Below are 57,671 nucleotides of genomic sequence, written 5' to 3' on the forward strand. Positions count from 1 at the left end.
GCGTAAACATTTTTCTGGACACTGTTGGTAATCGTTCTAAAACAATAACCTCAATAGTGGGTATCAACTCTTGTATATAGCTATTGAATGGACCGGTGCTGGGAAGGACCAACACAAGTTGGTTTTTAACGGCTAATATTTCTAATGTTTCGGCTAGAATTCTATTCGCACCATATAAATCTGAACTACCATTTATTACTAATATGCGCATGTCTTTGTTTAAAAATTACCCAAAAAGGGTATCCAACCAATTGTCTAATCTCAGATAGTCCAAGTTTTTAGCATCATGATAGGTCGTTTGAAAAAAATCTTCCGGAATGGCTAGCTGTTTCCAATCCGCGACGTGAATTTGTTTAGGATCGTAAAAAGCTTCATTTTTAATCTTCTCGTTGGTGGTCAGCAATTTCTTGCCCGCTCCTAAAGCTTCTATTACCCGCATGGAAAGTCCTGCTTGATTTACGTTGCTAAAATCTACGATAACGGTACTTTTTCTATACAGGGCCAACACCTCTTGGTATGACAAAGAATGAAAAGAGCAAAGATTTAAATCGATCGCTTTCCCTTTCATCTTTTGGGTATAATAGTGCAATTTCTCCAAATAAATATGGTATTTTAGAGATAGCTTGTTTGCCTCTGCATAGATGATTAATTTTTTTAGCCCTTCATACCGCTCTGGCAAAAACATGCCTAACACCAATAAATCATACTGCTCTTCTTCCCTTATATTTCTCAGATCGGCCACCACTTTCGTATAAAATAAGGGTAAATAGTTTAACCCATATGCTTGGCTATCTGTTGGGTCAAAAGTTGCTACTTTATCAAATACAGGTAATAAATTTTCGTAGTGCATTCTTTTCATAGAATCCCACTGGTAAAGAATGCATTTAATGCCCGGGTTCAGCTCCTTTATTCGCGCAACAAATGCTGGTGGAAACAGCTCCCCTTTTATTAATAAAAAATAGTCATAGTGGTTATCTTTATAATCTTCCAATAAACGAAAATAGTATCGATCTTGATAGCCTTGATATGCTTTACGACCGAGTCTTTTGTAGAACTTTGACCGGACCGTATAGTCCCGTTCGGGCAAAAAATCAACAATGGCTCCTTTATGTTCTAATTCTCGTATGATCTCTTGGTGATAGTGATAAAATATAGGACCAATAAACAATATCCGCTTTTCTTTTAAATGATGAGTTGACATGGATAAAGTGTTAAGGGGCTATTTAAGTAATCCTTTTGCTCTCATTTCATTGATGGATGCTTCATAGGAATTCTCCATTATAGACTGTGTGATGACCCATTGGCAAAACTTCCGCAATCCTTCTTCAAAAGGATATAATGGTTTATATGCTAGCAACGTATTAATCTTACTCAGATCGGCATAGTTATGGCGAATATCACCTAGGCGGAAATTACCGGAGATATTTAATGGTACGTCTATATGATAATTTTCAATGAGCAACTTGGCGATGGTCAGTACATCTGTAGACACTCCTGTCCCCACATTAAATACTTGCCCATTGGCTTCTTCTTTTTCTAATCCCAATAACGTTGCCTGCACAACATCATCAATGTAAACAAAATCACGGCTTTCTTTTCCATCCTCAAAAATATTAATGGCCTTATGACTTCTGATGAGGGTAGAAAATATGGACAATATACCAGTATATGGATTCTGAAGTGATTGCCCTGGGCCGTAAACATTTTGATATCGGTAGGCAACTGGCTCAATACCAATAGTAGGGCATACCGTCATAATCATTTGTTCTTGATTTTGCTTGGTAATACCGTATACGGACGATGGGTGGATTTTGGAACTTTCATCCGTTGCCTGTAAACTTAAGGGATTGCCTTCTTCATCCAAAAGATCGAATTGGCCATTACTCATTTGTTCAGCAGCGCGATGATGGGGATATACGATTTCACCTTTTTTGTTGAGGTATTTTCCTTCACCGTAAATGGAGCGAGAAGACGCAATGATGACCTTCTGCACCTGATGGGTTTTGCTATTGGCTAATATATCCAACATTAATGCCGTTCCTCCAATATTCACATCTGAATAGCGTGCAATCTGATACATCGATTGCCCCGTACCGGTCTCAGCTGCTAAATGAATGATAGCATCCTGATTGATTAAGGCCTTTTCCCAATCGGCTTTTTCGGTGACAGATCCTTCTATAAAATGTACCTTATCTTTTATAGACAAATACAAATAAGATTGTTCTTTTGCCTTCTCACCATGAATTTGTGGAGACAGGTTATCCAAAATAGTAACCGTATATCCTCGCTTTAATAATGTTAGCGCTAAATTCGATCCAATAAATCCTGCTCCTCCGGTTATTAAAATGTTTTTCATGTTCTATTTAAACTTACTTACGATGACTAAATGAAATTTCCATTACTATCAGTTCGGCGCCATTGCGCTTCTTGCATGCAATAGCGTTTTATGATCTTTGCTGGTGCACCCACCGCAACACAGTAATCGGGAATATCTTTGGTGACAACACTGTTGGCACCTATAACACATCCTCGCCCAATGGAAGCACCTATAACGCATACATGCTCACCAAGCCAGCTCCCATCACCAATATGCATGGATCGTAGTTGTTTGATGGGCTGATCTATTATGGCCATATGTATGGATTCATAGCTGTGTAGATTATCTGCTATGTATACTTTATCTGCCGTGAGTACCTGACTACCAAACGTGATTTGCCCAGTGGCATAGATGTGATTAAAATTGCCAATATGGGTGCCATCACCGATAGTTAAGGATGCTTTTTCTCCGGTTAATGAATTGGCAGCAAGCCATGTTTTGTATCCTACCCTAACTCGACTACCGATAAACATACGCGAAGTTCCATCCAGCTGCAGGGGTGAACGGATGTAGGCCCTGTTTCCTAATTTTCCAAACCTAAGCTTGTAGACCGGAAAAATAAACAGGTAATAGAACAGTCGACTGAATTTACTTATCATACAATAAAATCTTTATATTGACCTTAAGCATTCCCCAAGCGTATTTTATTAAACGATTAACTCCCAAAACTTTGAAACGAAGGGTTGGAAAAAAATGTATATTTCGATAATATGTTAATAACATGGCTCTCATGAGCGCTTTTTGTGTCTTGAGCGATGCACTGCGACCAGAGCTACTTCCGGTATGCACACGATATAATGACACGGCTTTATCATAAAATGAAATTGCTTTCAAAGATGCAGCTCTTTGATAGAAAAACCAATCTTCCGCCCTTAAATCTTCCGGATATGGACCTATTTTTTCAAAAATCGATCGATTAATCATAACTGTTGCTCCGGAAATAGAGGGATTCATGATAGTTTCGTAAAGAATACCATCATCGTTTAAGTAATTGTGCTTGTTCCCCTTATTATATCCTGTCATGCTGCTTGGCAAAATGATACGGTTATGCTCATCTACCACTTGGGCATCACTTACTAAAACCAGCTTACCTGCATGCTCCAACTTTTCCAATAGTTGTACGCGTTCCGCTATGGTATTGTTGATGAGCGCATCATCACTTGCTAATAATACGATATATTTTCCTGAAGACCGACGAACCATCTCGTTCAGGGTGGCGCAAACACCTTTATTCTCGCGATTGATAAATAGTATGGATAATAAGTGCTGATGACCTGCTACCCACGCTTCGATGACCTTCGCAGACCCATCGGTGGATCCATCATTTGCTATAATAATTTCCTTGTTAGGGTAATCATCTGCCAGAATACTGGCTAATGATTGCGTTATAAAGGGCTCATGATTATAACAGGGAACAATGATGGACACTAAAGGTTGCTTATTGGACATACTATCTTTATTTTTTTACAATTCTATTGAACACGTATTTCAACTCGTCTAACTCCTTTACTTTCAATAAAAAAGCCGTCAACAGATAAGCAATTGCAGCAACGGAAACGGCAACAATGAGCTGTATTAATGGAGAGGAGAATAAACGCATGCTCAGGTAGCTCAGGAATGCCATAACCATGGTACAAATAATAATGCTAAAGCAATCTTTTATCTGTTTAATGGCGCCATAAGCATATAAGCGACCAGGCATATAGGTATTGATAAAATAGCTTATAAAAGTATTGATGAAACTACCGATCACCACGGCTTTCGTGCCCATAGGCAACGTAATGACCATGGTCAATACAATCAGCGGCAACTTACATAAATCGGTCTTTAGAAAAAGATCAGACCGCCCTACAGCATTTAACAAATTGAGGTTTAAGGCACTGATGGGCATAAATAATTTCGCCATGCATAGCCATTGTAACAAAACAACGGCGGGTAACCATTTCTCGGTAAGGAAAAGTCGCACGAATGGTTCTGATACGACAGCAAAAAGTGTCATGGCCGGGAAAACGATAAAAGCGGTCATAGACAGTAATCTGCTATAAACAGATACTAGCTTTTCACGATCGTCCTGAATGGAGGTGAGTAATGGAAAGGTAACATTTGTGATGATGGCATTAACCGTTCCTGCAGACATCTCTGCTAGCGTGTTTGCACGTGTATAATATCCCAACGCTTTTGATTGATACCACTTGCCTATCATGATGGTATAAATATTATTTAAGACAGTTGAGTATAAGCCCGCCAGCAATATTTTTGAGCCATATCCGAACATCTCGCGAAAAGCTTGTACAGAGAATTCCCAGCTGGGCCGCCACTTCATGCTAAACCACATCAATATAGTGGTTGCAGCGGCAAGAGATAATGTTTGTGCTGCCAATGCCCATACCCCGTAGCCATGATAAGCCATATATAAACTTATCGCTCCACTAATAACGATGGCTATTACATTTATCTTCGCAGGGGTTTGAAAATCGATTTCGATCATTAACTTAGCACGATGAACCACCACTAATGCCGCTACAATAAACTGTAAACTAAGCACTCGCAGGAGCAGTATGAGTGCTGGCGTATCATAAAATTCGGCAATCGCGGGGGCAGCGAAATATAATATTAAGTATATCAGTACACTAACTGCTAAATTGAAATAAAATACCGTGCTAAAATCTGTCTGTGTACAGTTTTTACGCTGCACCAAAGCCCTACTAAACCCGCTCTCTATAAATAAGCTAGATATGGCAATAAATACCGTTAGCATACCTATTAAGCCGTAGGCCTCTGGACTTACTAAACGTGCAATAATAATGCTAATGATGAAACTAATGCCTCTAACTAATAAACTCTCCAACGAATTCCACGCAAGACCATTAAATGCTTTTGCTTTTAGCGACATAATTAATCGATGGTAATATTCTCCTGCTTTATTACGGTGTCTAATTCTGATGAACTTATTGCGCCACTCTGCTTTATATCTTTACCAACTAAGCGGCCGTTGACGAGGTACTCCTTCCCCATCATACGTTGACCCCATTCAATAATTTCATCAATTTGAGGAGTTGCTACATGAAGATGCTTCGCAATTGATTTAACAATAATTATCCCGTATGGAAAATCTTCCTGAAAATACCTGTTGTTAAAATTAGGCACATACCCGCCTAATTGAGGATACATGGAAACTTTTATGCCCTTAAAAGCACTGATAGACCTTATTTTAGCAGTTAAAGATTGTGCGTCATAGCTCTCATAATACGTTAAAAGTGACGGGATCTTTTCTATTTTTGTAGGGAATTCTCTTAACACCTGCTGAAATTCTTCATCGCAGGCAATAAGTGTTGCAGAACTATGATCGGTCCATTCTTCATAAAAAGAATATTCCTCTTCGTAAATTTTCCCTGGCTGATAATCTCTAAAAAGACTATATAGGCGCGCGGGGTGAAGCAAAGGATTGCTATTGGTTAATGTTGCCTCCAAAATATGATTTAACTTGATAATCGGGAGGTCAAACATCTCTTGTAACACAGAAACAATTTTTGGCTCTGCATGCACATTGGAAAAGGCCACCTTTAGCTCCTTTTTATACCCTAATAGTTGAGCCGATTTTCCATATTGAGCCACTCGCGCAATAAAAGGGACGCGCTGAAAACCAAACAATCCAATATGCTTGTCTAAAATTTTTTGCGCCATTATTAAGAATCCTGTACTGGAAACGACCGAACCTACGACTGTGCCAATGTTGATATGATCTTTTATTTTTTCTAATGTTTCCTGGATAAGGAAACCGGGAAGACAAAATAAAATAAATTGGCTTTGAGGAATAACGTCTGCTGGATTATCAGAAATAACTGCTAATTTTCCTTTATATTCTTTTTGAAAATCATCTGTTACGCGAATAGTATGGCGCCAAGACGCTGGTTTGCTTGTTAACAGGTTTACGGTGTAGCCTTTGCTCGCAAGAACTCCAGCTATCACATGCCCCAAGCCTCCCCCTCCGCAAATACATACTTTTAGTCGCTGTGTTGGTTTCATAAGCTTAGTTCCCTTAAGGCCTTAATTAATAAATTATTATCTTCTTTATTGCGGATCGCTATCCGAACAAAGTTTTGTCCGTTAAAGCCTGCTTTTGTACTACAATCTTTAATTAAGATGTTTTTAAGCAGCAGCTTTTCCGTTAACGCTAAAGACGTGAATTCTTTCACTTCACATAAAAAATAATTCGCCGACGACGGTATAACACGGAGAAATTTAATCGTTTTCAATTTATTATGAAACTTATCACGTATCGTTAAAAATTCCTTACAAGCGCGATAATAATCACTTTCATATTTCCCAAATATTTGGAGGTAAAACTCAGCAAAAGAATTGATATTCCAAATAGCAATAGCTGATTGTATACTTTGTACAACTTGTTGATCTGCACTTGCCATTACACCTAAACGCAAGCCAGGAACACCGTATGACTTGGAAATACTTTTTACGACAACTAGATTAGGATACTTCTTTAAGACTTCATCTGAAAGCATGCTGAAATATCCTGCTGCAAAATCTATAAAGGATTCGTCATACAATAATTTAATCTTACGTTGAAGCGTCCACTGTAATAGTTCTTCAACTTCTTCCTTCCTTAAGAAATTACCAGAGGGGTTATCGGGATTGATTAGTAATAACTGCTTGATGGGATGTTCTTCAAAATAGCTAATAAGATCTTTTGCGCTGTAGCTGAAATCTGCATTAGCCGGATAATATGCAACTATATTTTCCTTTTTTAATCTGTTTGGATATTCTTCGAATGTTGGAAATACAACACCCGTTTTTACATTGTGATGGCTTAGATACGCCGAAATAAGTTCTGCTGCACCATTGCCAATGGTAATATAATCTGGGTTAACAGAAAAGTACTTACCGGCCAATGTTCGGTTAACACCAGCCCCTGAAGGATATTCTGTTAACAGGGTATCCATATTTGCCTTTAGCTCGTCTTTTAACCGTTTAGGTGGAAATAGTGGATTTACGAGATAACAGAAATCTTTCAATTTCGGAAAGCGCCAATATCCGCCATATCTCTTTTGATAGAGAGAAAGTTTATCTACCTCTGCTGCAAAAAGCGTCTCCGCATTATTAAGGTCTTGAATATCGTCTATTTCATACCATTTCTCGCCATGTAAGGGAAGCGCTTTTAGCTCGACCTTATCGATCATCATGACAATACGCAATACCTGTTCGTAATATTCATTATCACCTAAGGCTTTACTGTAAGCTTTTAGAAAAGGCACGTAATAGCGTTTGGAAAATCGCCTGCTAAATTTATAAATATTTACTGTCTTGTAATAGAGGTCTTTATCATTATAGTTAAACGCTTTTTTTGGAATAAAACTTTGAATACTATTTTCCTTATCAAGCATTACAACGGTACCATCCATCCAGCTTTCGTATTTGGCTACTGCCGCTAGCGTTGGATACGGATTTTTAATAATTTCATCTATAATGGCGTCTTCAAAGATAAGATCTGATTCTATTAATAATGTTTCTTCCTTTAAAAGATAGTCTTTTGCTAAAAAAAGAGAATAGATATTATTGGTTTTATTATAAACAGGATTATCAATATATTCGATAGGAGTACCTTGATAATCTGTTCCAAGATACTCTTGGAGTTTGCGTCCTTCATAACCAGTTACAATCACCACACGGCTTAGTTTATGATTACTTAATTGAGTCAATAATCGATCTATTAGCGTGACCCCATTTACTTTTACCATGCACTTGGTATTATGCCGAGTAAGCTCTCCTAATCTTTTTCCCATACCGGCGGCTAATATAATTGCTTGCATACTTATGTTGGTTTGTTGTTTAGTTCATAAGATGTTTTAATGAACTATTTTACTGTTTTTATTAATTCATGAAAAATATTCTCTGTGGCAGTGCCATTATTAGGTGGATTTAAATATTCTTTGAAAAAAGTCTTTCGGGTCTGAAATAGCGGATCTTCTCCTGCCAAAAGCTGAAGGATCGATGCTCTTAATTCCTCTTTATTATTAACTTTATAATAGTTTCCAAGACATAATTCGCCAAGTTTATTCAGTTTTTTGGGAACGTGCGGACTTTTTAATGTGAAAATACCCGGTTTTTGCAAGTACAAATATTCCATAATAAATGAAATACTATCGAATACCATAAAATCTGAGGTATAGAAAAGATCTGTATATTCTCCCAGCTCTAATTGGCCATTAGGAAGTTCTTCCCACATGGTATAATAATTATCTGTACGCTCCTTCCCCCACCCTTCCAGATCATATAATTTTGCTTTCAATATAGGATGAGGCTTAAATGCTAGTTGAATTTTCCCTTCAAGTTCAGTCGCGATTTTCAACATGAATTCGTGATAAAACAGGAAAGTTGAAAAATCCAATTCTTCTCTATTATCGATGGTGTGGTGTGGTGCCCAAATAACTCGTTTAACTTGCGCATCTTTTATCTTCCAAACATCGGTTGGTTGATAATTCTTATTAAGAAATACGTCAAGGCTTGGATAACCCGACACCCTTGTATTTATTCCTTTTATTCTCGAAAATGTTTTGGAAAATTCCAGATTAATGGGCGTTTCTACAAAGAACCGCCATAATAAATTATGAAAAAGTTGATCGTACTGACTTTTCTGCAAGCTACACACAGCACATGAATAGGGAACGTAACAGGTTAGCACGTCCGAAAAGTTAGTAATGTAATAATCATCTTTTGTTACGTACCTATAGGGATTTGTAAAAAAGACAATATCGGGTTTAAACTCCTGCTTAATATCTAGCCAAGAATCGTTTTTAGCATTATAAGTGTTCACTACATGATATCCTTTTTCCTGCAGTTTTTTACTTGCAATATTCATTTCCTCCAGCATTTTCTCCTGGCCATAAATTAAATATGGGCAGATAAAAATTACGGGCTCAAAGCGTTCGCTTGCAACAAGTAATTTATATAGTTCATCAAATTTCCAAACTGCACTAAAAACAACAAAAAATGCCACCTTTATTTTTGCTTTCCCTGCAATTTTTTCTTCTAATAGGCGGTTCTGTTCCTGCTGGCTTTTAATTAACTTTAGCTCTTTGTTACCACCTAAAAAAAGACGAAAAGCGTATACCTGATCTCTTACAGCTAAAGGGATTATTTTTTTATATAGTGCTTTAAGGTTTCTCAATATTACTATCTTTTAAAACTTATTAATCAATGCGATTACTTCATGAACTTCTTCTTCCCTCAGTACCTGACTAATTGGTAAGCTCAAAACCTCTTCATGAATTTTTTCAGAAATGGGGAAGCTTAAATTGCCCCATTCTTTATAAGCTTCCTGCTTATGTGGAGGAATAGGATAATGAATAAGGCTTTGTATATGATGATTTTGCAAATAAGTTTGCAGCTCATCTCTTTGCGCACATCTTATTACAAATAAATGCCAAACATGCGCCATAGGATTTTTCACCCGCGGCAGCACAATCTTTGGGTTGTTTATTTCGCTTAAATAGCGATTAGCAACTGCCCTCCTTGAAGCGGTTTCTTCATCAAGATGTTTTAGCTTTATGGCTAGCATTGCCGCATTAATTTCATCTAGGCGGCTATTGGTTCCTTTATAGAGGTTTTTGTATTTTTCATGGGAACCATAATTTAACAAGGCCCTAATAACTTGCGCTAAATTGGCATCACTAGTAGTTACAGCACCGGCATCTGCCAAAGCACCCAAATTTTTACCTGGATAAAAACTAAACGCTGCCGCATCGCCCCAACCGCCGGCCTTTTTTCCGTCTAATGCTGCACCATGTGCCTGTGCTGCATCTTCAATAAGCTTCAAATTATGCCTCTTAGAAAGCACTGTAATGGCAGACATATCTGCTAGTTGCCCATATAGATGTACTACCAGGATAGCTTTTGTTTTTGACGTGATCTTTTCTTCTATTAACGCAGGATCTATATTATAATCCTCTAAAATTGGCTCTATTAATACAGGTGTCAGGTTATTCGCAGAAATAGCTAATATACTAGCAATAAATGTGTTAGAAGGGACTAAAATCTCATCTCCGTCTTGAAAAATGCCCATCTCTTTATATGCTCTGATAATAAGAGAGAGCGCGTCTAAACCATTTGCAACACCTATCGCCTCTTTCGTGCCACAATAAGCAGCAAATTGTTGTTCAAACTGCTGAAGCTCTTTTCCCATTAAAAACCATCCGGAATCCAACACCCGGGTAAAAGCATCGATAAACTCTTCGCGGTGCTGTTGGTTAATGGCATGTAAATCTAAAAATTTTATCATCACTTCTTTATTTCATTGTCTTGCCATGCGTATTGGTCTCCCGTAAGTGGATCAACCAATTGCAGATTCAATAGTATGGCATCTTTTGTAATATATCCTTTATGTCTGGCAGGATTGCCATACCAAACCGTGTGGGGAGGAATATCTTTTGTTACCACAGAACCAGCGCCAATGAAGGCGTATTCGCCAATTGTTACGCCCGCAACAACGGTACTATTAGCGCCTATAGAAGCTCCACGCTTTACAAGGGTACGCTCAAATTTACCCGGATAAACTTTTGATCGAGGGACATAATCATTGGTAAAGGTGGCATTTGGCCCTATAAACACATAATCTTCCAAGGTTACGCCATCCCAGATCTGCACGCCAGATTTCACTGTTACCTGATCACCTATCACCACATCATTTTCCACGAAACAGTTACAGTTGATGTTACATCCTATGCCAATTTTTGCATCCTTTAAAATAACGGTAAACTGCCATACATGAGTGCCTGCTCCAATATGTACTGTCTGTACATCTGCCAACTGATGAATAATAGCTTCCATTAGTATTATTTTTTAGCGTATTCTAAAAATTCATTATAATCACGAATATAATCTAGTTCATCATAACTTTCCGATGCCAGTACCAATAAAACCGCGCCTGATGAAAAATTAACTAAATCACGCCAAATGCCCGGCACCACTAAAAGGCCATAGTTTGGCCTGTTTAAATGAACGGTTTTCTTTACCGTGCCATCGTCTAAAATAACGTCAAAGCTACCGCTCACAGCTACAATCAACTGCTGGAGTTTATAGTGCGCATGACCTCCCCGCGTCTCTCCACCGGGCACATCGTAAAGATAATAGAGGCGCTTTACCGAAAAAGGTAATTCTAGCTCGTTGTTAACCGCTGTTATATTTCCAGCCCGATTGTGTACTTTAGGTAATGTAATTACAGGACAATTATATACGGACGCCATCATTTTTTATTTTACAGAATTCATCAAAATCTCTTATATAATCATCTACATTAAATGACGTGGAAGCAGCAACTAGCGCGACCGCATTTGTGGAAAAGTTTTGCATGCTGCGCCATATCATTTTTGGAACGTAAAGTGCCTTGTATGATCGATTAAGTGAGTAAACTTGCTCGCTTTTGCCGTCATTTAAAACGATATCAAAGCTGCCAGACAAGGCAATAATTATTTCTTCTTGTTGTTTAAACGCATGTGCACCGCGAATTTCACCACCTGGAACATCATAAATCCAATAAGTGCGGGCGATCTCAAATGGAATGTGATTAGACCCCTCCAAAAAAGAAAGATTGCCGCGATCATCAAAAATTTTAGGTAATTCGATGAGATAGGATTGATTAAGCTTCATTTGTTTGTTGTATAAATAATATCGGGCTAATAAGCATGCTTATCACCTACTACCATTCCCCAAAAGGTAAGGAAGATAATTTTTAAATCCAATAAAAATGTCCAATGCTCTATGTACCAAATATCGTGGGCTACTCTGGCCTGGAGCAAACCAACGTTGCCAGATTCCCCTCGTAGTCCGTTAACCTGCGCCCATCCTGTGATACCAGGTTTCGCTTGGTGCCTTACTAAATATTTATTAATTACTTCAACCGATTCTGTGTTCATGAGGGAAGCATGTGGTCTAGGCCCTACTACACTCATATCGCCGATTAAGACATTAAAAAATTGCGGGAATTCGTCCAGATTAGTCCTTCGTAAAAAGCGGCCTATCGGCGTTACCCTATCGTCTCCTTTTTGTGCTTGCCTAAATTTGCCATTTCTATCTAAATCGCAACGGTCTGTATACATGGATCGGAATTTATAGCAAATAAAACGCTTGTTACGCTTCCCCCAACGCTCTTGTTTAAAAAAAACAGGGCCTTTTGAGTTCAATTTGATGCATATTGCAATAATTGGAAATAACCAAGAAAAAACAATTAACAATACAAGTATGCTAAACAACACATCAAAAATTCTTTTTACAAGCTGATTATAGGAATCTTCTAAAGGCTCCTTCCGAACGCTTATTAAGGGAAAAGATCCTAGCATCGTGATGGAAGACGGATGCGCCATATCTTCGGAAACGGTTAAGCGAGGAACGATTCTTAATCTTACTGCATAGGAACCCAATACTTCTGAAATTGATTTAACATCATACTCCTCATTATCAGGCTCTGTAATAAATACTTCATCAATTTGACCTATCTGCCCGTGGCCTATTGCGATTGAATTAATCTTTTCTATAGCTGCGCCGTTAGCGCGTGAAATTATGCGACCGTTGATGTATTTAACCGCCTCATAACCATATAACTGATTTTGCTGCAAGTATCTATAAAAACCTCTGCCAGTAACGCCATCACCAATCACTATTGCCCGTTTACGCAAAAATCCTTTACCATACAAAAAGAAAAAAAGCTTCTTAATAAAGATTTTGGATACGGGAAGAAATAGGATAAGTACGCTTCCATAGATGAGGGCGAAACGTCTGTAATATACATCTTCTTTAAATGCAAATATAAAGAGGATGATGAGCATTACCTGTACAATGATACAGTTAATGCTGTTAAAAATCTCTTTAATTCGAGTGTTGGGAGCCGATTGAGCATACAATTGGTAATAACGGCTTGACACATACCAACCACTGAGCAGAAATACGAGAAAACCGACATCAATTAAATTGATTTCTTGGAGACGGTGATCGCTCCCATATGTTATCCCTACGGCAAAGGCAATGCACAGCAGACAAACATCCGTAAGAATCTGAATAAAATAATATGATGTACGATTATTAATAATCATGACTGATTTTAGATAATCTATTAAACGTCCATAACACGCTATTCCAATATTGATTGGAATATTCTACGTACTAATAAAATAATGGTACATAAAAAACCGGCAATAAAACCACCAATCACCACGCCAGTTACTTTACCTATTTTATTCTTTTCCAAAGGTAATATTGGCTTATCCAATACTTGAATGAGTGGCTTGGCATTGCGTACCGTCATCCTAGCTAGCTCTTGATTCTTCACCAATTCTGTAAGGATTGCTGTATTGGCTTGTACATCCACCGTCCTTAACTTGGACGCTACACCAAGAGTTTGAAAAGCTTTATTGGGATTGGGATTCGCTTCGGTGGCCACCGCTACGCCGCCGATGGCACTATTTAGTTCACGTCTCACAGAATCTACCTGCTTGGTTAATACATCAAGGTTATCCTGTGATTTCTTTGTACGGGTTCTTATATAAAATTCCGTAACATTGCTAATCAACTTTTCACAAAAGGCTTTAGCAAAAAGCTCGTCTTTTGCATTTACTACAATAGAAAGTATACTTAATTTTTTATCTAACTTATCAATGGTGAGATTATCTTTTAAGATAGCTTTATGATAAATCGCCAACAGACTATCTTGCAAAAAGATACGCGACGTGTCAGCAACAAAATGAAAATCTTTCAACTTGGGCTGCTCTCCCCACTTCTCTTTTAGTTTATTCATTTCGGCGTATCGATCAACTAACAGCTGCTTTTCACCGTCGAAATTTGCTTCTGTCAATAGTGTTTTTTGAATCATTCGCCGGGATTTTAAAAACTCAACGATATTATCTTTATTAAACAGCCCTTCTCCCTCCATGCCTCCCAAATTGATGCCGAATTGAGAAGCGATGCCTGCATAAGCACCTAAGGCTCCACTTCCGCCTTGCTCCTCTTCCAGTACGAAGGTAAGTTCTGCATCATAGGTTGGTTTCTTAAAAACTGCCACTAATAACCCTAGCACAGCGCCTACTATACCTACCAACAAGATTAAAATCCATTTGCTCCGTAAGTATTGCCACCCTTCTTTAAGCTTAATAATAAGTTCTTTCAAACTTACTTCGTCTTCGGCTTTATTTGTAGCGTTATTGGTGTTTATATTATTTTCTGCCATTGCTATTGATTTAAGAAGACTATCTAAATAAGGCTACAATTACTCCTAAAGCAGTAGCAATACCGCTTCCCAATCCTACCCATTGACCAGCATTCATCCGCTCGCGCTCTAACCGTTGTGGAACGAAAATTTCTGACCCTGGTTTAATTTTAGGATAGTTATTAAAGAATATAAACCTACTGGTACTTCTGGCAGAACCATTAGCATATACCACATATGATCTTTTACGAAGCGCACGCTGTGAAAAGCCGCCCGCTTGCGAGATGTATTGTTTGAAACCTTTATTGTTACTGTATACCACTGTAACGGGAGACAGCACTTCTCCACTTACCTTAACCGTTTGCAACTGTTTTGGTACGCGCAAGATATCGCCTTCTTCTAATATCAAATCTGAAATATGACCTGGCTTTTTAAGGATTTCATTCATATTAATACCTACATAGCTGTTATTTAGGCTCTGCTGATCGGGTGCTGCGTTTGGATTAACCGTGCTTTGTTGCAACGCACTTAAACGGGCCACACGCTCTTGCCTCAATTCTTCTTGTGATTTTAAGCGCTGCTTTTCCAAATTACTTGTGGAATCAATATGTGTAGCATCAAAATCCTTACGTTTAAGCGAAACACCGTCTACGTAGGCATAAGGTGTAAAGCCTCCAGCACGTTTAATGATGTCTGAGATACGCTCGTCTTTACGGCTAATAGAATATTCGCCCGGATAAAGCACTTCCCCTTCCACTCGTACCATGCGCTGCTTTACGTAACCCGTCTCGGTACGGACACTGATCATATCAAAAGGTTTTAACTCAAAATTTGCAGTTTCTTTTAAACCGCGATCTACATTTACATGATAAATTTCTGCGGTATTAGCCGACATAGACATGGCCTCTGCATTTACCACTCGGCGGGCAATTTCAACTCTGTTTCCCGAACCGCTCTCGGTGAATCCGCCGGCCTGAATAATGAGTTCTTCTAGGGTCATCCCTTCTGCAAAATTATATTTACCTGGTTTACGAACTTCGCCGTTAATTTCGATTGTGTATTCATTGCGTAAATCAAAAATGGAAGATACGAACACCATATCTTCACGTTTTAACGGAATATCCGGTGTGGTACCCGCCAAAATATCAGCCACATTAAAGCTCAATTGCTCGCGTTGAAAGTCGTCTTTTAAACGGATAACATAGCCCTTATTGGTAAAGGCATCTTCTTTAATCCCATCTGCCTTCTTGATTAACATCGAAAGCGTTAAACCGGTGCTCAACTCATATTCACCTGGCCTAAAAACAGCTCCCGAAATAGTAACACGATTGGTATAACGGTCTAGCAAGCGCTCAACACTAAACTTATCGCCAGTTTTTGGCTCAAACTGCGTATATTGGCTTTCTAAAATATCTTCTAACCTTCTCTCTTTTCCTGTATTACGAATGACACTGATACGTGCCTGATAGGCCTCTTCGGTAAAACCTCCTGCATATCGTAAAAGGTCTTCAAAGTTTTCGCCTGCTTTTACTTCGAAAAGCATCGGGCGTTTTACTTCACCTAACATTTCAACTCTGCTAAGATACGGTGAAACTTGGATCACATCCTGATCGCGTAGACTCACATTTCCCTGCATACTGCCATTCTGGAGAAAATCGTATAGATCAAGATCAGCAATTGTTTTACCAGCACGGATAACCTTAATACTTCTAACGGAACCGTTTGAAGTAGGACCTCCCGAACTGTAAAGCGCATTAAACACAGTGGCGACGGAGGGTAAGGTATAGGTGCCTGGTTTTACGACTTCGCCCGTTAGAATGACTTTGATACTTCTGATATTCCCCAATGTGATGTTAACTTTCGTAGTGCCTGCTTTAATGGCCGTATAAACGGTTGCCATTTTGGCTTTTACGCGCGCTGTGGCTTGCTCAATCGTTGCTCCGCCAACATCTACTACACCTACGTAGGGAATATTAATGGTACCATCTGGACTCACAACTAAACGATGGCTTACTTCGGAATTACCAAAAACATCGATGCGTAATTCGTCGTCTGGCCCAATGACATAATCTAAAGGGGTAGCAACGCGTAGATTGGGTTCAAAACGAGGTTGGCTGTTCAAAAATAGACTCCCGCCATAAATGCGCGCCCGAAGTGCTTCATCAATGCGCTGCGCAGGTGTTTTGGTCGCGGCTGAATCTTCATCATAAGCCGAACTATCTTCATCCATACCGCTCACAACACGTCCTTCTCCGCTTAATAAGCTATTACTTTTGGTATTATCTGTGGTAGTCGTTCCACCTAGCTGTTCTACACGAGACCTTAGCTTTTCAATCTCCGTTTGATTCATGCCTCTGGCCTTAGCCATTTGGATCATGTCCGTTTCACTCAGGCCAGATGATTCCGCTTGCTTCATAAATTCTCGGATCTGGTCGTCACTTAATTCGTCTACATTTACACTACTTAAGTTTTGTGGATCAATACTCTGAGCGCTTGCCGCTTGGGAGATAGTTACTATCGAAACAATAAGTAGGACTTGTGCTACATATAGAACGTACTTTTTAATCATTCTGTGCTTTATTTATTTAAGGCCCCTGTGTAGTAAATTAATGGGTTTTTTATGCAAATAAACTACTTTTTTGGCAGTCGACAAAACTTAAACGTAAACTGCCCTAAAAACGATACATCACACCTAACTGCAAATGCATATTCGCCTTATCTTGTTTAAAAAATTGCCAAAAATCTGTTCCTTGAGGATTTTCCTTTATTTCTTTTAACTCGTATTGATAATTTAAGCCATTGATGTATTGCAGCTTGGCATTGAAGAGGAAATTTTTGTAATTCCATTCGCCATAACCTGCTAAACTCAAATCTACCCAATTCTTTCTGATATCGCCGATCCAATTAAAATAAAAATCATTATTATGTTCGTAACGCTGAAACATGAGACCTATCTGCTTCATCCCTCTCAACCAGCTGAAATTAATGGTTTGTACGCTGGACCCCGGGCCTGCTCCTGCGCCTAATATTTGCCCTCTATTGGTATAGCCATCTCGCACAATCCCACTCGCATACCATTGCGGACTGTTACGTATCGTACTGGTTCTAGAGCTTGCCAACTGGGTGAGTTCCAGGTTAAACTGTAGATGATCTTGATGAATGCCCGGTAATGTAAACAGTTTCCGTAAACCCAGTGTGTAAGCGCGTGAATGTTCTAGTTCAACCTTTAGGTCTCTACTATCCCAAGCTGGATCATTCCGCCCATATTCTCCATAAAATTCTGCCTGCCCTGCCGGAAGCACCCACCGAAAGAAGAAGGATTTATACCCATCTCTGTTTTTGCGCTGTTCGGAATTTAAATTAATGGAGGGATCATTCGGATCTGTCCAAGAACCTGGCCCGAAAAATGGCAAGAAAGAGTTTAATCCGTTACCCATATCATGCCGGTATACAACATAACTGCGGGCATGGCCTAAAGATAAACCGGGTAACCATTTAGGCTGATAGGTCATGACAAAACCTGAAATGTACCGCCAGCCCGGGGGTTTTTCTTCGTATAGATAATCAAAATGTGTGGGGTTGCCAAAAGTGGTAGGCGTATAACCCGATGATCTCAACTGTCCTCCAATTAATTGCCCCTCAAAGGAACCGATACCCGTTTTGATTGGCTTATTGGTATTAAGGGTAATGTGTAAAAACCCAGGTGCCGTATTACTCATCAATAACGAGTTATACATGCCAGGCCCCCACCATAAATTCTCTGAAGATACCCCTAAGCTAAGGGACCGATAATTATAGCGTATATAGCTCTGTCCTAAATAAAGTTTTTTATAGGCGCCTTCTCCGAAACGTTCGGGCATATCAATGTTATTGTGTAAAGAATACCAGCCTTGCCAATGCAAAAGTTGATCGCTATCGAAACGCTGGTAGTCTTTGTTTTCTGCATAGATAAATTCGGGCCTTAATTGCACTTCGAAGCCTTTATAACGGGCATAAATACCGGCACTAACCTGCGTTTGATACCCACGAGCCGGAATCATCCCCCCGTCATTGTACCCGTAGGGGTATTTGGTGTTCACCTGCTGTACCCAGCTAAGCGGAAGCAATTGAATAGTTAAATCGGGGATACTGGTGCGTATAAAACTACGATCAATCGTTGTTAGACTATCTGGATTGTAAATATTGCCACGCTGAAGGCCCATATTGTTTAGGGGTCTTATGGAAAAGCTAATGGTAGAATCTACTTTACCCAAAAGTTGCTGCCTCCTGTAATAATCATCAAGTACGGGGGTGCCCACAGGAAGAACTTGAGACTTCAGGGAGATACTAGAGCCTAGTAAAAGAATGATAAGAGATAGTTTTATGTATTGTCTCATTTTTGTTCTTAATTTTTTTATTTACTTTTCTTTTTTCCGCTAAAGAAAAGTAACAAAAGAAAACTCTCAGCTTAAAATCTTATTTATTAACTTTTGGCTTGGCCCAAAAGTTACAAAAATCCAAGGCTGCATAATCTTCGCTAAAAACAAACTTCCTTATTTATGCTGTGCAGCCGCTCCAATCTTATCCCCTCTTCGCTTCCTCACAGCATATCCCTAGCAACAGTTTATTTTTTTAACGCTCATCTTATGAGGCCGGTCCTAGCCCACATCACTAAAGCCCCATTATCCTTTATACCTCTGTACTTATGTCTTGCTACTGGCGTCTTGCTACTTATGTCTTACGTCTTGATACCAATAGCTCACAACTCGTAACTGGCAACTCACAACTAATATAATCTTGCTATTAATAACGAATAACTACCAACGAACAACCAATAACTAAATAATATTCTAAAACCTATACATCATGCCCAATTGCAACTGGAAATTAAACTTATCAACTCCTTTGAATCCCCAATAATCCACAGGGTTATCTTTGATTTGATATTGATAGTTGTAGGCTTTCATAAATTGCGTTTTGCCATAGAAAAGAAATTGTTTATAATCCCATTCTCCATGGAAGGCTAAGCTGTAATCTACCCAGTTCCGTCTTAAATCTCTGGAAACAACATAGTAGTACAGATCGTTATTATGCACGTATCGCTCTAACTGTACACCTACTTGTTTTAGGCCGCGCAACCAGCTAACATTGATTGATTGCAGGTTGCTTCCCGGGCCGATACCTGCTCCCAGTACCTGCCCTTGGTGCGTATAACCGTCTAATACCTGATAATGCACATAAAAAGGTGTGCTTTCTCTTTGGCTGGCCGTTTTCGGCATTTCTAGCTGCGTAATTTCAAAATTAACCTGCAACAAATCTTGGTGGACATTATTTAAGGGAACTAATTTGCGCATCCCAATTATATAAGCACGCGAATGATTGGGCATCACTGTTAAGTCACGCTGGTTCCAGGGGTGATCATTTCTTCCATACTCCCCGTACACTTCAAATTTAGCGGCAGGCAGTACCAATCGGCCAAAAAAAGACACATATTGATCTTGTGCACCCTCGTCTTGCCGATTTTCGCCATCAGGCCCCACATAATTTGCTTTTGAACCTGATTGAAATAAAGGAATGTAATCGCCCAATTTATTCCCCATATCTTTACTATAGACAATAAAACTTCTGGTTAATCCAAAAGAAAGGCCAGGTAACCATTTAGGCTGGTAGGATAGCACTAAACCCGAAAAATACCGCCAATCGTCTGGTTTGTTGATATAATAATGATCATATTCTGTAGGAATACCTTTAAAAGGTCTGGGAGTATAACCAGAGGAATTTAATCGCCCCCCTACAATCTGCCCTTCGAACGATCCAATAGGTGTACGTATAGGTCGTGTAGTATTAATAGTAGCATGTAAAAAGCCTGGGGCAGTATTACTCATAAGCAATGAATTGCGCATACCTGGCCCCCACCAAAGGTTCTCTGTAGAAACGCCTACCGAAATAGGATGAAAATTAAGTCGGACACTGCTTTGCCCTGGAAAAAATTTAGTATAACCGCCATTACCAAAACGCTCAGGATAATCAATTCTATTAGCAAAATTAAAATAATAATTATACCACCCTTCTTCTGAGTTCCCGTTAAAGCCCTGATAGGCTGCATTTTGGGCAAAAACGAATTCCGGTCTGAATTGAACGCTAAGAAATTTATATTCGGCATACACCCCAGCGCTGAACATCGTTTGATATCCCTTGGATGGAATCATTGCCCCATCATTCCACCCATAGGGGTAGGCGGTGGTAATTTGATGCTGCCAGTTAATAGGTAACAACTGCACAAAACCTTTTTTATTGGCTGTATGAAAGATACTTCTATCATTTTGCAAAGAGCTGTCCGGATTATAAATGTTTTGCCGTCGTATAACTTGATTGCTCAAGGGCTTTATAGCAAAGGAAACAGTTGAGTCTAATCGTCCTAACAATTGTTCGCGCCGATAATAATCATCAAAAAAGGGGGTACCTACCGGCAATGTCTGCCCTTTAGCAGCGACTGCTACAGACAGGATGATTAGTATAAATACAACTCTATAGATGGCGGCATTATTTTCGAAAAACCGCCTTGCGTTTGGGTTAATTATCTTTACCATAATTAAATATGCCGCAAAGGTATCATAATTTATGCTTTGCTATCCTATCAAGTGTAATTTTATTTAATTTTCTTCTTTCCGAATCTATAAACCAACCCCATTTATTAAAATATTTAATAGCCGATTGAATATGGAAGCGCATGAGCCTACCATTAGCGTAAGAACCTTTTCGATAACCATGGTAAATACTTACAAATGGATAAAAAACAGTCCGTGCATGCTGGCCGATGCGCCGTACGAGGTCTACATCTTCTAAATACATAAAATAACGGGGGTCAAAACCACCTATTTCTTTTAGAAGGGATGTACGTGCAAACATAAAACAGCCGGAAAGATTAGGTACATCTAAAACATAATCATAAGTAAAATCATATAATTCATAGGAAGCATCTAATGCCTTACCCCACTTACTTCCCCCTGCAAAACGCCTTCCAAACAGGTTCATCGGACTGGGCAGTAACTTACATAAACGCTGTATTTCACCTTGATTGTAAAGAACTTTGGGCATGACGGTGCCTATATCTTGATGTTCCTCCATAAAACTTGCTAATTGTTCAATAACACCCGTTAAAAAGCTAATGTCTGGATTGAGAATAAGATGATAGGTGCTGTTTGTTTGATGAATAGCTATATTATGGGCTGCTCCAAAACCTATATTTTTTGGATTATGAATGTATGCAATACGTTCATCTTTTTTTACATGGGCTAATTTTTGTGTTGTGGAATTATCTATTAAATATAACTTGCTAATTAATGAAGAGGCTAAACAGCTATCGATTGCCTGCGCTAACTCCACTTCATCATTTTCGTATAATACAATCGCTGCCGTAATGTTCATTTAGTATAGCTTTTTTTATAATATTCTATTTAATTATCGGCTAATTCCCACCTATCTGTATCAAAATTAAATCGCTTATATAAGCGCCCTGGATTTCCTATTATGAGCGAATAAGGTGGAAAGCTTTTGGTAACTACGGCACTCGCACCCACCACACAGCCTTCTCCCAACGAAACACCGGGTAAAACAACTACATTTTCACCCAACCAGCAACGGGCACCTATGTGAACGGGGCTGGCATATAATGGACGACGGATCGGTGCCATCAATAATTCTTCACTGCTTGTATGGTGGTCGAATGTGCCATGATTGTGATCGGTGATAAATACTTTGCTCGCAATGAGCACATCATCTCCTATGGTTATCTCTTGAATCGCGCCTATATGTACGTAATCGTTTAATTGTACGTGTTTGCCAAATCGGATGCAGGGTTTGTTTGGTTTCTGAGATGGCAACGCTTCTAAACGACATCCTGTACCTGTTGTTAACCCCTGGCCTAAATCTATATAACGATGATTTCTTATTTCAAAAGGAAAGCGGATAAGCCGCGCGCCCGGAAAGAACAACCGGGTGCGAAAAATATGTAGAAATAAACGTACAATACCTATTAGACCGTATTTTTTTAGCATATTATCCTCTTAATTTCACAATGGCAATACGGCGAATATACTTGATAAGTGAATAAATTACCAAAAATAGATACTCCATTCTTCCAACGACACCTAAATCATAGCCTAAACGCATATTTTTTAGCTCTCCTTTTTCCATCTCTTTGAGGTTGGACGACAGTCCCGAGAAGCCAAAATTGGGCTTTCCATCTCCGGTTATGACTAAACTTTCGTTCAATAATACGCAATGATGTTGATGACAAACCCTGATCCAATAATTCCCTTCTTCTGCATAACGTTGTGTTTCATCGAAAAAACCGGTTTTTGTAAGCACAGAACGTTTAAAAATCACCGTGGGGGTAACAAAAAAGGTTTTATATAAGAGTAATTTGGCGGAAATAGGGGTAAGATGATTGAACTTTTTAAAAAGCCACTGCTTCCAGTGCTCACCATTCCGATTGCTTCCTAAAAAATCGATCGTAGGGTGCTTCTGCAGAATTGCCAATTGTCGTGCTAATTTTTCTGGTTGCCACCAATCATCGGCATCTAATAAAGCAATATAATCGCACACAGCATGTTTCATACCTACATTCCGGGCACGTGAAACACCTGAATTGGGCTGTTGAAATATGTAGATCTGAATAGGCCCCTTATAGTGAAGTATATAATTGTTGACCAAGGCAAATGAACCATCGGTGCTTCCGTCATCTATCACAATAAGCTCTTTTGGCTGACATGTTTGCTCACTAACGGAGGCTAATGTGCGGAGAATAGTATGTTCTGCATTATATAAAGGAATCACCACGCTGACGGATGGAATATTGCTCATCAATATTTATTTTATCAATTAATAAACGATTATTATGAAGGCATTTTTACTTGGCTATTAACTAACTGCGCCACGCGATCTATGCTATAATGATGCTGCAAAACTACAAAAGACTCCTGAAACTGTGTATATTCTTGCGGATGATTTTGTACTAGCTCCCTGATGTCCTGTTGCAAGCTATCAAAGTTGTTATAAAGTTTTCCGGGGAAAGACGCAGCAGACAATATTGCATCAAATGCGGGACTATCTAAGCCTAATATAGGGAGCTGATAGGCGATGGCATCGATGATAGCACCACTACTTGTTAATGTATAGCTTGATTCATCATAAAAGAACAGGGCATAATGCGCTTGTAAGCATTGTTGCTGATAGGTAGCTTGGTCAAGCATTATTTCTGTACTTTGGTAATTTACCCAAGGGTTAAGGTGGGGTTTCATTTCTGGAAGTACGGGGCCAATCACTTGAAAAACAATCTTACCTTCTTCCACCATATCCGAACAACGGGCTGCCAACTCAAAAAATGCAGCTGCATGCTTGTCTAAGCGTGCCACGCCTAAATGCGCAAACACGATAGGGGCAGTTGATTTCTTTACCGGTTGTGTATCGAATTGATAAGGGTGTGGAATTTGGATAATTTCTTCTTGTTGCAGATAACCTTTTGAAAGTAGGTAGTTGGCTATGCGTTCTTCAAGTACCACATATCGCTTAGCCTTGCTGGTACGGTAAAAGGCATGCTTTATTAGCTTTGCATAAAAACGGTCGATTCGTTTTCGAGGTTTATCATCACGGAGCAGATCTAAACCATGGAGGGTAACGATTATCTGTTGCCCTTTGACAGGAAAATACCGGGTATAAAGGCTTACTACACATTGGCCGATGGGCGACAGAAATGCAAAATATACCAACTCCACTGATTTTACTCGGGTGATAAATAGTATGCGAAAAATCTGTATGAACTCGTTGATAAACTTTAAAAGCCAACGAACAATGTTGCCGCTTTTATTTGATATGATATAGGTGGATGACCATAAAAAGGGTTCAACAGAACCAATATGCTTTTTAAGCTGCTGATAGTGACTGGGAGCTGCAAATAATTTAATCTGTTGTGATGGAAAGGCCTTTGCAAATACCTGTAACATCCCTGCGTTAAACGCTGCATGCTGCCCTCCTGTCATAAATAGCTCTGCAAAGTAAATCATAGGCCTTATTCTCTTATAACGTTAGATGGTGCAAAGATAGTTTCAAATGGGATATAAAGATCCCAGTAAACAGCTATAAGATTATAGAGTCTAAAAGCGCCGAACAACATTACCAGAAGAAAGGCGAGCATCCGCAGCCATTTATTTTGAACGGTAATAACTAAATAGCCTAGTATAAAAATCTCGAACAATAGAAAACCGGTCGACAGCCGAGCGATAACGGGTAAACTGATCATGAACAGCAGGTAGATGATATTACCAAAAATCAGCAGATTCAGGTATCCGGTATACCTGCTTTGATATAAGGGTGAAATAAAGCGCTGGCAGCTGATAAATAATGGAAGAAATAAGGCGCGCTTCGCTACACCCACCGCAAAAGCAATATAGGGATTGCCTTGCGCCGTATCCATACCATCACTTCCATATATCTTAAGTTTTTCTCCCACCCGAGAATCTAAACCCACAATATTTAAAGCCGTATCGACGGCAAAGCCACCGATATCCATGAAACCCAATAAAAGTGCTGCCAGCAAGACACCATATAACAGCTTGGGGGAATATTTAATATGATACACCCAATAAGAGAATATAAAAAAGATGGCAGTGATATGAATGCTAGAAGCAATTAACACAACTAAAAGAAAAGGTACGAAACGTTTGTCAATAATAAACCGTACACTATACAGGGTTAAAGAAATGGCCAGGGACTGACGAACACCAAAAATATCAGCAAAAAAATAACAGTAGTACAAAAAGAGGCTGATCATCATAATCTGCCGATGCTCAAAGGTCACTTTTGCCTTGATGCCAATCATTAGGATGGCCATCAGGCTTAACATAGCGGTATACCCTAAGTTTAAACTGGCTGCAAAGTAATTGATATAGGTGAAGCCCCGCTCCATCATATTAAGTTCGGGGTGCGCAACGTAGGTTTGAATGTTGCTAAAAAACTCGATGTAGGAGTACCAATCGGTACCCACATTCCATCGGATTGAACTGATAAAAATCAACAGGAACACGCTCGCCCAAAACACCAAGGGTTTTACTTGATTGCCATTTTTTAGCAAATCAAGCAAAGCGAAAAGTGCCAAAAGAATATAGAGCGCGATATAGATCACAAATTTTTTATGCTTTAATGCTGATTATTAGATAATATTGATTCCTTCATACCTCTTCTGTTGCTTGCATTATCCAACACGGATATTTTGCGTCTGCCTAAACAAAAGGTACTGACCATACGTAAAACTTTACTCGTTGAACAACTCATTTAAAAATCCTTCGCTTAGCCATAAATTGAAAATGAAAATAAATATTTTTAAGTCGTCCGAGGTGAAAGCTTCGGAAAAAATATTTCGGTAACAGTAAAAAGACCACATAGAGCTTACTACTGGCCGACAATTTAGACCGCACGCTTGAAAGCCATAACACCCGGAGGATGCGCTCGTTACACCACGCTCTTATTGATCTGGAACATTTCTCATCTCGGCTGTACGTTGATATATACTGGTTCGCAACTTCTTCCAGATAATGGATGCTAGCTACCAACTCGTCTAAAGACTGTATTTTATCAGCGCCCTGCCGCAGAATAGTGAACCATAACACATTTGGATGTATGCCTAAAATGTCATAAAAATATTGTGTAGCCATGTGTAGGCCTCTCGAGAATTGAAGTTCACTATTGCTTTGACTAACACCCTGATAACTGACACGATAAGACATCAGCCGCTCGGGAATGATTTCTAAACGATGGCCCGCTCTGATCAATTGCATCCACAGAGCATAATCTTCGATGTGATAAGTCGCTGGTTGATCCGGATACCCAACATTACGTAGCAATTCGCCCTTTATCACAATACTTGGATGCAAAAATGGGCATTCAAAAATGGTTACAAATGCTGCACTGACGGCATCGTAACAACCATGAAAATTTAAACGGCCCAACGAAAAACCTTTTTCACTGATATAAGTTGCGCAGGTAGCCACCATATCGACGTCCCTATCTTGCTCAAGATAAGCCACTTGCTTTCCAATCCTGGCTGGATCGCTCATGTCATCTGCATCCATACGAGCGATATATTGACCTCGGGATAATTGTATTCCTTTATTTAAAGTTTTTATAAGCCGCAGGTTCTCCTCATTTCTTACAGCCAAAATTCGTGTATCTTCTAGCGCTAATGCCTGGATGATTTCCCAGCTACTATCACTCGATCGGTCATCTATAACAATAATTTCTAAGTTAGGGTAATCTTGCTGCATAATAGACCGTAGCGCTGATTCTATATGATTTTCTGTATTGTAGCAAGGAAGTATTACCGAAACTAATGGCAGCATATGGTTTGTGCTTAAATCTTCAAAGTTACGCATTATAACAAACCTGGAAAGCTTTTATAAAAATTCTCGAGCGACATCTTCTCTGCCTGATGACGTGCGCTGTTTTTCATGGAAGTAACAAGCGCTAAATTTTGCGACAAAAAGGATAAGGCCTCTGTGAAGTCGGTCACACTGGCACATAAAATACTATTACTTTCGTTACAGTAATCTCTAATCGAGCCGACGTCAGAAACAACCTGCACCAACCCAACGGCCATGGCCGAGGTGATGGCGTTACTTCCCACCGTATCTTCTAGCACGGCAAGATGAACATCGCATGTTTGCATGCGTTTTAAAAGCTCCTCTTCGCTCAGAAAACCATAGGCCTTGACATTATTTTGTTTTTTAAAGATTTCGGGTAAGGGTTTATTTCCTAGACAAAGATGGAAAACTACGTTATCAGCTGTTTTTGTGATGATCTCGTTTAACTGCTCGAAATTGCGTTTGAGGCTACCCACAATAATGACCTGTAACTGTTTGCTCGCACCATTATCCTCTTGGGGATGGTAAAAAGTGGAGTCCACATAGTGGTGGCAAATAGTAATCTCCTTATTAAATCCGCGTTCCCGTATAAAGGTTGCCAGGGAAGATCCAAATACGACAATCTTATCGAGGAAGGAAAGCTTTTGGCTTATTATTTTCTCGTCACCGTAGAGATCAAGTAAGTGAGATCCTGCCAAATGCACCAAACCAATGAGCTTATTTGATTTACCTGCGCTTTTAAGCCATCTTGCTATTCGATCTTGAAAAGCTACTCCATACGTAAGGTATTCCATAAAGAATACTTTATCGCCTGGCTTTAAGGAGATGAATAAATAACAAAATAGCAGTACGGAGTGAATGTGCACCCAAAACCTTCCCCCTTTTACTTCCTGTGGAAAATGTTTGATCAGTCGAACCTCAGGAAATTGTGTCTTGAGTTTCCTTGCTAGATAACTCATGCCTGCATGGTTCCCTGAGGTGCTCGCAAAATCATAATAAAGTATATAAACCGCCATTTTAATTCTTTTTCTTTCGTAGGGAGCGAAATACCCTCAGTACATCAAATAAGGATAATTGATAGTTTTTTGCATGCTTTAACCAGTACCACAAACGCTGTAAACTACTTCCCTTTAGTAAATCATTATGCAAAATTACGAGTCGTTTTACGCGCATAAACTCATTGAACGAATTTAAGATGTTTTGATGGACGAGCCGTTCAAGAGGACTATCAGGAATTACTTGCAAAAACGATTGGTACCATTTACCTTGCTCAACTACCGCTTTCATCTTCAAATCAATTGCACCTGATTTACTTATGGTACCGTCGAATTGGCGATAGTTAAATACCGCTTTATGGGTATGTGCTATCCCCTTTTTGCCACACATAATAAAGGAAGTGATATCGTCCGTTCCCCAAGCAAGGGGTAAATGGAAAAATCCACCTATCTCTCTCAATTGACTGGTACGGAAAACAAAGTCTGAAATATATTGATCGCGCATCAGTTTAAGGCGATAAAATATATTGTCATAAACGCCTTCAACTTCGGGACAAGAAGGTGTTAAACCAATAAGCTGATCGTGTTCGTTAATTATTTTGGACCGGCAATGATAAATATCAAGCGTAGGATAACGTGCTATCAACTCATCAAAGCTTTCGAGATAATTGTGATCGAGCAAATCATCATCTCCCAATAAAACAAAATAATCGCCATTGGCTAATGCCAAGCATCTATTCCAATTATCGACCATATGTTCCGCCCCGGCATTCGTTTCGTTCTTATAGTAGCGTATTCGATTATCTGAATAAGTGGATATAAGCGTATCAATAGCATCTGGTGAGCAATCATTTACGATAACCAGCTCATAGTTATTAACTGTCTGGGCAAGTACACTATCTATGCATGCTTTTAGGTAAGCCGCTTTGAAGGCCGGAATAGCAATGGTATATCTAGGATTATCCTTCATTCCCTTTGTTGGTTTTCTTTAACAGTGTTAGCATTTCTAGAAGTAAATCATTCTTCCAGATAAAATGTTGGATGCTAATATAGCTAGCCCCGCTAAATAATATAATAACTATCAATTGAATGAGAGGCGACAAAAGGGTGTTTTCTACCCAATAGGTTATTAAAAAGAACGGCAAACAGGAAATAAATGCCTTCGCCAAATTAGACCATTGCGGATGAAAAGGAATTTTTTGAAGCGCCGACCGTGTTAATAATAGCATCACGGTGAATTCCACCAAAAGGTTGGTAATGGCTGCTCCTGTTTGTTTTATGTGGGGGATTAAAAGTAAATTAAATCCTATACTGATGACCATGCCTATCAATGCCGCCTTTAAGAAGTATTGCTCATTACCGGTTGCGTTGATAATTTGCTGTCCGAAAACATAGCTAAGACCAATAATAAGCACCGTGGGCGACAGTATTTTTAGGGAAAGCGCCGCAGGTAAAAAATCGGCACCGGAAAATAGGAGGATAAGCGGTCCCGCTATTACGTAAATGCCAACGCTTAAGGGTACACTCATAAAAACTACGTAATTGAATGATTTACTGAGAAGCGTTTTGGCATCGGCATACCTGCTTTCCTTGTATGCCAAAGATAAGGGGGGCATAAGCACCGTCGTAAATGCCACCAAGATCATAATTAATATTTTACTCAATTTAACCGCTGTTGTATAAAAGCCCACTTGTGTGGTATCGGTAAGGAAACCTAACACAACGCTGTCCAATAAGGTGTACACATGCGTTACCAAACCCGTGCTGAAAATATATAAAAGTGGGGTGAAGTGCCTTTTTAGAGAGAGCTGGTGGAAAGATATTTTTACAAACTTTCGTGCATATAAGCAATTTATTATCGCATTAATAAATACCGAAGCACAATTGATCGCATAATACAAAGAGGTATCTGCCGGACTTTTCACAAAAATAAAAACAGCAACAACTGTTAATATACGGATGCAGAGGGTTCTTAAGGTAATAAATGGAAATTGCTCCATCCCCTGAAAGAACCACTCCATCATGAAGACGTTCGATAATAGCAAACTACTGCCTATCCAAAATAGCTGACTATGGCCCTTCAACGGTGATAGGGTTAAGAAACTTACTATATAAAATAAAGAAACAAATACACTAACCAGCAGATGGATGCTTAACAGCTCGGTAAAAACCTGCGAACGATCAACAAGGTTCTTCTTTGCTTTGGCAATTTCACGCATACCATAAATAGGAATACCGAGGGCGGCAATTAAGACGAAATATTGCGTGTAACTGTCAACAAAGGTATACGTACCCACTCCTTGGGGCAATAATACACGTGATATATAAGGAAAGGTAACAAGGGGAAGTAAAACCTGACTTACTGCTAATAAAATATTATATACTGCATTTCTTTTGATGCTTCCCACGCCATTTGTTTTTGATTCCTTCCTCTTTGGAATAATTTTTGGCAAATATACTTTTTTAGCACCAAAGACAAGTTAGTGACTTATTGTAAATAATGACTTTTTTAAGATATAATCACTATTTATAAGAATGCAAAACTTAATCATCAAAATATTACCTTTGCGCTGTGGCAAAACATACTGGATTTATACTCCATCAAAATTAGACGCAAAACAATGAAGGTAAAATTACCCGCTTTAATAGCCTCCATTTTATTCATTTGGAATCTACAAAACACATACGCTCAATCTTATTACCAACCTTACTCTTATCATTTCTATCAAAAAATGAATAAGGTGCTGTATAGTAAAGATACGCGATTACATACCAGTATCAAACCTTTTATCATTGACTCTGTTCTCCAACCAACCTACGATTCTTTAATGAATGTAGGCGTGAGCGAAAAGAATACCTGGTTAGGAAGAAAGTTATTTAATGAACATTTAATTGATATAAAGAAAGAAGATTATACTTTTTATGCCGATTTCATACCTGATTTTCAAATAGGCCGTTCTTTTAATGAAGGAAGAAACCCTTGGACGAATACGCGGGGATTTCAGGCGGGCGTTACAATTGGCAAAAATTTCTCCTTTTATACGAGTGCCTATGAAAACCAAGCGCTTTTTCCTGATTACGTGACCTCTTATATTGAGAAAAACAAAGTGATACCCGGGCAATTTGGTAAATTATACGATCAACGTACCGGAAGGAATCAAGACTGGGCCTATGTAACGGCAAATGTTTCTTATACACCGATTAAGTATCTTAATGTGACCTTAGGATATGATAAAAACTTTATTGGAGATGGCTACCGCTCGATGCTCTTATCGGACGTATCTTCTCCTTATACGTTTCTTAAGTTAACAGGTACTTTAGGAAATGTGCGGTACATGAGTATGTGGGCATATATGTTAGACCCTTTTGCCTCGAGAGACAGCAGTACGGTTATTGATGTCAATAATAGGCAGAATATGGGTGACCTAGGAAAATGGGGCGCTTTTCAGTATCTAAGCTGGAATGTAAATAACCGCCTTTCAATAGGTCTTTTTCAATCGATACTATGGGCTCCAAAAAATGCAGCGGGTAATCGAGGTTTTGATGTAAATTACCTGAACCCGATTATTTTTATGCGCCCTATGGAAACGGCTAATAGTAACTCGCCCGACAAAGTGCATATTGGTGCTACTGCTAAGTATAAGGTGCTGGATAATGTATCTGTGTACGGACAACTGCTACTGGGAGAGCTTTATACCAAAGAGCTTTTTAGCGGCAATGGCTACATGAATAATAAAAATGCGGTTCAATTAGGTTTTAGAGGTTTCGATGCGTTTAGAATAAAGAATTTGAACTTCTTGGCCGAATACAATTCTGCACGGCCCTACACCTATCAACACTTTACGCCGATTACTGCTTATACGAATTATAACCAACCACTCGCACATATATTGGGCGCGAACTTTAGAGAATACCTAGGAATTATGAACTATTCTTACGGGCGATTTGATTTTTCTTTGCAAGCCAATTATGCACGGTACGGGCTTGACCCCACCGATAGTTTAAATTATGGTGGAAATATTTTTAAATCATATGAAAACTATATTAATGAATATGGCAATTTTATTGGACAAGGGATTGCTACAAATTTAACATACCTGGATGCTAAAGTTGCTTATTTAATTAACCCGAAATATAATTTACGCTTGGAGCTTGGGGGAGCCTTTCGGCAAGAGAAAAATGATTTATGGACAAATAGAACCACTATCTTGAATATCGGGCTTAGGGCATCGTTTAGAAACTGGTATCAGGACTTTTAAAAAAAACAATCTGGTTTTTTCTAAATTATTTATGGTGCTAGTTTCTTATTATTTTTTTCGATTTAAGAAAATTAATTTTAGCAAAATAGAAAGCGTAATGAAAGAATAGCTACTTTTGTGTGGAGTTTGGCCGAATTGTTGTAGCGAATCTTGAGTTTATGCGTTATACATGGAAAATCCCCTTAAAAGGAATTGAGCGTAAATAAACACATATAATTATACCGCTTATTATAAGCTTGCAATATTGCATTATTTAAATTAGATGAAATGTTAACAACTTTACTACCCTTTTCTTTAGCCCTTGTTGCCTCCTTAATTGTGGTCCCTGCTATTATTAAGGTAGCCTATCATAAACGATTGGTAGACGACCCGAGGTTGGAAGACAGAAAAATACATCGATACAGCGTGCCTAATCTTGGTGGGGTAGCTGTTTTTAGTATCTTCGCTTTGGTAAGCTGCTTGTTTACTTCTTCAAACTCTCTTCAACAAGGAAATTTTATTTTTGCAGCAGGTATTATCATTTTTTCAATAGGTCTAAAAGATGATCTAGTTTCTTTAGATCCATATAAGAAGTTTTTGGCACAATTTATTACGGCCTTTATTACGGTCTATCTTGCGGATATTAGGTTTACGAGTTTTTACGGTGTGCTGGGTATGGAAGAGATTACACCAATCTTGAGTTATCTCTTCACAAGCGTTGCCATGGTATTCATTATAAATGCTTTCAATCTTATTGATGGAATTAATGGTTTACTGGGAGGCATCACACTTCTTATATCATTGACTTACGGCACTTTGTTTTATTTTATGAATGAACAAGGCCTTTCTGTATTATCATTCAGCTTGGCCGGAGCAGTATTAGGTTTCCTAAAATATAATGTAGGAAGAGCGCGGATCTTCATGGGGGATGCTGGAGCCTACTCCATTGGTTTTGTGATTGCTTTACTGTCTATAAAATTTATTGAATTAAACAAAGATGCAGCATTGGGAGGAGACAGTTTTCATTTCATTAAATCGGCTCCTGCGATTGCATTGGCTATACTCATTATCCCTACCTATGACACCTTACGTGTTTTCACCAAAAGAATAATAGATGGCAAATCTCCCTTCTTTGCCGATAGAAACCATATACACCACCGCTTGCTGAATGTAGGTTTTACGCATTCACAGGCTAGCGCAATCTTGGTTGCAACAAATCTCGTATTCATAGCATTAGCGTTAGGATTAGATCAGATAGGTACTACTCAACTGATGTTGGTAGTAATTCTTACTGCACAATTTATAAGTGCTATGTTTTGGCTATATGATGCTAAGCGGAACTTAATAGCGACCAATAAAGCAAAAGATGCTTTGCTACCAGCTGAAGAACCAAGTGATATCTCACTGAATACCGCTGCAATACCAATCAAAAAAGTTGTATCTAAAGAAATTAAAGAAGAATTATTGGAACGCCTAGAAGATCAGAAGAGTTAGTTTATATCTTGTTAGACAATAGATTACTGCTACTATTTACGCAGTTTCTTTTAAAGATAAAGATGCCCAAAAGGATTTCTTCCCCTTGGGCATTTCTCCTTTGGATCATCATATTTGATGGCACCTGTCGGTACGTAATCCATCCGTGTGTTTAAAAAATCATAGATTAATAAAAACCAAAGGAGGACTAGTATACACCGTCCAACAAATTATATACAAACATATTGTCTTTCTACAAAGATGGAAGCTTAGCAACTTAATAAGTTTATTTGCTAGTTTGCACGAATTCACTGCCTTCACTGAGCATCATACTCTCTTCGTTTTCTTCTGTAATATCGATTGCTTGATTCATTTCACTGAAAATCCAAACCCAAGCAACAAAAAATAAAATGGAAATAACTGCAATGAACAAATACATAATATTGTTTTTTAAATGGTTAGCTGAAACATAATTAATTAGCATTTAATTATATGCCTATTTTACACGTAAAAACCTACCCATTGAAGAATACGCTAAGTCTTTTTACTTGCCGAATAACTGTTCTTCACAAACCAAACTCACTATTAAGTTAAGTGGTTAATTATTACGATTATATAGGATATAATGTAATAACAAACATATGTGCTTGACACCAACAATCCAAATTTTTTAACATTATTTTTATTTTTTCTTCATATTAGCTATCACAAAAAGCGCTCTTTTACGACTCAATTTCTTGTGCCAAATTACACAATATGCTTACCGGTGCTAGAAATAACGAAAATTTATGGGAGCTTTGAAGGTAATATATAGCTTAAAAAAATAAGCACAAATTCATTATTTGTTTTATTTTCAAATATTGATGACTTCTTCATGTCACTAAAAAACAAAGCATTTAAGGGTTTTGCCTGGAACTCATTGGAGAGTCTCGTGGTAAAGGGCGTAAGTTTTATAATCAGTATCCTCGTAGCACGCCTAGTAAGCCCGGAAGCTTATGGATTGATAGGCATGCTGACCGTTTTTTTATCGGTCTCTACGTTGTTTATAGAAGGTGGTTTTAGCAAGGCGCTGGTACAACGTAAAGATTGTACGCAAACGGATTTTAGTACCGTTTTTTATTTTAACTTCTTGGTAAGTATTCTCATCTATATTGTATTATTCTTCTCTGCTCCTTTTATTGCCGCTTTCTATAATACTCCTGACCTCATATTGCTTACGCGGGTAATGGGCCTTCAGTTTATTATAGCAGCACTTATAGTGGTACAAAAGGCGAAATTACTGATTGATATAGATTTTAAAACGCAAGCCAGGATTAATATACTAGCGGTATTAATAAGTGGAGCAGTAGGGCTATACATGGCTTATAGCAATTATGGCGTTTGGGCTTTGGTTGGTCAAAATCTTTCGCTGGCACTGGCTACTACATTATTAATGTGGGTAAATGGCAAATGGAGGCCTAGCTGGGACTTTTCTACGCAGGCTTTTCGCGAAATGTTTGGTTTTGGCTCTAAGATTTTAGCAGCAGGCCTATATTCTACTATTTTAACTAATATTTATACTATTGTGATAGGTAAATGGTACCAATCGAAAGCGTTGGGCTATTATACACGTGCCAATACATTGGCAGAAATGTCATCCGGAACACTCAATATTATCATTACCAATGTTACCTTTCCACTATTGACGTCCATACAGCACGACCGTGATAAACTGCTCTCTGTATATAGTAGAATGTTATCAATGACTGCTTTTATCATTTTTCCTTGTATGACGCTTTTTGCAATTATTGCAGAACCTTTTATTCGCTTGTTTTTAACAGATAAGTGGCTTCCGGCAACTGCTCTTCTGCAGTGGCTCTGTTTAGCAAAAATGTTTATGCCGATCAGCTCGTTAAACCTAAATTTATTAAATGCTGTTGGACGATCGGATCTATTCCTTAAAACAGATCTTTCAAAATTGCCCGTTATTGTAATTGGCATGATCATTACTTTACCAATGGGTACGCAGGCCGTGGTGATAGGAAGCTTTGTGATAACGGTTATCAGCTATTTTATCAATGCCTTTCCTTCTGGTTTATTATTTGGATATGGCCCAATTAAACAGTTAAAAGATTGTTATAAAATTCTACTTTCTACCCTCATTATGGCAGGATGTACGTACGCGTCGATGCGATTTTTCGATGCGCCACTATTGCAATTGATAACAGCGATGATAGTGGCTTTAATTTCATATTTAGGTGCTGCAATTACGCTACGGGTAAAGGAGATGAATGAATTAAAATATGCAGCGAATAAAATAATGACTAAAAAAAAGCGGCTGTAATTATCTTACAACCACTTTTTTTAGTCATTCTATCTAATTATTGCAAATTAGGATTTTGCTGTACCTCCTCCAATGGAATGGCAAACAGGTAGTATTTGCTGTTCGCGACAAAGGGGCTGCCATCTGGTAGGTTGACAATACGATGCCCCTGGCCATTCACCACTTTACTTGCACCGCTTGGTGTTATCACCGTTACTTTGATAGGGTTTTTATTTGCATCTACATAAGCTTTACGAACTACTGTACCTTGGGTGCGTAGAATGTCTGACAAGGAAAAACCTTCTCCCCACAACTCCTTACGTCGTTCTACCAATATGGCCTGAACAAGTTCTTCTTGTGAACCTCCGCTGAACAGAACAGCCTTACGTGCATTTCTGAGGGCATTCAATGCTTCAATAGCCTGCTGTGTTTGCCCACTACGGGCATATCCTTCTGCTTCGATTAAATACATTTCTGCCGAACGCATGTAGACGATGTCACCGATGAGGTTAGATTTAAACTTAAACTTTTTATAACGTAGAAATCCTTCACGCCCCTCCTGCCCGTCCCACTCAAATAATTGACTTCGGATATCTTGCGCATCGAACAGTTCTTTAAAATAAGGATCGGCCATGAAACTATAATAGTACGATCCAGAAGATGATACATCCAAAAAGTGGAACGTATAGCTTGCAGTATTCTGTTCGGTTGTTTGGCCATGTCCCCATATCCATTCACTATTCTGTAGATCGTTAAAGCCATCGCTATAATTGACTGCTGCCATTAGTTCATAACCTTGCCTTGCTGCTTGCGCTGATTGGGCGGCCAGGGCCCACTCACCCATGTTTAGATAGGTACGCGCCAACAAACCATTTACTATCGACTGATCAATTTTGTATTTCTCGGCTGACGGACGGCTATAACCTTCAAGATTCACTAAGGCATCTTTTAGATCTGCTGTAATAAGGGCATAAACTTCCTCTAAACTTGCTTTTGGCTTCCCTTCTGTTTCTACTGTTGTTGGCTCCGTGTATATCGGAACAGCTAAGGCTTGTGGATCTTTTTGATAACTAAATTGATAATAGGTAGCTAAATTTAGATAGCAAAACGCACGAAGTGCCTCCGCTTGCCCCTTAAGCTGCGCCTTTTTACGCGCATCGCCCTCCGCTGCATCTACCTTTGCTATGACATTATTGCAATTATCGATTACTTTATAAAGTAGCGTCCAAAAAGACTTTACGCGATTAGTACTACGATCGAATAACTCGGTAAATGCATAGGCATCGCGGTACCCGTATTTGGTGGTGAGGGCTACATCACTTCCCATAGCGTCTCCGGTTCGCATAATTGCGCTATACCCTGGGTTGGCAAAGGTAAAATAGGTGTCATTAAAATAAGCCCAAGTGCCGTTGATAACGGTTTCTATATTATCTGCCGTTTTATATATTTCTGAATCTGCCACCGCATCTGTGGGCGACGTGTTAAGGTCTTTTTTACAGCTAACTAATAGTGCTATAAATAGACTTGTGATATATATGATATTTTTGTTCATTTTAATAATTCGTTATTAGTTATTTGTTATTAGTTGCTAGTCAATTCACTATATTAATTGCGGAAAGGCGATTTCAATTTCAACCGCGTATGAATTAAGCTACTATATATTTAACACTAACACTTTGCTTCTATAACGTTAATTGCAAACCCGCTGTTATTGATCTCATTGCCGGATACCGGAAATAGGTTGCGCCGTTAACCGTTTGCTCCGGATCCATTCCTTTATGTTTATAAAAGGTAAGTAGGTTCTCTCCCTGTAAAAATACGCGTAGATTTCCGATGCCTATCCGCTCTATTAAATGCTTAGAGAAATTATAACCCAAACTCACATTCTTCAAGCGGGCGTAGGTTGCCGAATAAAGGAAACGGGTGGAAGCGGATGTCCAGGTTAAATTATCAGTAGTTAGGCGTGGAACATCTGTATTTGGCTGTTCAGGAGTCCAACGATTAAGTATTTCAGTACTCCATGATCTACCAGGGTTGTTTCCGTTATGCATCAATTGTGTATAGTCATTGTCTAAAATTTTGCCCCCTAGGCTAAAGGTCAATAATGCTGAAAGATCAAAATTCTTATAGGTAAAGGTATTACTCAAACCGCCCACGAGATCTGGCAGTGAGCTCTCTTGAATAAATCGCCCAGCCTCTCCATATACAGAAGTGGTTTCATTGGTTTGGTTACCTGCATCATCGGCCAGATACCATTGTGGTGATCCTGTAGCTGGGTCTACACCGGCCCATGTTGGCAAATAAAAATCGTAAATGGAACCACCTACTGCTAATCGTTTATTGCCATTGTCTATAGGCTTATTGTTGTTAGGAAGCTCGGTAATTTTATTTGTATAGTGATTGAGGTTTAAATCTAAGTTCCAACGGAAGTGCTCGTTACGAATGGGCACCGTTTGCAAATTGACATCTATGCCCTTATTAGTGACAGCACCAATATTGGCATCATATCCTGAAAAGCCGGTGGAAGGTGCCATGGGGATTGTATATAAGAGATCTTTACTTTTACGGTTGAAGTATTCCACTGTAGCTGCGATACGCTGGTCGAGGATCGCGATATCTAAACCAACATTAAAGTTAAGGTTGGTTTCCCATTGCAAATCGGGCGTTGGTAAGCGACGCGTAACGGTACCTCCTTGTCCAAGGTTGTTCGATATAGCATACAAACCTTGATAGGCATAATAAATAGAGGCGCCATCTTGATCTTGTAACTTGTCATTTCCCTGCCCTCCATAACTTGCCCGTAAGGTTAATTGATCAATCAGGCTGTTATCTTTCAGGAAATCTTCCTGTGAAATTTTCCAGGAACCACCTACCGACCAAAAGGTACCCCACCTGGTTTCTGGTGCAAAACGGGAAGAACCATCGGTCCGCAAGGAACCGGATAAGAAATAACGACCCTTGTAATCATATTCTGCACGCCCCAAAAAACTTAGCAGGCTATAATCGACTGAAAAACCGTTAAATGAATTCAGCTGTGAGGCTGCATCTGGCTCGTAAAAACCGGGCAGTACAAAACGTTCGCGACTGCCATCGATGTCGGTATTCTGATATTTATAAAATTCCTGGCCCGCCAATAGGTTCAAATGGTGATCATTGAAAGTTTTGTCGTACGTAATAATGTTATTCCAAGTGTAAGATACTCTCCTGCGATTGGATTTGCTTACAGAACCTTGGTATTCAGCTCCGTCACCCAATACAGGATTTACATAGTCATGTGTGTTCCTATTCAGGTAATCGATACTATAGGTAGTACGAAACTTTAGTTCGGGGGTAATAATCGCTTCTAAAAAGGCTCTACCCGAAAGATTTTCGCTTTGCCGATCATTCTTATCAAGCGGAAGGGAGGCTGCCATGTTGCTGCGCGGAATAGCAGCGCTTGGCCGGTATTCTCCAAAGTCATAGATTTTATTGCCGTTTTCATCGTAACGATAGGATCCATCGTTGTTCCGCTCATAATATGGATAGAAGGAGGCGACTAAGCGCGGAAAATTCACGATATTGGCGGTGTTGCTATCTTCGGACTGCGGGAACTTCTGTTGGGAACTGCTCACCGCGACATTCAAGCCCGCGTTTAACCATTTTTTTGCCTGTGTAGTCACATTGATACGCGCGTTATAGCGTTTAAAACCGGATTCGATGGCTATACCTTGATCGTTTAAATAACCACCTGAAAAATAATAACTGCTTTTTTCATTGCCGCCGCTGAAGCTAAGATCTGCTTGTGTACGTTGCCCCGTGCGCTGTAATACATCGGCCCAGTTGTCATTCCAAAGCGGTGCCGCGCCGGCTACGATGCGCCCGTCTAAACCTACCGGATTGGGGTAGTTGGAGCCATATGGATTAATATTAAGATCAGTTAATACCTGACTGCTTGCATTCTGTGCTGCTTGATCGCTGGTTAAACCGCTGGAAAGATTTTTATTACGTAAAGCTTCCCAGTATAACTCAAAATACTGATTGGTACTTACCTGTTCATAATCTTTTACGGCTCTATCAGATATGCCCTGTGTGAAATTGAAATTGATAGTAGTTTTACCGTCTTTCTGCCCTTCTTTGGTTGTGATAATGATAACGCCATTGGCGCCCCTAGATCCATATAAGGCGCTCGCTGCTGCATCTTTTAATACACTAATGGATTTGATATCATTGGGGTTAATTGCATTAATATCTCCTTCATAAGGGTTTCCATCGAGCACATATAAAGGAGAGCTGGAAGCATTAATGGAACCGATTCCGCGAATACGGATCTCCGCATCAGTACCTGGTTGCCCGGATGAAGAGACAGATTGTAACCCGGGTACCAAGCCTTGCAATGCTTTACTGACATTGCCTACCGGCCTGTTTGTTATCTTATCTTGCGGTATGGATGCTACAGACCCCGTAAAATTTGCTCTATTGGCGGTACCATAAGCTACTACGACTACTTCATTCAAGTCGTTGCTGGCTGGTTTAAGGGCTACTGTAAGATTGGCAACGCTTACATCTACTTCTTGTGGTTCATAACCTATGTAACTGAACCGTAATTTGATTTGCCCTGCTGGAACGGAAATGGAAAATTGTCCGTCTTGATTGGTATGGGCCGATTGGGTACCCCCCACTAAAACGATATTAACACCGGGTAGGGGTTCTTGATTAAATGCATCTGTTACGGTACCTTGTACCGCCGTTTCTTGTGCATAGCTATTACTCAGATTGACAAGTAATATCAATAACAATAGAAATGAGCATGCGTTAAATTTGTTTAGTAACGTTTTTCTGTTCATATGAAAAATTTTAAATGAACGCAGCAATGCCATACAATGCTTGTGGCAAGATGTTGGTTGGATGCGAAGGGAACCGTATCTAATCCGGAATTGGATAGGAACCTGTTCGACTTATCGGCTCTGCATTTTGCAGAAAGGAATTAGCACCTTGCGCATGGGCTACGGGTTGCTAAGATTTCATAGGGCCTTTCCCTCCATCTTTCTTGATAAGTATGTTTTGTTAGCGTTTTGATGACGCAAATATATACATATTATTTAAAGTATATCGAACTAGTAGACATTAGTTACAAAAAGAAGACATTAATAGTTGCGAGTTGCCGGTTGCGAGTTGCCAGTTATGAGTTGCCAGTTATGAGTTGTGAGTTTGGTATTGAAAACTCAACTATTGAACAACTCAACCATTTAACAATTCAACTACTTAACAATTTAACATTAGCAATCCAATTAATAAACATGTATGGCATGCGTATTTATATCACCATTTTTTAACAATACGGATAAATAACTATTGTTGGCAGTCTTTATGTTGTATTGGAGTGCTTCTTTCTCTGGACAAATTCTTTTTATACGAACATAATCGCCATCTAACACGCGAATGGTAGTGGTTTCTTGTTTCTTTGTTAAGGTGTCTATTTTATTAGGCATATAATGAATCTCCAAAATGCCGCTTTTACTTGTGATCGTAATTTCTACGGGAACCAGGGGTGACTCTTCCTTGGTGCAACCATAAACAAAGACCATACATAATAATGGTAAAAAAAATTTCATATGCAATAAGATTTAGCTTGTTGAACAGGTATACTAGACAAGGGTTAAAAAAACCTTGTCTAGTATACTACAAACATAAATCTTAACGAAGTAATTTGTGTTTACATCTACAGCACAAAATCTGTATACTTTATCGCTAAATATCTCATTTAGCCATTCTTTTGGACTGAAAACACCTTATAGCGCATTTTCTAATTTGTAAACCCACGCATAATTGGATGGTGTAGTTGCAGGACTAAGCGCTGTTGGTATGATCTGTAGCTGACTGCCTTTATATTGGGTTTTAATTGTTCCTGTATATCCTAACAAGCTTATACTGCTTGGTTTTTTAATATTTTTTACCCTAATCGGCATATCCGTCCATTTGGTACAGAGCACGTACAGATCCTTGCCCTTACGTGTATAGTAAACACTATTTGCTTTCATATCCGCAGGCCTACTATCCCAAGCTTGCGTATCATAGATGGCCTCCCCATTGAGCGCTAACCAGTTGCCCATATCTAACAACCGCTCTTGCATAATGACCGGTATCATGCCATCGGCGGTTGGGCCTACATTCAACAATAGATTTCCACCATTACTGACCTTATCAATCAAGAGATCGATTAATTGCTTCGAGCTAAAATAGTGGTCGGTCGTTTCAAAACGATTATAACCATAGGATGTACCAATACCTCTACTTTCTTCCCAAGGGTGAGCGGCTTGATCGCCGATGCCTTTTTGATCATGTACTAAATCATACTCAGTGGTATAGTATCCGCCATGTTTGCTGCGCGTTTCTTTACCCCAACGATCGTTTACTACTACGGTCTCTTTTACGGGCGATTCATTGTATAACCAGGCAAGGAATTCGGCACTTTTCAATGTGTCGCTAGCATAATCCCATTCGCCATCTGAAAAAATCACTTCTGGTTGATAGGCGTTTACCAGCTCCTTCATCTGAGGGATCATATGCTGATCGACCCATTGATTGATAGTTTCCTTTTTATATAGGGGGTGACTCCATTCAAGTAGGGAATAATAAAATCCCATATGTAGGCCCGACTTTTTTACCGCATCACTTAACTCACCGGCAAGATCTCGATGGGCACCGATTGCTACACTGTTCCACTTCGGACTGTACTGACTAGGCCATAAGCAGAAACCGTCATGATGCTTGGAGGTCAGTACCACATATTTTGCACCGGCTTTCTTAAATAGTGTTGCCCACTTATTTGGATTGAAATGCTCGGCCTTGAACATGGGAGCAAAATCCTGATAAGTGAAATTTTCTCCGTATGTTCTACGATGGTAATCCATAAACAATTTGTTTTTACTGATTAACCGATTTTCATAGTGTTCTGCATATTTTTCATATACGCCTTCTACTTCATCAACAGGTGCATAAGCAGGTACAGAATAGGGCCCCCAATGTATAAATATACCGAACTTAGCATTGCTCCACCACGCGGGTGTTTCACGTGTATCAACGGAAGGCCAGTTGGGCTGATAGGTTTGGCCATTTAATTCGCGTACGGCTAACAAGCTTAAAAACAGGAAACAACAGTATCTGATCATAATTTATTGGCTATATATTGGTTAAAATTAATTCTCCTTACTCTTTGGATTTCGGAGAGTGCTTTGTATAGGTTTGCTGCCGGTTATAATACCGTTTACAATAAAAAAATAATGTTAAAAACAACAGCGTACTCAGTACCCCAATAAGGCCGCCTAATGTAACGCCATTCTTAATTAAAAACACTACATCTATCGCCAATAAGAGCAATGCTAATACGAGCATAAGATTAATTAACTCTTTCCTTTTCAACTTAATTGAAACCTATATTTTCACCCGTTCAAGGTACATATTTTCACGCTTTTATACAAATGAGTTGTTGATCTTTAAAATTTTCATTTTTATTAGCTAGATGGTATATAGTGAGGCTTCTTAATATGTATCGGAAACTAAAATCTTCTGACAAAGCCGCTGCCTCTACTTAGATAGTGCTACCAGAATATTTGAGGCCAATTTTAGGCTAACAAACAGTTATCCCTTCGACCATATACATAGCTTGATGCGCTTCTGTAAATAATTCATGTAATAGATATGGGCATTTTTATTCTTTCTCTTTACGAATATTGTGAAAATATGAAATATTAGTAGCTTTGAAATTATACAGAAACCAATTAACGATTTGAAACCTAAAACGCATTACGTAAAAATAATATAGCGGTTCGCTAATTTTAACAACAAAGCAATAACTTGCTCTTTCAGATACTAATTCGTCATGGATGATAGAAGAAATTTTATAAAAAAAGCACTGCTTCTGGCAGGAACAACTGGATTGGTCAATACGATTCCTCCCGCCATCCAAAGGGCTTTAGCGATTGAACCGATTGCCGGTAGCACCTTTATGGATGCTGAACACATTGTGATTTTAATGCAAGAGAACAGATCGTTCGACCATGCTTTCGGAACATTAAAAGGTGTGAGGGGCTTTAACGATCCCCGTTTTATCCGCTTACCGAACGGCAACCCGGTATGGTTTCAGCCAGACACGCACGGAAGTGCTTATGCTCCTTTCCGCTTGGATCTCAAGAACTCGAAAGCTACCTGGATGGGCGCCGTCCCGCATTCCCGGCAGAGCCAGGTGGATGCTTTTAATGATGGCAAACATGATAACTGGATAGAAGCCAAAAGAAAAAGCAAACCTTATGCTGATATACCTTTAACAATGGGTTATCATAATAGACAGGATATTCCTTTTAATTATGCTTTAGCAGATGCTTTTACTATTTGTGATCAAAACTTCTGCTCGGGTATGACAAGTACTTGGCCTAACAGGTTCTTTTTCTGGACAGGCACCGTTCGGGAGGCTCCTAACGCTGAAAGCAAGGCCTGGATGCGAAATGACTTACCGCTTGGACAAGGGAAATGGAAAACTTTCCCTGAACGACTGGAGGAGGCAGGGGTTCCTTGGAAGGTTTATCAAAACGACATCACCTGTGGTGGTGGTTTTGTTGGAGAGGAAAGGTCATGGCTTGCCAACTTCGGTTGTAACCCCCTGGAACTTTTTGAACGGTATCATGTTAAATTTTCTTCGAGATACGTAAAAACATTAAAAAAGCAAACGGAGACCCTTCCTACGGAAATTGCTGATCTTGAAAATACGTTAAAAGGTTTGAAATTGCAGGATGCTGCCTATGCTAAAACACAAAAGGCTATTCAGAAAAAACGGGAAGTGCTACAACATGCTTATAAAGAGGTTGAACAATGGGCCGACAAATATTTCAACAACTTAAGTAATACGGAGAAAAATTTATTTAATAAAGCTTTCTCTACCAATGCGGAGGATCCGGATTACCACCATCTGGATATATTAAAGTATACGGACGACCAAGGTAAACAGCAAGAGCTAAATGTACCAAAGGGCGATATTTTGCATCAGTTTAGAGCGGATGTGGAAAATGGCACTTTACCGACCGTTTCCTGGATGGTACCCGCTGAAAAATATTCGGACCACCCCACGGCTCCCTGGTATGGCTCTTGGTATGTATCAGAAATAATGGATATTCTTACCAAAAACCCGGAAGTATGGCAGAAAACTATTTTTATTATGACGTATGATGAAAATGATGGTTACTTTGATCATGTCCCCCCTTTTGTCCCTCCTAACCCTTATAGGGCAAATAGCGGAAAATGTTCGGACGGTATCGACACAAAAGTAGAATATACTGTACTGGCGCAAGAGCTTGCCGAAGGAAAGTCGGAAGAGGAAGCAAGGGGGGCGGCAATAGGATTAGGATTTAGGGTCCCTATGATTGTAGCCTCACCTTGGACGAGAGGTGGAAAGGTCTGCTCACAAGTGTTCGATCATACTTCCACCTTACAGTTCTTGGAAAAATTCCTAAATAGCAAGTTTAATCATACTATTGAAGAAAAAAACATAAGTAAGTGGCGACGGACCATATGCGGCGATCTCACGACGGTCTTTCAACCGGCGGATGAGCAGAAAGACAAAGAAAACCTACCTTTTATTCAGCGCAACACCTATTTGGAAGACATACATCAGGCGAAGTTCAAAAACTCTCCCAGTGATTTTAGAAAGTTATCACAACAGGATATCAACCCCGCAAAGGTTAGGCCTTGGTTGTTGACTGATATGCCAAAGCAGGAAGAGGGTATAAAAGCATCTTGCCCCCTCCCTTACGAATTATATGCAGATATTGAACCAATGGAAGAGGGCATCTCCCTCAGATTGGCTGCAGGTAATAACATCTTCAAGGATAAAAGTGTGGGCGCTCCTTTCACCGTTTATACATCAGCGGGAATCCGATCTTATGCAGTTGCTCCTGGCGATCATTTGCAGGATAATTTTGAGGTAAAAAATCAGCAATATAATCTAGAGATACATGGACCCAATGGATTTTATCGTGCCGTGAAAGGAAAATCTTCGAAACGAATGCTTACTTTGGATGCTTCTTATGAACTAAAGGAAGGGCAGGCAACAGGAAATTTAGTTATTACGGCAAACAGCCGCATGACAGACGCCTGCACCTTACAAATACTTGATAATGCTTATGCCCAACCATCTATCGAGAAGCATTTACTGCCTCAGGAAAAACTGCGCTTTATCATTCCCTTACAACATAATCATGGCTGGTACGACTTTACAATAATGGTGAAAGAGAATCCAACGGTTCAATGGCTTTATGCGGGCAGAGTAGAAACTGGGAAATTTACGTATACTGATCCACAGATGGGGAAATTAACGACATAAGCAACATGGGTATGAAAGGTTTGCAAAAAATAACGCTTCTTGGTCAATTAACTACTTGTTTGCTAGTACTTTCTTTTCATGCTGTTATGGCTCAGACACCCTCTTCTTATAAATATAAAAGGGCTGAAGAGCTTACGATGATTGGAAAAGCTTTTGCTAACAAGCAATTTTATCATCGTATTGATACGGCTGATTACCCTGACCTACCGACACCGGTTAAGTCACTTCTTACCCACTCGGCGGGTCTAGCCATTGCTTTTAAAACGAATAGCACTGCTATTGCCGCTAAATGGCAAACTTCCGCCCGCAAGCCATCGGCAAATATGACGGCCATTGCTTTTGAAGGTCTAGACCTATATATTAAAAAGGATGGTAAATGGCAATTTGCAGGTGTAGGTAAACCAACTAACGATACTACTGAAGCGGTAGTAGTGCAGCACATGGACAGTGGTGAGAAAGAGTGTTTACTGTATTTACCTCTTTACGATGAAGTTACTAATGTGTCAATTGGTATTGATGAGACGGGCAGCATTGTAGCGCTGCCCGATCCTTTTAAAAAGAAAATAGCCTTATATGGCTCGAGTATTGTTCAGGGGGCGTCTGCAAGTAGACCAGGACTGGCATATCCTGCGCGATTATCACGAGAAACGGGTTTGAACTTCATTAATCTGGGTGTAAGTGGAAACGCCAAAATGGAGAAAGCAACGGCGGATATGCTAGCTATGATAGATGCCGATGCTTTTGTGCTCGACTGCATTCCGAATTCCTCTCCACAAGAAATTGAGGAGCGTACCGCTTATTTAATACGGACGATCAGGGCCCATCATCCAGAGGCTCCTATTGTGATGATACAAACATTGATCAGAGAGCATGGGTATTTTGACCAAGTAGTAGGTAATAAAACACGCGATCAGAATAGCATGATAACACAGCAAATTGAATCGCTGCAAAAAGAAATTAATAATTTATATTTTATTAAAGGGGATGATTTACTGGGAACGGATCATGAAGGCACTACAGATGGCACGCACCCGAACGATTTAGGATTTGATAGAATGCTACAAGTGATAAAGCCTTTTCTGACCACTCATCTGCCAATAGCCGGGCAGATACGTTAAATGGTTGAGTTGTTGAATCGTGAGTAGTTGAATAGTTAATCGTTAAGAGACCAAACTCACAACTGGCAACTCACAACCCACAACTAATATAGTCTTGATAACGAATAAAACCCCTATCTTAGCCTTGCTATGGCACTGAAAACAAATGGACCAGTACCTGACGGAGACGTAAAGATTTCGAGGAAAAAGCCTATTTTTCCTGTGAAACCTGCTTTGCGCAGGTACTTACGGGAATATCAACGGGAATCTAAACTTCCTATCAGCTATAAAGAGCTTCGCAACTTTAGCGATAGCATACCTGTATATGACAAAGATGGTAAGGATACACTTTGGGAAACACCTTTATATCCGCCACACGAAATAGCCCATATACATGAGGGGCTTAAACATATTTATGCTTTATTGAAAGCCTCTGGCAATAATCGCATTGTTGAACATAAATTTATTGACCGTATAGATTACTGTACATTTGGCAATACGCATCCCTTCCGAATCCGGATTGTAAACCGGCTAAATGATGTGTACGACTATTTTTACGTTAAACAGGCAGATGCCTCACGTATTTATGGCCTTGAGCTGGAAGAGATTATGTCGCCCAACAGGGTAAACTTCACGGTTGACACAGAAACATTGGTGGAAGAACATATTGTAGGTATACCGGGCGATGTTTTTAGTAGGCAATTAATGGAAAATCCCGATTATAACCCCATTAGAATTGCGAAGGAATTTGTAAAATTTAATGAACGCTGTTTTATCATGCTACTCGGAGATATGCGTTCTTATAACTATGTAATGCAGATTACCCCAGATTTTGATGATTTCCAGTTTAGAATCAGGGCAATTGACTTTGATCAAGAGTTCTATGAAGGAAATATGAAAGTTTATATGCCTCAGTTCTTTAAAGAAAATCTTCCTTACGTAAAACTTTCTATGGAGCACTTGACGGAAAAAACTGTTTTACAATATCAACAGGAAGAACGCTCTTCCATTGTACATCGGGTGCGAATTGAAAGACATCGATTGGCCGCCTTAAGAGATGTATCTCAACATGAACAGTTATCGCCCCCGGCAAATATTGCAACACTCAAAACACAATTAGCAGCCCACTATAAAAATCAGGATTACTATTCGTGTAAAACGATGACAGATATAATTGAACTGAATATTAAGAATATTATCAGGCAGGTGAAGCTTTAATATTAGTTGCCAGTTGCGCGTTGTGAGTTTGGTCTCTTAACGTTTTGACTACTTAACAACTCAACGATTCTACTACTTAAGAAGCATCAATTCCTAAAAAAATCTCATTAATAATCAGCCACTTAATTTCACACAAAAACACATCCGGCACATATTTTCCTAATTGGCACGATATTAGTATTAATGAGAAGGCTATTTTGAATGTTTAACTAAATAATTTTTGAAGACATGAAAAGAAACAAGAAGGAAACAGGAGTAAAGTTTGAAAAACTATCTAAGTTAGCTAGAAAAATTGATAAGCAATTGATGGAGCTGTTGGTAAATGAATTGGAAAATTTCAAGCTGAACGCCAGTGCGCAATCTTCAACAATAAAAATAGCATAATTGTAATTACATCTACCTTTATTACATATACTATCTATCTATGAAAAACTTTCCCCAAGTTTGGTAACACAAACCTGGGGATTTTTTTTGTATTGATTATTGGACACCTTTATTGCCAAAACGCTACATATAAAGACATAGACTCCATTTTATGTACTAAATGGTTATCTTCGTTACATCTTAATACTTCTTCATCACAATGAATGACATAAACACTATCCTACATTTTAAGGATGCACTCATAACAGACTTGCCCAACATTGTTGACATCTATAACAGTACAGTATCCAGTAGAATGGTCACCGCCGATACTGAAATGGTTACGGTAGAAAGCAAAGTGCAATGGTTTCACGAGCATAATAGCTTAACCAGGCCCTTATATGTCATACAAAATGAGCAGCGGGAAACAATTGGGTGGTTAAGTTTTCAATCATTTTATGGTCGGCCGGCCTATGACGGTACGGCTGAAGTGAGTATATACCTCGACGAAAAGGCTAGGGGAAAAGGCGTAGGCAAAAAAACGTTAAAATATGCAATAGAAAAGGCTCCATCACTGAAAATTGATATTATTTTGGCTTTTATCTTCGCTCATAATATGCCTAGTATAAATTTATTTCACCAAGAAGGATTTGAAGACTGGGGCAATCTTCCGGACATAGCTGTATTAGATGGCATACATAGAAGCTTGTTGATATTAGGACGAAAGGTGTAGATTGGTTATTCGTTATTAGTTGTTGGTTATTGGTTGTTAGTAGCAAGACATCAGTATCAAGTATCAAGACAATATTAGTTACGAGTTGTCCGTTGTGAGTTGTTAGCATGACCCGATACTGAATAGCGTTGATGTTTTTTATTAGACTTATGTAGATAAAAATATGTTTTCATTTTTTCAATTGTTTGATGTCGATATTGAAAGTAAATGCAATGGTACGCTACGGCACGTATGCACGACCGGCCTCATGGAATGAGCGTTAAAAAGATTCAGGAAAGGGTTGGCCAAAAAATCATGTGAGGAAGCGAAGCCCGGATATGAGTTGGGAGCGGCTGCACATGATTGTGGGTAAGACCCGAATCTTTAGCGAAGTCCATGAAACCTTGATTTTTGGTTCTTTTTGTCAAGAAAAAGAACATAGAAAGTTAATGTATGTTAAAAATTTTGTGGATGGATAAGGAAGATATTACTTTGTGAAGAGCAAAAGCATTTGCTACATATTTTTAATTCACTTATCTTTGCAGAATGTTTAAAAACAAGCGTTTAATGATCTGGGCTTCAGCACTACTATTTTCTTTCGGGATGGTGGGATGTAAAAGTAAATTTGAGAAGCTGAGGACCGGTAATGATAATGTGGCTAAATACCGCGAAGCCATTAATCTGTACAACGACAAGAAGTACTCTAAAGCGCTCGTTTTGTTTGAAGATTTATCAAACAAATATAGAGGAAGGCCTGAAAATGAAGAACTTTTATATTATTTTGCATATACAAATTACCGCTTAAGGGATTATACATCAGCGCGATTTCACTTCAAAAATTTCACAGACCAGTATCCGCAAAGTGGGAAAGCAGAAGAGTGTAGGTTCATGGGAGCATATTGCTATTACCTGGAATCTCCGGTTTATTCATTGGATCAGGACAATACATTAAAAGCAATAGAATCACTGCAGTTATTTATTAACCTGTATCCAAAAAGCGACCGTGCGGAAGAGGCTGCTAAGTTTATACAAGATCTTCGCGATAAATTAGAACGTAAATCTTTTGCTAATGCCCGTCTTTATTTGGATGTTGGCGACTATAAAGCGGCAGTAATTGCGTTTCAAAACTCTCTCCGTGATTATCCGGACACGAAGTTTGCCGAAGAAATGGAATATTTAGCTGTCAAAGCACAGTATTTATATGCGAAAAACAGCATGCTAAACAGCCAAACTGGCCGCTATGAGGAAGCAATACAGTTTTCGGATCATTTTACTGATAACTACCCTGAAAGTAAATTCAAAAAAGATGCGGAAGGGTTGAAAAAAGATTCGCAAAAAGATATTGAAAACGTAAAAAAATTAATTGCTTCTTTAACACCAAACCAGAAGAAACAGGAAGAAGAAAAGCAAAAACAGAACGAAGAACAAAACAATTCACCTAAAGGAGCTTTGCCCCAACAGACTATACAATAAGACTATGAGTAATACACAAAAAAATATCGTCCCTAGCAGTACTGTAACACGCGACTTACGCGAGTTGGATGTGGAAACAGACAACATTTATGAATCTATTGTTATCATGGGACGCCGTGCTAACCAGATTGCAAGTAATGTAAAAGAAGAATTGCACAGCAAACTTGCTGAATTTGCTACTTCAAATGATAATCTGGAAGAAATTTTCGAAAACCGCGAGCAAATTGAAATTTCTAAACATTATGAGCGTATGCCAAAACCTTCATTAATAGCTATTGATGAGTTTTTGAATGACAAGGTGTACTTTAGAAACCCTTCTAAAGAACAAAAATAGAAAATCACTCATTTAGCAAACAATGCTAAAGGGAAAAAAGATTATACTCGGTATTTGCGGGAGCATTGCTGCCTATAAGGCAGCGGCCTTGACTAGATTGCTGGTTAAGGCCGGCGCCGAAGTACAGGTAATAATGACACCCGATGCTACGGCTTTTATAACTCCTCTAACACTTTCTACGCTCTCTAATAAACCGGTACTTTCCCAATATTTTGATAAAGAAACCGGCGAATGGAGTCGCCATGTACACCTAGGATTATGGGCTGATTTAATGCTTATTGCTCCTGCCAGTGCAAACACACTGGCGAAACTAGCAAACGGCATGTGCGATAATCTTTTATGCGCGGTTTACCTTTCTGCAAAGTGCCCCGTTTACTTAGCTCCGGCAATGGATCTCGACATGTGGGCCCACCCTGCAACGCAAAGAAATGTTAAACGATTACAGCAATTTGGAAATAAAATTATCAATCCTGGAAAGGGAGAATTGGCAAGTGGCCTAGTTGGTGAAGGGAGGTTAGCTGAGCCCGAAGAAATTATAGATTACCTATCTAAAGGTATTACAAATTCTTCTCCCTCGGATCTTCCTTTAACAGGTAAAAAAGCTTTGGTAAGTGCTGGCCCTACTTATGAAGCAATCGATCCTGTACGGTTTATTGGAAATCATAGCAGCGGTAAAATGGGCTATGCTATCGCTCAAAGACTTCATGATTTAGGGGCAGAGGTGACGCTGGTAAGCGGCCCTACTCACTTAAATATCAGCGACCAAATTCACCGGATTAATGTAACATCTGCACGGGAAATGTTAGCTGCTTGTACGAAAGCATTTGCAGCCGCTGACATCACCATCATGAGTGCCGCAGTGGCCGACTATACACCTGAACAGGTAGCTACTTATAAAATAAAAAAGAAAGACGACCATTTCTCGATTGCCTTAACAAAAACAACGGATATCCTCGCTACACTGGGCGCTGCGAAACAACCACATCAGCTTTTAGCTGGATTTGCCCTCGAAACGGATAATGAATTAGGCAATGCGCAAGCTAAGCTTGAAAAAAAGAATCTTGATTTTATTGTGCTCAACTCTATGCAAGATAAAGGGGCCGGATTTGCTGGTGACGATAATAAAATAACGATTATTGATCGTAATAAGGATCAAATCACCTTTCCGCTAAAATCTAAACAGGCCGTTGCTGAGGATATTTGTGACTTTATTTTAGCAAGATATAAGTATTATTAATAAAACAATATTGATACTTGAGACTTCAGCCTTGCTACTTATTATCCAAATAATTACCTTTGATTAGCGTACTTTGAACACTTAGTATGTAATGGCTAATTTAATTTGTAACTTATAGACTTAAAATGTTAAAGAATCAATTATTAATAGCAGCTCTGCTTATGGGCACAGCGGCTTCTACTTTTGCACAGGAAAAAATGAAACCAGAAGACACGGAAGTTTGGGAACCGGTACCGCACGTAGTGGCTACGCCTTTACATCAGGCACCCTCTGACGCTATCGTATTATTTGATGGAAAAGATCTTAGCGCGTGGGAATCACAACGCAATCCAGGCAAACCGGCAGAATGGACAGTAGCCGGTGGAACGTTTACTGTAAATAAAAAAGCGGGTAATATTATCACCAAACAAAAATTCAGTAGTTACCAGTTACATTTGGAATATTATATCCCAGCAGATATTGAAGGAGAAGGCCAAGGAAGAGGAAACAGCGGTCTTTTTGTGGCGGCTATTGGTACTGGTGATGAAGGATATGAATTACAAATATTAGATTCTTACGAAAATAAAACCTATGTAAATGGACAGTTAGGTTCTGTTTATAAACAAAGGATACCACTTGCGAACCCAGCTAGAAAACCTGGTGAATGGCAAACATATGATGTAATCTGGACAGCTCCTACCTTTAAACAGGATGGATCTTTGGAATCACCGGCAAGGGTAACTTCCATCATAAATGGTGTACTCGTTCAAAATAATGTTGAACTCACAGGTGGTACCAAATATATTGGTAAACCTGAATATAAAGCGCACGGCCCGTCTCCTATCATGCTACAAGCCCACGGCGATCCCAGCCAACCTATAAGCTTTAAAAACATTTGGGTGAGACCGCTCTAAAAAGTTGTAAGTTGTGGGTTGTGAGTTATGCGTAACATGCTTGCAACTTACAACTCATAACTGGCAACTTATTTAAAACCCCGCAGCAGCTGGCTGTTTGTTCTCACACTTTAGTAACACTTTCCATAGTATGGTCGGGCAACGTCCTACTGATTTCCAACACCTCAACAAAACACTTTTAAACGTCAAAAAAGAGGATAAATCCTAAAAAGAACTTCTCTTTATACGTTACTGCAAACTATTACGTTCTAGTATCAGTAAAATGATATCTTTGCCAAACACAAAACCTGTACAATTCATTAACTGATAGATTCCGAAGGCTCAGGCTCTTCAGTTATACGGGTCCTTAGGCCACTAAAACAAACAATGCATGAACGCAATATATTATTATATATCTTCTTTTTTTTTAACTATTATGTTCTTTTCTCCTGTCGAAGCACAACAGCGTGACTGGGAAAATGAAAAGGTGTTCCAGATAAACCGAGCACCTGCCCATGCCACAGCTATTCCTTTTAGTAGTGAACAACAAGCATTAGCGAATATAGATTCAAACTCTTCACGCTACCAAAGCCTGAACGGATCTTGGAAATTTAATTGGGTAAAAGACCCCAACCAACGTCCGCGGGACTTTTACAAAAAAAGCTTTAATGACAGTAAATGGGCTTCTCTTACGGTGCCTTCTACTTGGGAGGTAAATGGTTATGGTACGCCAATTTATACTAATATCACCTACCCATTTAAATTAGATCCGCCGCGTATCATGAAGACAGTTGATACTTCGTGGACCAAAAGCAAGGAACCGAACCCGGTTGGCTCTTATAGAAGAACAATAACGATACCTCCCGATTGGGGGGATAAGGAGGTATTCATTAATTTTGACGGTGTGCAGAGCGCTTTCTATCTTTGGGTGAACGGAGAAAAGGTGGGCTATAGTGAGGGAAGTATGACGGGTGCTTCGTTTGACATTACTACATTTATACAAACTGGTAGAAGTAATCTAATAGCCATTGAAGTGTACAAATGGAGCGATGGAAGTTATTTGGAAGATCAGGATATGTTCAGATTGGGGGGAATACACCGAAGTGTTTATTTAACGGCAACTCCACTCCTACATGTACGCGACTTCTTTCTTAAATCTGAATGGGCAAATGATTTCAACAGCGCCACTTTTAAAGTAGATGCCTGGCTGAAAAATTATGGTAAGGGCAGTAATGCCGTGGGCACGCTTTCTATAAAATTACTAGATGCGGAAGGTAAAGAAGTTGCCTTAGAAAATCGGATGGAAGAAAAAATAACCAGGAAAATTGGCCTTGGTGGTATTTTTGGAAAAAAAGAGGAGGAGGATTTATATCAATTTAGCAGCAAGGTACAACAACCTAAGTTATGGTCTGCAGAAACGCCTTACCTCTACACGGTACTAGTTACCCTAAAAGATAAGAGTGATCAGGTAACGGAGGTATTTTCTTCGAAATTTGGCTTTCGGAAAGTGGAAATAAAAGAGAGTAGACTTTTTGTGAATGGCAAGCCCGTCTTATTAAAAGGGGTTAACAGACATGAAACGCATCCTAAATTCGGAAAGGCTGTTCCTTACGAAAGCATGATAGAAGATATTATGTTGATGAAACAGAACAACATTAATACGGTACGCACTTCGCATTATCCAAATGATCCTAGATGGTACAAGCTCTGTGATGAATATGGCTTATATGTTGTGGACGAAGCAGACTTGGAAACGCACGGCGCTAAGGAGAATCTGGGAAATAGTGAAAGTTGGAGACCGGCCTATCTAGATCGCCATCAACGAATGGTTCAAAGGGACAAAAACCATCCGTCAATTATTATCTGGTCTTTAGGGAATGAATCTTGGGGGCATGAAAACTTTAAAGCAGCACGCCAGGCTGTATTGGCAATTGATAGTACACGCCCCATACATTTTGAAAGTTATAATGAGGTGGCTGATATAGAGTCTACTATGTACCCTTCTGTGCAACATTTGCTTACAAGTGGACAAAAAGTAAGTGAAAAACCCTTCTTTATGTGCGAATACGGTCATGCGATGGGAAATGCGATCGGCAACCTAAAAGAATATTGGGATGTAATAGAAAATCACCCACGCTTAATTGGTGGATGTATCTGGGAATGGGTAGATCATGGATTAAACAAACAAATTCCTGGTGCTACAACTGGGCAATCGTATTTTGCATATGGCGGTGATTTTGGAGATAAACCAAATGATGGCAATTTCTGCATGGATGGCATTTTAACGCCCGATAGGAAGCCGACAGCTAAACTGGAAGAGGTTAAAAAAGTATATCAATATGTGAGCATGAAACCTGCCAATTTATTGCAGGGTACAGTGAGTATCCGCAATAAATATGCTTTTTTGAACTTAAATAATTTCGCCGTCGATTGGGTACTTACAGAAGACGGCAAAGAAATCCAAAAGGGTATCTTGCCACTGATTGATTTAGCAGCGGGTGATAGCACGATACTCAATGTGCCTGTACAGCAGCCCGCACTTAAGCCGGGGGCCTTGTATTATATGGAACTTAATGTGCGATCTATTAAAGATGAACGTTGGGCACCTAAGGGTCTACTGGTAGCCAAGGAGCAATTTAAAATGCCCTACCGCGTAGCACCTGCTATTAGCTTAACTGATACAACTTCCACGCTGCCTGATATTTTCGTGCTTCAGAAAGATGAAGAAGTGACCTTAATAGGGAAAGACTTCCATGTTGGGTTTAATAAAAAAACGGGTTCTATCTCTTCTCTTGCCTATGGAAATAACCAGTTAATTGAGGGGGCGCAGAAAGGTCCTCTGCTCAATATATATCGTGCTTCTTTAGACAACGATCAAGACAAGGACTGGGGAAAGGCAATACCTTGGGAGAAGGACGGCTATGATAGCTTACGCTATCATGTTAATGCTTTTAATATTAACAATGGCGACAGAAAATCTGTACAGATAACTTCGGCTATTGCCGCGGAAACCAAATCTGGCTACAGGGTTAACATGAACATGGTTTATACCATATACGGAAATGGGATGATTCACGTTGCTGCTTTTATCAACCCTGAACAGAATAAAGGTTTACCTTTAGCACGCATTGGATTCAGCATGGCACTTAATGCAGGCAATGAGCAGGTAGAATGGCTGGGAAGAGGTCCGCACGAAAACTATGTTGATAGAAAAGAGGCTGCTTTTTTTGGCAGATATCAAAATGTGGTGAGCAGTATGGCCGACCATTATATGCGTCCGCAAAGCATGGGAAATAGAGAAGATACGAAGTGGATTAAACTAAGCAGTCGCGATAATAGAGGGTTGATTTTGTTAGCTGACGATAAACTTAGCTTTAGTGCCTTGCATTATACGGAGCAAGATTTACATCAAGCGAAACATCCTTTTGAATTAAAAGAAAGGCCCGAAACAATTTTAAATATTGATTATGCCCAAAGAGGTCTGGGAAATGGTAGTTGTGGCCCAATCACTTTACCGAACTATCAGCTTGAGAAAAAACCGATTAATTTCAGCTTCAGTATTCTGCCTTATAATGCTACATATGGCGATGTAGCAGATTATGTGAGAAGGTTTTAGTTTAAAAGAAGTAGCAAGACATAAGTAGCAAGTAGCAAGACATGGTTATCGTTGTTCAATAATTAACTATTCAACGCCTTGACTACTCAACAAATTTAATTTGGCAATAAGACATCTGAAGGCGTATATAAAACAAAGTATCAAGATGGGTACTAATCTTGATACTTATGTCTAGCGTCTTGCTACTAAACCTTATTCAAAATAATTCAACGTTTGGAAACCACCTTTTTTTAGGTACTCTTCCTTACGCATAAGGTGCAGATCTGCATCCATCATATCTGTTACAAGCGCCTTTAAGTCGTACTTTGGTTTCCATCCCAATTTCGTTTGTGCTTTAGTAGCATCGCCTATTAACAAATCTACTTCTGTCGGTCTAAAATAAGTCGGATCTACTTTGACAACTGTTTGGC

General features: G+C 39.3%; 46 protein-coding genes and 1 riboswitch (2 of these 47 running past the window's edge). Of the genes, 13 read left to right on the forward strand and 33 right to left on the reverse strand.

Going from position 1 to position 57,671, the window contains the following annotated elements; translation table 11 throughout:
* The 27 genes from BMY50_RS19705 to BMY50_RS19835 form a co-directional block, all read right to left on the reverse strand.
* Nucleotides 1–211, reverse strand: partial view of a glycosyltransferase family 4 protein gene (locus BMY50_RS19705; RefSeq protein ID WP_093327927.1) — the 5' portion only. The gene continues 929 nt to the left of window position 1, outside the view; 211 of the gene's 1,140 nt are visible here — the first part of the coding sequence; it begins with the start codon at nt 209–211; its stop codon lies beyond the left edge, outside the window.
* 15 nt (nt 212–226) lie between these two features.
* On the reverse strand, nt 227–1,201 hold the full coding sequence (locus tag BMY50_RS19710) for a CgeB family protein (protein WP_093327930.1): 975 nt from the start codon (nt 1,199–1,201) through the stop codon (nt 227–229).
* Nucleotides 1,202–1,219: 18 nt separating this feature from the next.
* The gene (locus tag BMY50_RS19715) at nt 1,220–2,356 is read right to left on the reverse strand and encodes an NAD-dependent epimerase/dehydratase family protein (RefSeq protein WP_093327933.1); all 1,137 of its coding nucleotides are present in this window, start codon (nt 2,354–2,356) and stop codon (nt 1,220–1,222) included.
* A 26-nt stretch (nt 2,357–2,382) separates the two neighbouring features.
* Nucleotides 2,383–2,976 (reverse strand): acyltransferase, encoded by a 594-nt coding sequence (locus BMY50_RS19720; RefSeq protein ID WP_093327936.1) that lies wholly within the window; start codon nt 2,974–2,976, stop codon nt 2,383–2,385.
* Entirely contained in the window at nt 2,966–3,826 is an 861-nt protein-coding gene (locus tag BMY50_RS19725; protein ID WP_093327939.1) for a glycosyltransferase, read from the reverse strand. Before BMY50_RS19725 ends, BMY50_RS19720 begins: the two co-directional genes overlap by 11 nt.
* A gap of 7 nt (nt 3,827–3,833) precedes the next feature.
* Nucleotides 3,834–5,270, reverse strand: a complete 1,437-nt coding sequence (locus BMY50_RS19730; RefSeq protein WP_093327942.1) for a lipopolysaccharide biosynthesis protein — start codon at nt 5,268–5,270, stop codon at nt 3,834–3,836.
* Nucleotides 5,271–5,272: 2 nt separating this feature from the next.
* On the reverse strand, nt 5,273–6,403 hold the full coding sequence (locus BMY50_RS19735; protein ID WP_093327945.1) for an NAD/NADP octopine/nopaline dehydrogenase family protein: 1,131 nt from the start codon (nt 6,401–6,403) through the stop codon (nt 5,273–5,275).
* The gene (locus BMY50_RS19740; protein ID WP_093327947.1) at nt 6,400–8,202 is read right to left on the reverse strand and encodes an aminotransferase class I/II-fold pyridoxal phosphate-dependent enzyme; all 1,803 of its coding nucleotides are present in this window, start codon (nt 8,200–8,202) and stop codon (nt 6,400–6,402) included. The genes BMY50_RS19735 and BMY50_RS19740 overlap by 4 nt, the downstream gene beginning before the upstream one ends.
* A 44-nt stretch (nt 8,203–8,246) precedes the next feature.
* Nucleotides 8,247–9,560 (reverse strand): CDP-glycerol glycerophosphotransferase family protein, encoded by a 1,314-nt coding sequence (locus tag BMY50_RS19745; protein WP_093327950.1) that lies wholly within the window; start codon nt 9,558–9,560, stop codon nt 8,247–8,249.
* A gap of 12 nt (nt 9,561–9,572) precedes the next feature.
* Nucleotides 9,573–10,670, reverse strand: a complete 1,098-nt coding sequence (locus tag BMY50_RS19750) for a DegT/DnrJ/EryC1/StrS family aminotransferase (protein ID WP_093327951.1) — start codon at nt 10,668–10,670, stop codon at nt 9,573–9,575.
* Nucleotides 10,670–11,218 (reverse strand): acyltransferase, encoded by a 549-nt coding sequence (locus BMY50_RS19755; RefSeq protein WP_093327955.1) that lies wholly within the window; start codon nt 11,216–11,218, stop codon nt 10,670–10,672. Before BMY50_RS19755 ends, BMY50_RS19750 begins: the two co-directional genes overlap by 1 nt.
* A gap of 5 nt (nt 11,219–11,223) precedes the next feature.
* Nucleotides 11,224–11,637 (reverse strand): sugar 3,4-ketoisomerase, encoded by a 414-nt coding sequence (locus tag BMY50_RS19760; RefSeq protein ID WP_093327959.1) that lies wholly within the window; start codon nt 11,635–11,637, stop codon nt 11,224–11,226.
* Nucleotides 11,618–12,037 (reverse strand): sugar 3,4-ketoisomerase, encoded by a 420-nt coding sequence (locus BMY50_RS19765; protein WP_093327963.1) that lies wholly within the window; start codon nt 12,035–12,037, stop codon nt 11,618–11,620. The genes BMY50_RS19760 and BMY50_RS19765 overlap by 20 nt, the downstream gene beginning before the upstream one ends.
* A gap of 26 nt (nt 12,038–12,063) precedes the next feature.
* Nucleotides 12,064–13,476, reverse strand: coding sequence for an exopolysaccharide biosynthesis polyprenyl glycosylphosphotransferase (locus BMY50_RS19770; protein ID WP_093327966.1), 1,413 nt, complete (start codon nt 13,474–13,476; stop codon nt 12,064–12,066).
* A 38-nt stretch (nt 13,477–13,514) separates the two neighbouring features.
* A complete protein-coding gene (locus tag BMY50_RS19775) occupies nt 13,515–14,606 on the reverse strand; it encodes a Wzz/FepE/Etk N-terminal domain-containing protein (RefSeq protein ID WP_093327969.1) in 1,092 nt (363 codons plus the stop codon).
* 19 nt (nt 14,607–14,625) lie between these two features.
* Nucleotides 14,626–17,154, reverse strand: coding sequence for an SLBB domain-containing protein (locus BMY50_RS19780; RefSeq protein ID WP_093327972.1), 2,529 nt, complete (start codon nt 17,152–17,154; stop codon nt 14,626–14,628).
* Nucleotides 17,155–17,257: 103 nt separating this feature from the next.
* Entirely contained in the window at nt 17,258–18,961 is a 1,704-nt protein-coding gene (locus tag BMY50_RS19785; protein WP_093327975.1) for a capsule assembly Wzi family protein, read from the reverse strand.
* Between the two features lie 453 nt (nt 18,962–19,414).
* A complete protein-coding gene (locus BMY50_RS19790; RefSeq protein WP_093327978.1) occupies nt 19,415–21,154 on the reverse strand; it encodes a capsule assembly Wzi family protein in 1,740 nt (579 codons plus the stop codon).
* 22 nt (nt 21,155–21,176) lie between these two features.
* Nucleotides 21,177–21,992 (reverse strand): glycosyltransferase family 2 protein, encoded by an 816-nt coding sequence (locus BMY50_RS19795; protein ID WP_093327980.1) that lies wholly within the window; start codon nt 21,990–21,992, stop codon nt 21,177–21,179.
* A gap of 29 nt (nt 21,993–22,021) precedes the next feature.
* The gene (locus BMY50_RS19800; protein ID WP_093327983.1) at nt 22,022–22,621 is read right to left on the reverse strand and encodes a DapH/DapD/GlmU-related protein; all 600 of its coding nucleotides are present in this window, start codon (nt 22,619–22,621) and stop codon (nt 22,022–22,024) included.
* A gap of 1 nt (nt 22,622) precedes the next feature.
* Nucleotides 22,623–23,429, reverse strand: coding sequence for a glycosyltransferase family 2 protein (locus tag BMY50_RS19805; protein WP_093327985.1), 807 nt, complete (start codon nt 23,427–23,429; stop codon nt 22,623–22,625).
* Between the two features lie 32 nt (nt 23,430–23,461).
* Complete coding sequence (locus BMY50_RS19810) at nt 23,462–24,628, reverse strand: glycosyltransferase family protein (RefSeq protein WP_093327994.1); 1,167 nt, start codon at nt 24,626–24,628, stop codon at nt 23,462–23,464.
* 5 nt (nt 24,629–24,633) lie between these two features.
* Nucleotides 24,634–25,746 (reverse strand): EpsG family protein, encoded by a 1,113-nt coding sequence (locus BMY50_RS19815; protein WP_093327997.1) that lies wholly within the window; start codon nt 25,744–25,746, stop codon nt 24,634–24,636.
* Between the two features lie 145 nt (nt 25,747–25,891).
* Entirely contained in the window at nt 25,892–26,959 is a 1,068-nt protein-coding gene (locus tag BMY50_RS19820; RefSeq protein WP_162276641.1) for a glycosyltransferase family 2 protein, read from the reverse strand.
* Nucleotides 26,960–26,991: 32 nt separating this feature from the next.
* The gene (locus BMY50_RS19825; RefSeq protein WP_093328004.1) at nt 26,992–27,996 is read right to left on the reverse strand and encodes a glycosyltransferase; all 1,005 of its coding nucleotides are present in this window, start codon (nt 27,994–27,996) and stop codon (nt 26,992–26,994) included.
* A 1-nt stretch (nt 27,997) separates the two neighbouring features.
* Nucleotides 27,998–28,945 carry a glycosyltransferase family 2 protein gene (locus BMY50_RS19830; protein ID WP_093328010.1) on the reverse strand — a complete coding sequence of 316 codons (948 nt, stop codon included), beginning with the start codon at nt 28,943–28,945 and terminating at the stop codon, nt 27,998–28,000.
* Nucleotides 28,935–30,428 carry a flippase gene (locus BMY50_RS19835; RefSeq protein WP_093328012.1) on the reverse strand — a complete coding sequence of 498 codons (1,494 nt, stop codon included), beginning with the start codon at nt 30,426–30,428 and terminating at the stop codon, nt 28,935–28,937. The genes BMY50_RS19830 and BMY50_RS19835 overlap by 11 nt, the downstream gene beginning before the upstream one ends.
* A gap of 168 nt (nt 30,429–30,596) precedes the next feature.
* Between BMY50_RS19835 and BMY50_RS19840 the strand changes: the two genes are divergently transcribed.
* Together BMY50_RS19840 and BMY50_RS19845 are read left to right on the forward strand one after the other, a co-directional pair.
* Complete coding sequence (locus BMY50_RS19840; protein ID WP_093328014.1) at nt 30,597–32,234, forward strand: gliding motility protein RemB; 1,638 nt, start codon at nt 30,597–30,599, stop codon at nt 32,232–32,234.
* 267 nt (nt 32,235–32,501) lie between these two features.
* Nucleotides 32,502–33,707, forward strand: a complete 1,206-nt coding sequence (locus BMY50_RS19845; protein ID WP_093328017.1) for a glycosyltransferase family 4 protein — start codon at nt 32,502–32,504, stop codon at nt 33,705–33,707.
* Between the two features lie 265 nt (nt 33,708–33,972).
* Here the strand turns inward: BMY50_RS19845 and BMY50_RS28190 are convergent, their stop codons facing one another.
* On the reverse strand, nt 33,973–34,125 hold the full coding sequence (locus BMY50_RS28190; RefSeq protein ID WP_162276642.1) for a hypothetical protein: 153 nt from the start codon (nt 34,123–34,125) through the stop codon (nt 33,973–33,975).
* Between the two features lie 435 nt (nt 34,126–34,560).
* On the opposite strand from BMY50_RS28190, the gene BMY50_RS19855 reads away from it, so the two are divergent.
* Nucleotides 34,561–36,009: a lipopolysaccharide biosynthesis protein gene (locus BMY50_RS19855; protein WP_093328022.1), complete on the forward strand. Its 1,449-nt coding sequence runs from the start codon at nt 34,561–34,563 to the stop codon at nt 36,007–36,009.
* Between the two features lie 37 nt (nt 36,010–36,046).
* On the opposite strand, the gene BMY50_RS19860 is transcribed toward BMY50_RS19855, so the two are convergent.
* The 4 genes from BMY50_RS19860 to BMY50_RS19875 form a co-directional block, all read right to left on the reverse strand.
* Nucleotides 36,047–37,540, reverse strand: a complete 1,494-nt coding sequence (locus BMY50_RS19860) for a RagB/SusD family nutrient uptake outer membrane protein (protein WP_093328024.1) — start codon at nt 37,538–37,540, stop codon at nt 36,047–36,049.
* Nucleotides 37,541–37,670: 130 nt separating this feature from the next.
* Complete coding sequence (locus tag BMY50_RS19865; RefSeq protein ID WP_093328215.1) at nt 37,671–40,811, reverse strand: SusC/RagA family TonB-linked outer membrane protein; 3,141 nt, start codon at nt 40,809–40,811, stop codon at nt 37,671–37,673.
* 108 nt (nt 40,812–40,919) lie between these two features.
* Nucleotides 40,920–41,024: riboswitch (SAM riboswitch) on the reverse strand.
* 231 nt (nt 41,025–41,255) lie between these two features.
* A complete protein-coding gene (locus tag BMY50_RS19870) occupies nt 41,256–41,579 on the reverse strand; it encodes a hypothetical protein (RefSeq protein WP_093328026.1) in 324 nt (107 codons plus the stop codon).
* 177 nt (nt 41,580–41,756) lie between these two features.
* Nucleotides 41,757–43,136: an alpha-L-fucosidase gene (locus BMY50_RS19875; protein WP_093328028.1), complete on the reverse strand. Its 1,380-nt coding sequence runs from the start codon at nt 43,134–43,136 to the stop codon at nt 41,757–41,759.
* Nucleotides 43,137–43,846: 710 nt separating this feature from the next.
* Here BMY50_RS19875 and BMY50_RS19885 point away from each other — a divergent pair.
* The 10 genes from BMY50_RS19885 to BMY50_RS19925 all read left to right on the forward strand — a co-directional run bounded on the left by BMY50_RS19885 (nt 43,847) and on the right by BMY50_RS19925 (nt 57,261).
* Nucleotides 43,847–46,339 carry a phosphocholine-specific phospholipase C gene (locus BMY50_RS19885; protein WP_093328032.1) on the forward strand — a complete coding sequence of 831 codons (2,493 nt, stop codon included), beginning with the start codon at nt 43,847–43,849 and terminating at the stop codon, nt 46,337–46,339.
* 11 nt (nt 46,340–46,350) lie between these two features.
* A complete protein-coding gene (locus tag BMY50_RS19890; RefSeq protein WP_238383832.1) occupies nt 46,351–47,457 on the forward strand; it encodes an SGNH/GDSL hydrolase family protein in 1,107 nt (368 codons plus the stop codon).
* Between the two features lie 129 nt (nt 47,458–47,586).
* Nucleotides 47,587–48,654 carry a hypothetical protein gene (locus BMY50_RS19895; RefSeq protein WP_093328034.1) on the forward strand — a complete coding sequence of 356 codons (1,068 nt, stop codon included), beginning with the start codon at nt 47,587–47,589 and terminating at the stop codon, nt 48,652–48,654.
* Between the two features lie 228 nt (nt 48,655–48,882).
* The gene (locus tag BMY50_RS28195) at nt 48,883–49,038 is read left to right on the forward strand and encodes a hypothetical protein (protein ID WP_162276643.1); all 156 of its coding nucleotides are present in this window, start codon (nt 48,883–48,885) and stop codon (nt 49,036–49,038) included.
* A 199-nt stretch (nt 49,039–49,237) separates the two neighbouring features.
* Nucleotides 49,238–49,750 carry a GNAT family N-acetyltransferase gene (locus BMY50_RS19900; protein ID WP_093328036.1) on the forward strand — a complete coding sequence of 171 codons (513 nt, stop codon included), beginning with the start codon at nt 49,238–49,240 and terminating at the stop codon, nt 49,748–49,750.
* A gap of 525 nt (nt 49,751–50,275) precedes the next feature.
* Entirely contained in the window at nt 50,276–51,202 is a 927-nt protein-coding gene (locus tag BMY50_RS19905) for an outer membrane protein assembly factor BamD (RefSeq protein WP_202907889.1), read from the forward strand.
* A 4-nt stretch (nt 51,203–51,206) separates the two neighbouring features.
* Nucleotides 51,207–51,536 carry a DNA-directed RNA polymerase subunit omega gene (locus tag BMY50_RS19910; RefSeq protein ID WP_093328039.1) on the forward strand — a complete coding sequence of 110 codons (330 nt, stop codon included), beginning with the start codon at nt 51,207–51,209 and terminating at the stop codon, nt 51,534–51,536.
* 22 nt (nt 51,537–51,558) lie between these two features.
* Nucleotides 51,559–52,773 (forward strand): bifunctional phosphopantothenoylcysteine decarboxylase/phosphopantothenate--cysteine ligase CoaBC, encoded by a 1,215-nt coding sequence (coaBC, locus tag BMY50_RS19915; protein ID WP_093328041.1) that lies wholly within the window; start codon nt 51,559–51,561, stop codon nt 52,771–52,773.
* Between the two features lie 125 nt (nt 52,774–52,898).
* A complete protein-coding gene (locus BMY50_RS19920; RefSeq protein WP_093328044.1) occupies nt 52,899–53,666 on the forward strand; it encodes a 3-keto-disaccharide hydrolase in 768 nt (255 codons plus the stop codon).
* Between the two features lie 370 nt (nt 53,667–54,036).
* A complete protein-coding gene (locus tag BMY50_RS19925) occupies nt 54,037–57,261 on the forward strand; it encodes a glycoside hydrolase family 2 TIM barrel-domain containing protein (protein WP_093328047.1) in 3,225 nt (1,074 codons plus the stop codon).
* A 192-nt stretch (nt 57,262–57,453) separates the two neighbouring features.
* Here the strand turns inward: BMY50_RS19925 and gmd are convergent, their stop codons facing one another.
* On the reverse strand, nt 57,454–57,671 hold the 3' portion of the coding sequence (gene gmd / locus BMY50_RS19930; protein WP_093328049.1) for a GDP-mannose 4,6-dehydratase. It continues 919 nt past the right edge of the window; the window shows 218 of its 1,137 coding nt (coding positions 920–1,137); the start codon falls outside the window, past its right edge — the gene reads right to left on this strand; it ends in the stop codon at nt 57,454–57,456.

It is taken from the genome of Olivibacter domesticus (assembly GCF_900109575.1).
In the GTDB taxonomy this organism is placed as follows: Bacteria; Bacteroidota; Bacteroidia; order Sphingobacteriales; family Sphingobacteriaceae; genus Olivibacter; species Olivibacter domesticus.

Excerpts from the sequence above, each read along its gene's own strand:
- BMY50_RS19805 (WP_093327985.1), bottom strand. The coding sequence starts at position 23,429 with ATGAGCAATATTCCATCCGTCAGCGTGGTGATTCCTTTATATAATGCA.
- BMY50_RS19905 (WP_202907889.1), top strand. The coding sequence starts at position 50,276 with ATGTTTAAAAACAAGCGTTTAATGATCTGGGCTTCAGCACTACTATTT.
- BMY50_RS19825 (WP_093328004.1), bottom strand. The coding sequence starts at position 27,996 with ATGGCGGTTTATATACTTTATTATGATTTTGCGAGCACCTCAGGGAAC.
- BMY50_RS19770 (WP_093327966.1), bottom strand. The coding sequence starts at position 13,476 with ATGATTATTAATAATCGTACATCATATTATTTTATTCAGATTCTTACG.
- BMY50_RS19875 (WP_093328028.1), bottom strand. The coding sequence starts at position 43,136 with ATGATCAGATACTGTTGTTTCCTGTTTTTAAGCTTGTTAGCCGTACGC.
- BMY50_RS19785 (WP_093327975.1), bottom strand. The coding sequence starts at position 18,961 with ATGAGACAATACATAAAACTATCTCTTATCATTCTTTTACTAGGCTCT.
- BMY50_RS19870 (WP_093328026.1), bottom strand. The coding sequence starts at position 41,579 with ATGAAATTTTTTTTACCATTATTATGTATGGTCTTTGTTTATGGTTGC.
- BMY50_RS28195 (WP_162276643.1), top strand. The coding sequence starts at position 48,883 with ATGAAAAGAAACAAGAAGGAAACAGGAGTAAAGTTTGAAAAACTATCT.
- BMY50_RS19800 (WP_093327983.1), bottom strand. The coding sequence starts at position 22,621 with ATGCTAAAAAAATACGGTCTAATAGGTATTGTACGTTTATTTCTACAT.
- BMY50_RS19730 (WP_093327942.1), bottom strand. The coding sequence starts at position 5,270 with ATGTCGCTAAAAGCAAAAGCATTTAATGGTCTTGCGTGGAATTCGTTG.
- BMY50_RS19755 (WP_093327955.1), bottom strand. The coding sequence starts at position 11,218 with ATGGAAGCTATTATTCATCAGTTGGCAGATGTACAGACAGTACATATT.
- coaBC (WP_093328041.1), top strand. The coding sequence starts at position 51,559 with ATGCTAAAGGGAAAAAAGATTATACTCGGTATTTGCGGGAGCATTGCT.
- BMY50_RS19855 (WP_093328022.1), top strand. The coding sequence starts at position 34,561 with ATGTCACTAAAAAACAAAGCATTTAAGGGTTTTGCCTGGAACTCATTG.
- BMY50_RS19735 (WP_093327945.1), bottom strand. The coding sequence starts at position 6,403 with ATGAAACCAACACAGCGACTAAAAGTATGTATTTGCGGAGGGGGAGGC.
- BMY50_RS19780 (WP_093327972.1), bottom strand. The coding sequence starts at position 17,154 with ATGATTAAAAAGTACGTTCTATATGTAGCACAAGTCCTACTTATTGTT.
- BMY50_RS19725 (WP_093327939.1), bottom strand. The coding sequence starts at position 3,826 with ATGTCCAATAAGCAACCTTTAGTGTCCATCATTGTTCCCTGTTATAAT.
- BMY50_RS19860 (WP_093328024.1), bottom strand. The coding sequence starts at position 37,540 with ATGAACAAAAATATCATATATATCACAAGTCTATTTATAGCACTATTA.
- BMY50_RS19840 (WP_093328014.1), top strand. The coding sequence starts at position 30,597 with ATGAAGGTAAAATTACCCGCTTTAATAGCCTCCATTTTATTCATTTGG.
- BMY50_RS19885 (WP_093328032.1), top strand. The coding sequence starts at position 43,847 with ATGGATGATAGAAGAAATTTTATAAAAAAAGCACTGCTTCTGGCAGGA.
- BMY50_RS19910 (WP_093328039.1), top strand. The coding sequence starts at position 51,207 with ATGAGTAATACACAAAAAAATATCGTCCCTAGCAGTACTGTAACACGC.
- BMY50_RS19760 (WP_093327959.1), bottom strand. The coding sequence starts at position 11,637 with ATGATGGCGTCCGTATATAATTGTCCTGTAATTACATTACCTAAAGTA.
- BMY50_RS19845 (WP_093328017.1), top strand. The coding sequence starts at position 32,502 with ATGTTAACAACTTTACTACCCTTTTCTTTAGCCCTTGTTGCCTCCTTA.
- BMY50_RS19895 (WP_093328034.1), top strand. The coding sequence starts at position 47,587 with ATGGCACTGAAAACAAATGGACCAGTACCTGACGGAGACGTAAAGATT.
- BMY50_RS19865 (WP_093328215.1), bottom strand. The coding sequence starts at position 40,811 with ATGAACAGAAAAACGTTACTAAACAAATTTAACGCATGCTCATTTCTA.
- BMY50_RS19775 (WP_093327969.1), bottom strand. The coding sequence starts at position 14,606 with ATGGCAGAAAATAATATAAACACCAATAACGCTACAAATAAAGCCGAA.
- BMY50_RS19720 (WP_093327936.1), bottom strand. The coding sequence starts at position 2,976 with ATGATAAGTAAATTCAGTCGACTGTTCTATTACCTGTTTATTTTTCCG.
- BMY50_RS19920 (WP_093328044.1), top strand. The coding sequence starts at position 52,899 with ATGTTAAAGAATCAATTATTAATAGCAGCTCTGCTTATGGGCACAGCG.
- BMY50_RS19925 (WP_093328047.1), top strand. The coding sequence starts at position 54,037 with ATGAACGCAATATATTATTATATATCTTCTTTTTTTTTAACTATTATG.
- BMY50_RS19900 (WP_093328036.1), top strand. The coding sequence starts at position 49,238 with ATGAATGACATAAACACTATCCTACATTTTAAGGATGCACTCATAACA.
- BMY50_RS19715 (WP_093327933.1), bottom strand. The coding sequence starts at position 2,356 with ATGAAAAACATTTTAATAACCGGAGGAGCAGGATTTATTGGATCGAAT.
- BMY50_RS19795 (WP_093327980.1), bottom strand. The coding sequence starts at position 21,992 with ATGAACATTACGGCAGCGATTGTATTATACGAAAATGATGAAGTGGAG.
- BMY50_RS19740 (WP_093327947.1), bottom strand. The coding sequence starts at position 8,202 with ATGCAAGCAATTATATTAGCCGCCGGTATGGGAAAAAGATTAGGAGAG.
- BMY50_RS19810 (WP_093327994.1), bottom strand. The coding sequence starts at position 24,628 with ATGATTTACTTTGCAGAGCTATTTATGACAGGAGGGCAGCATGCAGCG.
- BMY50_RS19830 (WP_093328010.1), bottom strand. The coding sequence starts at position 28,945 with ATGAAGGATAATCCTAGATATACCATTGCTATTCCGGCCTTCAAAGCG.
- BMY50_RS19765 (WP_093327963.1), bottom strand. The coding sequence starts at position 12,037 with ATGAAGCTTAATCAATCCTATCTCATCGAATTACCTAAAATTTTTGAT.
- BMY50_RS28190 (WP_162276642.1), bottom strand. The coding sequence starts at position 34,125 with ATGTATTTGTTCATTGCAGTTATTTCCATTTTATTTTTTGTTGCTTGG.
- BMY50_RS19750 (WP_093327951.1), bottom strand. The coding sequence starts at position 10,670 with ATGATAAAATTTTTAGATTTACATGCCATTAACCAACAGCACCGCGAA.
- BMY50_RS19890 (WP_238383832.1), top strand. The coding sequence starts at position 46,351 with ATGAAAGGTTTGCAAAAAATAACGCTTCTTGGTCAATTAACTACTTGT.
- BMY50_RS19710 (WP_093327930.1), bottom strand. The coding sequence starts at position 1,201 with ATGTCAACTCATCATTTAAAAGAAAAGCGGATATTGTTTATTGGTCCT.
- BMY50_RS19820 (WP_162276641.1), bottom strand. The coding sequence starts at position 26,959 with ATGCTGCCATTAGTTTCGGTAATACTTCCTTGCTACAATACAGAAAAT.
- BMY50_RS19790 (WP_093327978.1), bottom strand. The coding sequence starts at position 21,154 with ATGGTAAAGATAATTAACCCAAACGCAAGGCGGTTTTTCGAAAATAAT.